Genomic DNA, 56,368 nt, shown 5'->3' with positions numbered 1-56,368 from the left:
GCGGTCGATGAACAGCAGCGCGTCGAACCAGACGTTCCAGTAGCTCACCGCGTAGAACAGGCCCACCACGGCGATGACCGCCCGGGACAGCGGCAGCACGATCTGGCCCAGGGTACGGAAGTGGCTCGCCCCGTCGACCCGGGCGCTGTCCAGTAGTTCCTGCGGGATGGCCTGGAAGAAGCCCCGCACCACGACCAGGTTGAACACGCTGATCGCCGGCGGCAGGATCAGCGCCCAGATGGTGTCCTTGAGGCCCAGCCCGGTCACCACCAGGTACTTCGGCACCAGCGGCGGGTAGACCAGGAACGGGACCAGGAAGTAGATCAGCAGCCAGCGGTAGCCGACCGAACGCGGCTGGGACAGCCCATACGCGGCCAGCACGGTCACCGTCAACGCCAGCGCGCTGCCGATGACGGTGACCAGCGTGCTGATCCACAGCGCCCGGGTGACCGCCCCACCGGCGAAGATCGTCTCGTAGGCCGCGGTGTCGATGCCCCGGGGGATGACGACGATGCCGCCGGCCTCGGCGAGGGTCTCCCGGGAGGACAGGCTGGTCACCAGGATCACCCAGAGCGGGAAGAGCACGCTGAGCACGAGCAGGCCCAGGAAGGCGGCCTTGAGCCCCTGGCCGATCCGGGTCGGTGGCTCCTCCCACACCGGCCGGCGGTTGCGTCCGGTGCGGGCCCGCAGTGCGACGGTCTCGGTCATTTCGAGTAGATCCCCCGTTCGCCGAGCAGGTGGGCGACCCGGTTGGCGGCCAGGATCAGGCCGAGCCCGATCGCGGCCTTGAACAGGCCGGCCGCCGCGCCGTAGCCGTAGTTCCCGGTGGCGATGGAGAAGTGGTAGACGAACGTGTCGAGCACCTCGGCGGCCTGCCGGCCCACCGCGTCGCGTTGCAGCAGGAACTGTTCGAAGCCGACCGAGAGCGCGTCGCCCAGCCGCAGGATGAGCAGCAGCACGATCACCGGGCGTAGACCGGGCAGGGTGATGTGCCACAGCCGCCGCCACCGGCCGGCGCCGTCGGCCGCCGCCGCCTCGTAGAGGCTGGTGTCGATGGTGGACAGCGCGGCGAGGAAGACGATGGTTCCCCAGCCGACGTCCTTCCAGACCGCCTCGGCGGTGACCAGGATGATGAAGGTGTCCGGGTTGGTCATCACGTTCCACGGCTGCATCCCGGCGTCGCGCATGGTCTGCGCCAGCAGTCCGGCGCCGCCGAGCATGGCGACGAAGAAGGTGACCACCAGCACCCAGCTGAAGAAGTGCGGCAGATAGACGACGGTCTGCACGAAGCCGCGCCACCGGCTGGACAGCAGGTTGTGCAGCATGATCGCCAGGAAGATCGGCAGCGGGAAGAAGAAGACCAGTTGGAACGCGGTGATCGCCAGGGTGTTGCGGAACGCCTCCCAGAAGGCCGAGTCCTCGAACAACAGCTGGAACTGCCCGAACCCGATCCAGTTGCTGCGCGCGAACGCCTGCAACGGGTTGTCCCCCAGGTAGGGGTTGTAGTCCTGGAAGGCGATGACGTTGCCCAGGATCGGCAGGTAGCTGAAGACCAGCAGGACGAGGAAGCCGGGTGTCACCATGGCCAGCAGTTGCCAGTCCCGGGCGAGCCGGGTGCGCAGCGGCACCCGCCGCCGACGGGCGGGACGGCGTTCTCGCCCCGCCAGGGTGGGCCCGTCGGGCCGGGTCCGGTCGGACCCGGCCGCGACGGTGGTGTCGCGAGTGGTCATCGCCCGGCCTTGGGTAGCGACTTGGCGAGCAGTTCCCGCGCTTCCTCGCCCCCGTTGGCCTTCCACTCCTGCACGATGGCGTCGATGTCGGACAGTGGCCGGCGACCCCGCAGCATGTCGGTGAACTTGTCCTCGGTGGGCACCTGGTTGGCCTTGTACGCGGCCGGCATCTCCAGCTTCACCCCGTCCCAGGGGTCCTTCTCCAGGAACTTCACCATGTTGTTGGAGTAGTTCAGCAGGTCCGGCACGTAGTTCGGGGTCTCCGGGTACGGGCCGATGGTGGGGTTGCGCCCACTGATGAAGAAGTACTGGTTGGCGATCTCCTTGAACGCCAGGTCGGTCTTGACCGGCCCGTTCGGGGTGCTGGTGTGGTGCTTGCCCGCCACCCCGTAGTCCCGCAGCTGCGCCTCCTGCGAACCCAGCGGCGCGGAGCACCAGTTCATGATCCGCAGCAGCTCCTCGACCCGGTCCTTGCCGACGCCCTTCCTGACGAAGGTGAAGGAGATCGGCTCGTCGTCGCCCCAGACCAGGGGGTCACCGCCGGTGGCCGAGAAGATCGGCACCGGCTGGATGTTCAGCTTGGGGTTGACCTTCTGGTGCTCGGCCTGGGCGCCCTGCCAGAAGCCCACCCCGTTGCGGGAGAAGACGATCGCGCCGTTCTTGGCGAACAGCTGGACGTTGTCCGCGCCCTTGCTGGCGACGATCTCGGGGTGGACCAGACCGTCCTTGTAGATCTTGGCCATCACCTCCAGGGCCTGCCGGTACTCCGGGGTCTCGTACTTGAACTCCGGGGTCCCGTCGGCCTTCAGCCGCCAGCCCTGCTTGGAGGCCGGCACCTTGTGGTACATCTGGATCATCTCGAAGACGTTGTCGAACGCCCACACCTTCTTGGCCGGGTCGGTGACCTGCTTGGCCACGGTGAGCAGGTCGTCGAGCGACGCCGGCACCGCCAGCCCGCGGGCGTCGAGCAGGTCCTTGCGGGTGAACAACGCCCACGGGAACGGCCCGTCGGTCGGGTTGGGCACGGCCATCAGCCGCTCGTTCCACAGCGAGTTGCGCCAGGCGCCGGTGGGGAACGAGGCCAGCATCGGGTACGCGTTGGCCGCGTCGCCCTTGAGGTAGTCGGTGAGGTCCTCGAAGAGCACCTTGATCGCCTCGGAGAAGCGCGGGATCTTGTCCACCTCCCAGGCCGGCACGCAGAGCAGCTCCGGGACGTCCCGGGCGCCGAGCATCGCGTTGAGCTTGTCGGCGTAGGTGTTGCCGTCCTGGATGGTGAAGTTCACCGGCGTGCCCAGCTCGGCGTTCACCGCCTGGAGGTAGGCGTTCTGGGCGACTCCGGGTGGGGCCGGACCCCAGGCCGGGGTCATCGCGGTGATCTCCTTGCCGCTGGTGCCGGGCCGCTCGGTGATCGCGTCGACCAGGGAGGTCGGGTACTTCGTGTAGCCGTCGGGCACCGGTCGGGTGCCGATGATGTCGGGCTTGATGCTCTGGGCGAGGTCCTTCTGCGTCGGCAGCAGGTTGGCGTACGCGTCCAGGTTCTGCGCGGCGCCGGAGCCGGCCGGCTTCTCGGAGCACCCGGCGAGCAGGGGGCCGCCGGCGATGGCGGCCGTGCCGAGGCCGACCAGGCCGAGGAAGTGGCGGCGCGAGGCCTTCGAGCCGGGTTGCTGGGGTGTCATCGGTTCCCCCTCGAAAAGGGCTGGTGGTGGATTCGCAGGTGGAAGTGGAGCTAGTTGGTCTGGATGTTAAACAAACTAATGGACGGCGGGAGATTCCGACAAGAGGCATCGACACCCGCCGTGCCGACCGGCGACCGGCCGTCCGCGCCCGGCGACCGTCGCGCCGGACCGCCCCGGGCGCACCGTGCGGACCGCGTACCTGCTGCGTAGGCTGCCCGGATGAGCGCTCCGTCCCGCATCCTGGTCTACGGGGTGTACGGCGCGGGCAAGTCCACACTCGCCGCGGAACTGGCCGACCGGCTGGGCCTGCCCTGGCACCCCGTCGACGACCTGCTGTGGCTGCCCGGCTGGGTCGAGGTGCCGGTCGCCGAGCAACGCGACCGGATCACGCGGATCTGCCAGGGCGAACAGTGGATCATCGACGGGGCCTACCACGGGTGGCGGGACGTGCCGCTGGGCCGCGCCGACCTGGTCGTCGCCCTGGACTACCCGCGCTGGCTGTCCTTCGGGCGGTTGCTGCGCCGCACCCTCCGCCGGTTAGTGACCGGCGAGGTGATCTGCAACGGCAACCGGGAGACACTGCGCAGCGTGCTGTCCCGGGACTCGATCCTGCTCTGGCACGTCGGCGCGTACGGCCGGGCCCGCCGCCGGATGCGGGCCTGGCAGACCGACCCCACCGGGCCGCCTGTGCTGCGCTTCGACTCCCCGGCGGAACTGGACCGCTGGCTGGCCGGCCTGCCCCGACGGTGAGCGCGGCCCACCTGCGCCCGGGCCGGGCTCAGCCCTGCGGTGCGGGGCCGTTGTCGACGAACCGGAACACCGTCGTCAGCGGGGCGTCGCCCAGTTCCTCGAGGATCAGCCCGCGACGGCTGGAGTACTGCAGGTACGCCGAGTTGTTGCTGACGGCGTAGGTCCGCTGGCCATCGGCCGTGCCGTCGACGGTGATCGAGAACAGTTGCCGTGGCTCCGTCGGCTCACACGGGGCCCCGGCCACGGTGAGCGGCTGGGAACCCGACGACCGGACCTGCCAACAGGCCAGGTCGCCGTCGGCGTCCGGTTCGGCGGTCCGGACCAGGTAGGTGCCGGAACCCTGGGGTACGAAGACGAACAGCGACCGGCCCTCGTCGCCGTCGACCTCACCGAGGCGACCGTCGTCGAGCAGGGACACCGCGCCCTCCGCCGCCGCGGACCGCACCAGGGCGTACCGGCGCTGCCCGAGCCGCAACGGATCGGCGGTCGCCGAACCCTGCGGTGTGGCATCCGTCGCGCCGGGCGTCGGGCCACCGGTGGCCGGGGTACGCGGCGTCGGCCCGGCGGACGGGGTCGCCGTAGGCGGCGTCGACGTCGTGGCGGGCGGACCGACGGGCACGGTGGCCTGCGGCGGCCCCGCCAGGCGGGCCAGGGCGAAACCGGCCCCCAGCGTCCCCAGCACCACGACCCCCACCGCGGCCGTCGCGACGTGCCGCTGCCGACGCCTGCGGTCGCCCCGCCGGCGGACCTCGGCGACCGTGGCGAGCCGACCGGTCTGCCCGGCGTGCCGGGCCAGCCCCCGCAGGGCGTCGTCGAGCATGTCGTCAGACCCCATGGCCCCTCCCCGCCGTCGTCTGCTGTTCGTCGCCGCTCAGGTACCCGGCCAGGCCCCGGCGGCCCCGGGCCAGCCGGGTCTTGACGGTGTTCGGATTCGCCCGGGTCTCCACGGCGATCTCGGCCACGCTGAGGCCGACCAGATGGTGCAGCACGATCGCCCGGCGCTGCTCGCCGGGGATGCGCCGCAACGCCTCGACCAGCACGACATGATCGACCGAGATCGCATCGACCTGCTGGGCGACCGCCTCCCGACGGTGGGCCCGCACCCGGTTCACCGTCTTGCGCCAGGCGCTCACCGCGATCCGGTACGCCACCTTGCGCACCCACGCCTCGGGGCTGTCGCACTCCCGCACCGTCGACCAGCGGCTCCAGGCACGGGCGTACGCCTCGGCCACCGCGTCCTCGGCCTCGGTACGGCTGCCGACCATCGCGTACACCTGCCCCAGCACCCGCTGGGCCGACGAGGCGTAGAACGCGTCGAACTCCTCGGCGTCACGCATCGATCACGATCTCCACCCACCCGCTCGCCTCTGGTCCCGTCCCACCCCGGCGCGGGGCCCACCCGGCCCTGCCCCGCGTGCCCCTGCCACGCCCCGTTCCGGTCGGGTCGGCCGGGGTCGTGCCCCCGGCCGACCCGACCGGCCGAGCGTCACCGTCCGGCCGGTGCCGGCCCGTTGTCGGTGAACCGGAAACTGCTGGTCGGCGGGGCGTCACCCAACTCCTCGAGGATGAGGCCGGAGCGCGCGGAGGTCCGCAGGAACGCCCCGGCGCTGCTGATCAGGTACGACGGCGTGCTGCCGGCCGCCGCGACGATCTCGAACTGCTGGCGCGCGTCGTCGCTGCGGCAGGTGGCCGCCTGCACCACCAACGGCTGGCTGTTGCCCGGATTATGCACCCGCCAGCACAGCGGGCCGGCACTGGTCCGGGCGTACGCCTTGATCAGGTACTTCCCACCGCCCAGCGGGGTCGGTACGAACAGCTGCCGCCCCTGGTCGTCGTCGACCTCGGCCAACCGCCCGGAGTCGGTCAGCGACAGGCCGCCCTCGAACGACCCGACCCGGACGATCGTGTACTGCCGGGTGCCGGTGAACCCGCGCGGGGCGGAACTCGTCTTCGGCGGGGTGGCGGACAGCCCCACCGCCACGGCCGCCGGCTTGCGCTGCGGCTCGGCCCCGGGCGCCTCGGCCTCGGGCCGGGTCTGCGCACAGGCCGCCATTGCGCCGGTCAGGGCCAGCAACCCGACGCCCGCGAGCCATCGTTTCGTCGACATCGTCCGCTCCTTCTGGTGGGGGATCGCGGTCGGCGTACCGGCCCGATGGTCGCCGCCGGTACCCGACTCACCCCTCAGGATGTCCGGAACCGCCCCCGGGTTTCACCAGCCGCCACGATCTTTTCCGCCACCGGCGACGGGATCGCAGCATCCCCCGTCCGGCGGGAGTACCTTCGGCGGGTGCCCGACCTGGTCGCCCCCACCGCCCGCCTGCGTGACGCCTGGCAGGAAGCGCACGCGGAGTGGGGGCCGGGGCAGCACGAGGACGGGTTCGGACTGTGCCCGTCCGACGACGTGGACTCGCCGGCCGGGTTCGCCGCGTGGCTGGTACGACTGACACCACCGCCGGACCGGACCGTGGCCCCCGGCGACACCTGCACCTACCGCTGGATCATCGAGCGGGGGCAGGTGCTCGGCGGGATCGCCCTGCGCTCCGACTGTGACGAGCAGGCACCCTGGGCCGGCCACCTCGGGTACGGCATTCGTCCGTCCGCCCGTCGCCGGGGGCTGGCCAGCTGGGCGGTGCGACGGATGATGGAGGAGGCGCGGCTACTCGGTCGGGAACGGCTGCTGGTTGTGTGCGCGACCGACAACGTCGCCTCCGCGCGGACGATCGAGCGGTGCGGCGGCCTCTTCGAAGGCGTCGGGGACACCCGGTTCGGCCCCACCCGACGCTACTGGATCATGCTGCGCGGATAGGGCCTGCTCACGACAGGCCGGACCGGCGACCGGGGATGGGCGGTGCCCGATCGGGGAGTTTGGGATGCTGAGCCGGTCCGGTTACCGACCCGAAGGGACCCTTCCGATGGCAAAGGTCATCTCCACGCTGTTCATCTCGGCCGACGGCGTGGCCGAGATCGACCCCGACTGGCACTTCCCGTACTTCGACGACAACATGGGGCGGGCCGTCAGCGCGGACTACGATGCCGCCGACGTGCTGCTGTTCGGCCGGGAGACCTACGACAGCTTCGCCGGGGCGTGGCCCGACCGGGAGGCCGCCGGTGGCGACGACGCGCCCTTCGCCAAGCAGCTCGGTGACCTGCGCAAGGTGGTCGTCACGCGGCAGGCGAGGGAGCTGCCCTGGCGCAACTCCGAGGTGCTGGACGGCGACCTCGTCGATGTCGTCACGGCGCTGCGCGACGACCCCGGTGTCGGCGGCGTCCTCATCCCCGGTTCGATCTCCGTGGTGCAGCAGCTGCTCGCCGCCGGTCTCGTCGACGAACTACGGCTGCTGGTGCACCCGGTGGCGGCGCGCAAGGGCCGCCGGCTGTTCGACGACGGGGGTACCCCGTACCACCTGCGGGTGACCACGACCGAGGTGTACCCGACCGGGGTGATCCGGGTGATCTACGCGCCGACCGACGCCCCGGCGGCGGCCGGCTACGACGAGGCCAAGGAGCAGCTGGCCGCCGGGGAGTAGCCCGCAGCCGTCGCGTCGGGCCGGGCGGTGGGCGTACCCGGGTCAGCCGGTGGCATCGGGCGGGTGCGGGCCCAACTCGGCGGCGGTGACGGCACCTCGCGCCCGCAGCCAGCCGACCAGTTCGGTGGCACCGCGCCGGACGGCCGCGTCCAGGGCGGTGCGGTGCTCCCACGGCGGCACCCGGTTGAGCCGCGCGCCGCGTGTCCACAGGTACCCGGCGCAGGACTGCCGCCCGCCGTGGCAGGCACCCCAGAACGCCCAGTCGATCTCGTCGGTCGACGGCGGGGTGTCACCGGTGCAGGCCCGCTCCACCCGGTCGTGCAGGCCGAGCGTCGCCGCGTCGACGAGGGTGGTGCGGGCGCCCCGGACGACCAGCCGGAACGCCGCCCGCCACTGGGCGAAGGCCCGCGCGTTGGCCAGCGGCGTGCCGTCGGCGATCACGCTCCCGGGAGCTTCGATGTCGGCGCCGGCGTCCAGCAGGGCGTCGACGACGTCCACGTCGTCGCAGCTGGCCGCCCAGTGCAGCGGTGTCTCCCGGTGCGGACCGGCGAACCGGGCGTCGACGTCGGCACCGGCGGCGACCAGCGCGGCGACGGTGTCGGCACCACGCGGGAACCGGCCCGGCCAGTCGGTGACCACGTGCAGCAGGGTGCGGACCCCGCCGACCCGGTCGACGATGTGCCCGGCGGCCAACCCCGGGTGCGTGCTGAGCAGCGACCGCAGCCGGGCGAGGTCACCGTCGCGGATCGCCCCGGTCACCGCGACCGCCAACGGATCGTCGGCGGCGAGCAGCGACGGATCACCGGTCATCTGCGCGACCCTACCCGCAGCCGGTTGCCGTGCCCCGCCGCCCGGGTAGGTCGGGGCCAGGACCGAGTCTCACCGCCACCGGCCCGCACCGCCACCTTGTTCGCCGGAGGCGGACCGGCCGGTCATGGTGCATGTCGGTCTCCGGGCCCGGCCGGCGCGGTGAACCGGAGCTGCCACCGCTGGCCGTACCGGCTGAGGCGCACCACCGCCAGGGGGGCGACGTCCAGCCGGGGCAGGGCGGCCATCGGCAGGCCGAGCGCGTGCACGATCGCCACGCGGATCACCATCGGATGGGTCACCGCGACGATCCGCCGGCCCGGCCCGAGCCGGTCGTCGAGCCAGCCGGCGACCCGCTCGCGCAGCGCGACGAGGGACTCCCCGCCGTGCGGCGTCGCCCCGGGCGTCTCCCACCACTGGCGCAGCGCCCCGGGCTCGCGCGCCCCGACGTCGGCCAGGCTGCGCCCGGCCCAGCCGGCGTAGTCGCAGTCGGCCAGCGCGGCCTCGACGGTGGGCCGTAACCCCAGGGCGTACGCGGTCTGCACCGCTGCGGTCGCCGGGCTGGTCAGACAGGTGTCCACGGTGCCCAGTGGCCCGGTCCGGCCGTGACCGGCCAGGGCGAGGGCGGCCTGTCGACCGCCCTCGTCCAGGTCGTCGTCGCCCGCGCCGAACACCGCCCGCCGCAGCGCGCCGGTGTGGGCGTGGGCGACCAGCCGCAGGCTGGTCGAGGTCACGGGCGGGCCGGCGTGCCCTGACCGGTCAGCGGCGCACGGGCCCGGTCGCCGGGGCGCGGCCCTGCGGTGCGTCGGCTCATCAGGGCGCTGAACAACAGACCGAGGGCGGTCCACAGCACCACCTGGGTGCCGAGCGAGGCCAGCCGGAAATTCCACAGCAGGGCTGCCGGGAAGTCCTCCGGGACCTCCTGGAACGACGGCAGGACGACGTACCCGACGCCGGCGACCAGGACGAACCCGCCGAGGGCCGCGCCGCACCGTTGCCAGGGCGGCGCGTCGGCGCGGACCGACCGGTAGCCCAGGGTGCCCGCCCAGACGGCCACCAGGCCGAGCACCACCAACGCCAGGTAGGCGGCGGTGCGCTGGTCGATGGTGTCGGGGTTGCCCACCGCCGGGGGATTGGCCGGGTACTTCCCGAACGGCACGAGCACTACGCCGAGCAGGGCACCGCCCGCCAGCAGCAACGCCGACCGGCCGTCGTCGGCGGCCGGGAACCGTCGGCGCAGCAGCACGTACGCGGTCGCGAGCAGGCCACCCATCGCCGTCCCGAACAGGCCGGTGGCCAGGAACAGGCCGAACCGCTGCCCGTCCCGGCCGACCAGGTCCTCGGCGTGGTGGTCGTCGGCCACCGGCCCGGTGTGGGTGGCGGCCTCCTCGATCGCGATGGCCGCGTCGATGCGCGGCTCACCGGCGAGGTAGCCGAAACCGCCCGCGAGTAGACCGGCGACGAGGCCGGCGAGGAGCCCGCGGAGCAGGACGGTGACGAAGGTGGGTGGGTTGTGGGCAGCGGTCAGTGGCACGGGACACCGAGCAGGTGCCGGCCGTCGTGCATCAGTTCGTGCAGGAACATGCCGCTGCGCGAGACCGCACCCTGGTCGAACGCGACCAGGTAGGTGAGCAGCAGGAGTACGCCGACGACGGCCAGGGCCGTCCACCACAGACGGGTGGACCCGACGGGGTGCACCAGCGGCTGGGCAGGAGTGGGACTCGACATGGGATTCGAACCTTCCCGGGGATGACGCGTCCCCATCGCAAGGCTGCGGACGACCGAGCGTCCTGGCTCACGGACCCGTCGACGACGGAACCGCTCACAGTGGCGCGACCGCGCCGGATTCCCACCGGCTTACCTCGCGACGCCGCAGATAGTGGGTCGACCGTAACGGCGCGACCCCCGACCGGTCAATCGTCGCCCGGGGAATGTGACGTGCCGGCCGGGGGCGGCACGTCATCCGCCGGCCGGTGCGGGGGCGGCGTCGCGGCGACGTCGGGCCGCCACGCCCAGGGCGACGTCGACGACGAGGAAGGCGAGCAGGCTCAGCCCGAGCAGGGGCAAGGCCCAGCCGATCGCCGCCACCACCGGTACGCCGACGGGCACCGCCCACCACGGCAGGCCCCGCACACCACCCCGGGGTGGCGGAGTGCCGGTGCGGGCCCGGCGGTCCGCCCGGGTGGGCCGGCGCTGCCACCACATCCGGTAGCCCCAGACGACGACGCAGAGCAGCCCGAGGGCCAGCGCGGCGAGCAGGATCTGGTTGACCGGGCCGAGGAGCACCCCCATGTGGGCCTGGATGCCGAGTCCACTGAGCTGGGCCAGCAGCGGCCAGTCGGCGAAGTCGCTGCGGGCGGTGACCGTCCCCGTCGTGGGGTCGACGGCGACCCGGTCCTTGGCCACCGGCCAGGTGTTGTCGACCTGGGTGACCGTCCAGGCCGAGCCCGGCTCGCCGGGGGCGATCTCGACCGGGCCGGCCAGCCCGGCCGTCCGGGCGGCGGTCAGCACCCGGTCGAAGGCGGCCGACTCGACCACCCCGCCGGCCCCGGCGGCACCGTGGTGGCCGCCACCGGGGTCGGCCGGAGCCGGTCCGGCGGCGAGGGCGGTGGAGAGTTGCGGGGCGCGGGCGTCGAGGGCGTCGAGACCGGCGCCGAAGTTCGCCCCGGCGTACCGGGACCAGGTCAACCCGGTGGCCGCGAGGAACAGCAGGCCGACGGTGAGCCAGATCCCGGTGGTGGCGTGCCAGCTGCGGGTCCGGCGCACCCCGCGGGCGGCGGTCAGGTCCGGTACGAGCAGGTGCCGCGCGGTGGACCGGGAGGCGCGGCGGCGACGCCACCACAGCACCACCCCGCCGAGCGCGAGCACCCACAGCCAGCTCGCGGCGAGCTCCGAGTAGTGCCGGCCGACCGCGCCCAGGTGCAGGTTGCGGTGCAGGTCGTCCAGCCAGGTGGTGGCCGGTGTGGACCCGAACCAGGTGGTGAGCTGCCCCTGCACCCGGCCGGTGTACGGGTCGACGTACACGGTGTGCTGCTTGTCCGCCAGCTCCGGCACCGTGAACACCACCCTCGTGGTCCGGTCGCCGGTGCCGGGCTGCACCGCGCTGACGCTGCCCTCCGGATGGGCGTTGCGGGCCGCCCCGACCTGGTCGGCCACCGGCACCGGGCGCTCACCCACCTGCGTCACGGTCAACACCTCGCCGTAGAGCGCCGCGTCCACCTGCGGGGCCACCGTGTAGGCGAGCCCGGTCAACGCGGCGACCACCAGGAACGGCGCGACCAGGATGCCGGCGTAGAAGTGCAGCCGCAGCAGCAGCGCGCCGAACGGGGAGCCACCCCGGGCCGGCCGGGCGGGTGGGGCGGGTTCCGGCCTCGGCGGGTCGGACAACTCAGTGACAGACATATCCATCCGATCGAATGTGTTGGATGTATTCGATGGTCGCCCCGTGCCTGCGGGTCAGCCGATTCCCTGCGATCGGCCCCGCCTGGTGAGGTAGTCGCAGCGGACGTCCCCGCGGTTCCCGGCACATGTCCGGACGGGCCGGCGGCGTCACGGGTCCACAAGGGACGACCGTCTGCCGGCACGGGTCTGCCGACCGCGACCGCCTGCGGCCCAGCGGCGGCGGGTGGCTTCAGGGGCGCCGCGACCGGCGTCGCCGACGCAGCAGGGCTGCTGCGGCCAGCAGGACGACTACCGCGCTGCCGGCGGCACCGACGACGGTGGACCGCCCGCCGCCGCGCCCCACCGCGACGGCCGCAGCGGTCGGCGGGTCGGGGGACGCGGTGGGCGGACCGGGGGACGGCGCGGCCGGACCGGCCGGGTCGGCCACGGTGAACGGGTACGACCCCTGCACCGGGTGCCCGTCGGCGGAGACCACCCGGTACGCCACGGTGTACGTCCCGTTGGGCAGGGGACCGGTCACCCGGACGGCTCCCGTCGTGCCGGAGACCACCGGATCGCCGGTAGGGACACGTCGCTTCGTCCCGTCGGTCAGCACGATGGTGGTGAATGTCGGGTCGAGCCGGGCCAGGAACTCCAGCGTGATCGCGGTGGGCGCGTGGGTCAGCGTCGCGTCCCGGGCCGGCGAGGCGGACCGCAGGCCGTTGTGCGCCCGGGCCGGCGGGGCGGCGACGAACAGGCTCAGCACGCCGGCCAGCAGCGCGGCGACGAACCGGCCGGTGACTCGGCGGGGCGGCCCGGCGGCCCGGCGGGACGGTGACCTGGTCGTCATGGGCCGGTTCACCCGAGGACCTGCTGGCCGATCCACCCGTCGGGCGGGCAACCGGGTGGGACGGCGAATACGGCGGAGCCGATCGGGGTGGTCCACTCGTTGAGCAGGTCCCGGTCGGCGAGTCGACGTTGGATGGGCAGGAACTGGGCGGTGACGTCGGCCTGGTACGAGGCGAAGATCAGGCCACTGTCGGCGTGCCCCTGAGGGGAGGGCACACCGTCGTAGTTGTACGGGCGGCGCAGGATCTTCAACCGGTCGTCGGTGACCCGGGCCCGGGTGAGATGGGAGAAGTCGGGGATGACGGTGAGCCCGTCGTCGCCGACCGCGGCGAAGTCGGGCTCGTCGTGCTCGCCGGTGCCGGTGAGCGGGGCGCCGGTGTCGAGCCGACGGCCGACGGCGAGTTCCCGGTCGGTACGGCCGAGCAGGTCCCAGGTCTCCAGGTTCATGCTGATCCGGCGGATTACCAGGGTGGTGCTGTCGCGCAGCCAGTCCGGACCGTCGGGCACCCAGACGGCGGTGTCCAACGCGACGCCGGGGCGGGGGTTGGCGGTGCCGTCGAGCTGGCCGAACAGGTTACGTTGGGTGTGCCCGGCGGGCTCGACGCCGGGGCTGCGCCGGAAGCCCTGCTGCACCCATGCGACGGTGGCGAAGGGCCGGCTGTCCTTGACCAGCACCCGCTGGGCGTGCGCGACGGTGACCGCGTCGTCGGCGCAGATCTGCACCAGCAGGTCCCCACCGGACCAGGCCGGTCGGAGCCGGTCGATCCGCAACGCCGGCAGGTCGGCCACCGACGCCGGCCGCCTGTCGTCGACGCCCGCTGCCCGATAGAGGCCGGGACCGAAACCGAAGGTCACGGTCAGCCGCGCCGGCAGCAGCCCGAGTTCGGCCTCGGTGTCGGCCAACGCCGGCCGGCCCTGGGTGAGCCGGGCGGCGTCATCGCTGAGCAGCCGCAGCAGCCGGCCCAGCGCCGCCCGGTCGGTTCCCGGTCGCAGGGTGAACGCGACGAACGCGGCGTGGGCCTGCGGCTCGGTGGCCACGCCCGCCTGCCGGGGCCCGTGAAACGGCTCGACCAGGCTGCCGACGGCCGCCACCGGACTCGGTTGCGGCACGCCCGGCCCGTCGCTCGGGCCGTCCCGCCCGGCGACGACCACCGCGCCGCCGGCCAGCGCGCCCCCCGCCGCCAGTGCCCCGCCGGCGAGCAGGCCACGCCGGCCCACCGCACGGACCCCCGGGTGTCCGGTCACGACGTCGGTCCGGTCGTCGGCTGTCCGCTCATGGCCGGCTGTCCGCTCGGCTGCGGCACGGGAGCGCCGTGGCCGGGGGCGTAGCTCTCCTGCGCCCCGGTGAACGGCTTTGCCACGGCGGTGAACTGCTGGGTCCGGCCGTCGGCGAAGGTGAGGGTCACGGTGACCTCGTCGCCGGCCCGCACCGGCTGGCGGAGGTCCATCAGCATCAGGTGGTCGCCGCCGGGCTCCAACACGTGGGTGCCCTTCGCCCTGATCACGATGCCGCCCTGCTTCTGCCGCATGATCATCTTGCCGTCCTGCATGGTCATCTCGTGCAGTTCCAGCGCCGACACCGTGGAGCTGGCCCCGGTGAGCGTGACGTCGGCGTCGCTGTCGTTGACAAGCGTCCCGAAGGCCGCCGTCATGCCCTTGTCGGCCGCCTTCACCCACGGGTCCCGGATGCCGATCACCCCGGCGGGGGTGCTCGCCGGGGCCGAGGCGCCCGGCCGGGGGCCCGACGCCGGGTCGGCCGGGCCGCAGCCGGCGGTGCCCACGGCCAGCAGGGCGGCGGTGGTGGTGGCGGCGAAGACGACTGACGCGCGTCGATTCGTGCCGAGTGGACCGGTGGGACGCATGGGGTTCTTCCTCCGTTGTGCCGATGCTCTGTCCCGTTGGTCGGTCACCTGTCGCCGATAGTTCCGGCCGGTCGGGATTGTCTTCTCCCGGGTGACCCGACCGCCGTGCCGGCCGTCCCGCTGGCGGACCGGTTGACGTCGCCGGGTCGCGGAGGCGGTGCCGTGCCGGCCGGGCGGCGTCCGGGTCAGGCGGCCGACCGGTCGCGGGTCCGCGCCGTGCCCGGGTGCGGCGGCAACAGGCGCAACGTCGGGGTGGCGGTGGGTACGTCGTCCGCGCGCAGCCGCCAGGCGGGCCGGTCACCCCGGCCGCGTCCCGCCGGGCCGTCCGGCCGCAGCCGGGGCCGGGACAGCGCGACCACGATCAGATAACCGGTGAGCAGGAACCCGTGACTGACCAGCCGGGTCGGCTCCACCCGGCCGGTGACCAGGTCGTTGGCCGAGAGCAGCACGAGCGCGCCGACGAAGGCGCTCAACATCGGCAGTAACCCCCCGGTCGGGGTGCGCCGGGCGGCCACGACGAGGAAACCCGCGCCGACGGCGATGTTCCACGCGGCCGACTCGTGCCACAAATGCCCGGACGCCAACGTGTCGAGCGCGCCGTGGGCGTGCCCGGCGGCCGGGCCCCGGCCGACCTGGGTCAGCCCCAGCACCAGTTGCAGGGCGCCGATGAGGGCCAGCCCGGCGCGCAGGCCCGGCACGAGCCGGTCCCGCAGCCGGCGGCGGGCGGGGAGCGCGGCCAGCACGACGTCGGCGAGATCCGGACGGGCCGCAGTGCCCACCGGTGCCGGCCCTGCCGGGGTGGCGGTCGTCGACCGTAGCCGACGGGGTGTGCCGACGGCCGGGTCGCAGCGGTCGGCGGTGGAGAGCGTCAGGCGGGACCGTCGGGCCACCGTCGCGGCCCGGTCACACCAGATCCGGCAGTCCGCGCACCCGTCCAGGTGCGCATCCGCCGCCATCCGCTCGGCCGGGGTCTCCTCGCCGTCCAACTGTGCCGACAGGATCTCCCGCCACTGCTCACACCCCATGTACAGGTAGTCGGCCGGCAGGGCGTGATGGTTCCCGTAACCTCTCCCGGGCCAGGTCGCGGCCCGGGTCGTCGGTCAGCCGGCGGCGCTTCCCGGCCGGCGGCGGATCGCCTGGGGATTCCCCTCGACCGCCGCGACGAGATCCTCGCGGGCCCGGGCGACCCGGGACCGGATGGTGCCGACCGGGCAGCCGCACACCTCGGCCGCCTCGGCGTAGGACAGGCCGAGGACCTGGGTGGCGACGAACGCCTCCCGGCGGTCGGCGGGCAGGGCCAGCAGCAGGTCGTTGAGGACCACCTCGCCGTCGAAGCCGCTGCCCCGGGTGTCCGGCGTGTCGTGCCACTCGGACAGCGGCACCGTACGCGGCCGGGACGTGGCGGCCCGGACGTGGTCGACGGCGGTCCGGCGGGCGATGCCGAGCAGCCACGTGCGGGCCGACGAACGGGCGGCGAACGACGGTAGCGACCGCATCGCCCGCAGGTACGTCTCCTGGGTGAGGTCGTCGGCCTCGGCCGGGCTGATCAGGTGCGCGACGAACCGTCGTACGTGCTGCTGGGTCGCCCGGATGAAGCGGGCCGCGGCCTCCCGGTCACCCCGACCGGCGGCCAGCGCCCACGCGGTGACCTCCGCGTCGTCGTCGCCCACCTGCCACCTCCGTGTCCGGTTCTGCCGCCTGCCTGCCCCCGTCGTCGTCCGGGCAACGGTAACGACGGGGTGTAGTAGGTCCCGGGTGAGCGTACGGCATACCCGGCGTCACCCCCGCCCACTGGTACGGACGGGAGGCGTCGGCGGATCATCCGTACCGGGATCGGGACGGCAGGCCCACCGTGACCGGCCGGGCACGTGGTGCACAGCCGTGACCGAGTTTTGATCATCTTGACCTCAGCTTGGGACGCCATAGCCAAAACTTTTGCTATCTGCGTAAAAAGTTAGTGAACTATTGATTGAAGTCCGCTCTTCGTGAGGATGATCCGATGCGCTGTCCCCCTCCAGCCACCGGACCCGCCGGGCGTACCCTCGCCGGCCTGCTCGCCCTCGTGTTCGCGGTGGCGGCGGTCCTGCTACCCACCACTGCGGCACAGGCGCACGGCACGCTGGCGATGTCCACCCCGGCGGCCAACGCCACGGTGGCCGAGCCGCTGACGACGGTGGAGCTGTACTTCACCGAGCAGGTCGCGGCGAACGCGTACTTCACCGTCACCGGGCCCGGCGGCGGCCGGGTCGACGACGGTTGGCGGCAGGGCGCCCCCCGTCCCCTGGACAAGCCGGTCCGGGAGTACCTGCTGGTCAACGGCACGTTCGAGCCGAAGGAGTACAGCACCGGCTACCCGGCGGTGGTGACCCTGGCCCACCTGCCGGCGGCCGGCCAGTACGCGGTCAGCTACCTGTCGGTGGCCTCCGACGGCGAGCCGGTCCGGGGCACCATGACCTTCCGCTACACCGGACGCCCGACCGCCGCGCCGGCCGGCTGGCAGCCCCCGGTCGACCAGCCGGACCCGGCGCTGGTGGCCGCCGCCGAACAGCACGCCACCTCAGGACACGCCCCCGGCCAGGCAACGTCCGCGGTGCCGACCGCACCGGTGACCGCCGCCGCCCCGGCCACCCCGGCGGCCGCCGCCCCCGACGACGGGGGTGGCCTCGGCTGGCTGGCCTGGACCGGCGGGGCGGTGCTGGTCGCGGCGGCCGTCGGCTTCGCGGCGTGGCGGCGTCGTGCGGTGCCCGCCACCCGGCCCGCCGGTCGGCCCCGCCCCGGGCGGACGGCCGCCCGGTCGGGGGGCGGCAGCCGGGTCAACCGGTCGAAGACGACGGGTGGTGGGACGACGGGCGGTGGCAGGAAGACGGCCCGTCCCGCCGCCCGACGTGCAGTGGTCACCGCCCCGGTGACGACCCCCGCCAGGACCGGCGCGGCCTCGGCCCAGGCGGTCCCGGCTGCGGCCCAGGCTGCCCCGGCCTCGGGTAAGGCTGCCCCGGCCTCCGGCAAGGCGAGACGACTCCCCGCCGGGGCGGCTCCGGCCACGGCGGCGGGGACGGTCACGGCCAGGGCGGGGTCCGCCGAAGCGACCTCCGGGGCCGCCGAGACGGCATCCGCCGTCGCCGAGACGGCATCCGACGAGACGTCCGCCGCCGACGAGACGGCATCCGCCGCTGCCGCGCCGAATGCCGGGGGTCGACTGGGCAACACGGGTCTCGCGTTGCTGGTCGGAGGGCTGGTGGTGGCCCTGCTGGCGGGCTTCGGGCTCGGCCGGATCGGCTCGGGCGCGCGACCCGCCGACGGCACCACCGCCGCCCCGCCGGCCACCGGTGCGGCGCTTTCGGCCGGGGACGGGCACCAGCACGGGCCCGGCACCGGGGCGCACACCCATCCCGGCGACGCCGGTGGTGCTCAGGCGCAGGTGACCGGGCTGTCGGTCAACGCCGGTGGCTACACCGTGCAGCCGACGACCCGGACCCAACCGGCCGGCGTCCGCGCCGACTACCGGTTCCGCATCGTCGGCGCGGACGGCAAACCGGCGACCCGGTTCGCGGTCGTCCACGACAAGCCGCTGCACCTGGTCGTGGTGGGGCGGGACCTGAGCGGATACCAGCACCTGCACCCGACCATGACCTCGGACGGCACCTGGAGCGTCCCGCTGACGCTGACCCGGCCCGGTGGCTACCGGATCTATGCCGACTTCTCCGTGACCGGCGTCGACGGCACCACGGTCCCGCTGGTGCTGGGGGTCGACCACCAGGTGCCCGGCGCGCACGCCCCGGTCCCGCTGCCGCCGGCCGCCTCGCAGTCGACGGCCGGGCCGTTCACGGTGACGATGGGCGGCAGCCCCACGGTGGGGGTGACCGTGCCGCTGTCCTTCCGGCTCGACGGCGTCGACCCGGCCCGCCTGGAGCGCTACCTGGGGGCGTACGGGCACCTGGTGGTGGTACGCGAGGGCGACCTGGGCTATGTGCACGTCCACCCCGACCAGGAACTGGTGGACGGGACGGTGCGGTTCTGGCTGACCGCGCCGAGCGCGGGCCGCTACCGGGCGTTCTTCGACTTCCAGGTCGACGGGAAGGTGCACACCGCGCAGTACACCCTCGACCTGACCTGAGCGCGGTTGCGGCCGACCCCCGCGTGCGCCGCGCGGACCGGCCGCAACCGCGCCTTCCGGCCCGGCAGTGGGGTGAATCCCGACCCGGCAGTGGGGGGCGAATCGGTGGGCCCGTACCCGGGCTGTCAGGGGGAACAGCCATGATGATCCGGTGAAGATCCTGTCCATCCAGTCCTCCGTCGCCTACGGCCACGTCGGCAACTCGGCGGCCGTGTTCCCCCTCCAGCGCCTCGGGCACGAGGTCTGGCCGGTGCTCACCGTGCACTTCTCCAACCACACCGGCTACGGCGCGTGGCGCGGGCCGCTGCTGGCCCCGGCCGACGTGGCCGAGGTGATCGAGGGCATCGCCGACCGGGGGGTGCTCGGCACCGCCGACGCGGTGCTGTCGGGCTACCAGGGCGACCCGGCGATGGGCGCGGTCATCCTCGCCGCGGTCGACCGGGTCCGGGCGGCCAACCCGGACGCGGTCTACTGCTGCGACCCGGTGATGGGCGACACCGGCCGGGGGATGTTCGTCCGGCCCGGCATCCCGGAGTACCTGCGCGACGTCGTGGTCCCGCGCGCCGACATCATCACCCCGAACCACTTCGAGCTGGACTTCCTCGCCGGCCGGACGACCACCTCACTGACCGCCGTGCTGGACGCCGTCGACGTGGTCCGCGCCACCGGGCCCCGGGACGTCCTGGTGACCAGCGTGCTGCACGACGACGTGCCGGCCGGCTCGCTGGAGGTGGTGGCCGTCTCGGACGAGGGTGCCTGGGCGGTGACCACACCGCTGCTGCCGATCAACCCGAACGGCGGTGGCGACGTCACCGCCGCGCTCTACCTGGCCCACCTGCGGACGACGGGCTCACCGGCGCTCGCGCTGGAACGCACCATCGCCTCGGTCTTCACCGTGCTGGAGCGGACCCTCGTGGCCGGCACCCGGGAGATCCAGCTGGTCGCCGCCCAGGACGCCATCGCCGACCCGCCGGCCCGGTTCACCGCCCGCCGGCTGCGGTGACGTCGGCGTCCCGGCGTCCGGGGCGGGCGGCCGGCAGGACCCGGGCGAGCCGCCGGACGGCCTCGTCCATCACCTCGGGCGGGGCGCAGGCGTAGCTCAGGCGCAGGTGTGGGGCCGGGGGCTCGGCGGCGTACCAGGGACGGCCGGGGAAGACGACGACCCCGGCGGCGGCTGCGGCGGCGGCGACCGCGACGTCGTCGGTGCCCTCCGGCAGCCGGACCCACAGGTGCAGCCCGCCGCGCGGGACCGGCTGCCCGGCGAGGGCGGGCAGGTGCCGGCGGAGCGCGCCCAGCAACGCCTCGCGGCGGGCGTGCAGCGCGGAACGCAGGGCCCGCCGGTGCCGCTTCCAGGCCGGCGCGGTGACGAACTCCATCGTGGCCTGTTGCAGCGGCCCGGCGACGAAGAGGTCGTCGAGCAGCCGCGCCGCCCGCAGCCGGTGGCCGGCCGGACCCCGTGCGCCGATCGCCGCGACCCGCAATCCGGGGGCGGCGGACTTGGTCAGCGACCGCAGGTAGACGACGTGCCCGTCGGGGTCGTCGGCGGCCAGCGGCGGTGGGGCCGACCCGTCGATGGTGAGGTCACGGGCGTAGTCGTCCTCGATCAGGAACGCTCCGGCGTCGCGTACCGCGTCGGCCACGAGGGCCCGGCGGTGCGGGGCGAGCGTCGCACCGTGCGGGTTGGCGTACAACGGTTGGCAGTAGAACAACCGGGCGCCGGTCCGGGCGAACGCGCCGGCGAGCTGGTCGGGGCGTACCCCGTCGGGGTCGGCGGGCACCGGCACCACCCGCAGCCCGGCGGCCCGCGCGGCGGCCAGCGCGCCCAGGTAGGTCGGGGACTCCACCAGCAGCGTGTCGCCGGGCGCGGCGAGGGCCCGCAGCGTCGACGACAGCGCCGCCTGCCCGCCCGAGCAGATCACCATGTCCTCGGCGCGCAGCCCGCCCCCGGCATCCCGGGCGAACCAGGCGCGCAGATCCGCCCGGCCCGACGTCGGGCCGCGCTGCCAGGACGCGGGCTGCCGCGCGGCGCGGGTCAGCGCGGCACCGAGCGCGGCGTCGGGTTGGAGATCGGCGTCGAGGTAGCCGCCGGAGAGCGGGATCGCCCCGGCCGGCGGCAGCGCCAGCAGCGCCTGCATCTCGTCCTCGCCGGGTCGGCGGGGGCCGAGCGCCACGGTCTGCCAGGAAACGTCGGCGGCGGGCCGCTGCGGGGGCGCGACGGCGGCCACGAAGGTGCCCCGGCCGGCGCGCGCCTCGATCAGCCCTTCGGCCACCAGGTGCCGGACGGCTGCGGCGACGGTCACCGGCGAGGCGTGGTGCCGGGCGGTCAGCTCCCGCACCGACGGTAGCCGGTCACCCGGCGCGGCGGCAGCCGCCGCCCGACGCAGATCGTGGATAACGCGATCGGCTGCGTTATCGTTATTCATGAGAGAGCATGGTAGTGCTACTGCGTCCCGCACGGTAACAGTGGACCGGTTGACCGGTCTCGCGCTGGGGGCGCTGGGCGTGTTCGCCTTCAGCATGTCGCTGCCGGCCACCCGGGTCGCAGTGCAGCAGCTCGACCCGTGGTTCGTGGCCTTCGGCCGGGCCGTCGGCGCGGCCCTGCTGGCCGGGGCCTATCTGGGCGGCGCCGGCGGGCCACGACCCACCCCCGTGCAGCGGCGGCGGTTGGCGGTCGTCGCCCTCGGCGTGGTGGTCGGGTTCCCGCTGTTCACCTCGCTGGCGTTGACCGAACGGACCGCCGCGCACGGCGCGGTGGTGATCACCGTGCTACCGGCCGTGACCGCTGTTTTCGCGGTGCTGCGCAGCGGCGAACGGCCCCCGCCGGCGTTCTGGCTGGCCAGCGGCGTCGGCCTGGTGGCGGTGCTGGCCTTTCTGGCCGTCGGCGGCGCGGTGCACGGTGCACCGGCCCCGTCGGACCTGTTCCTGCTCGTCGCGGTCCTGCTCTGCGGCCTGGGGTACGCCGAGGGCGGCGCGCTCGCCCGCCAACTGGGCGGCGCCCGGACGATCTGTTGGGCGCTGCTCTACGCACTGCCGGTCACCGGTGCCGCGACCCTCGTCGCCGCCGTGGCCCACCCACCCCGGGCGGACACCGGCACCTGGACGGCGTTCGGCTACCTGACCGTGGTCTCCATGTTCCTGGGCTTCTTCGCCTGGTACGCGGGCCTGGCCCGGGGCGGCGTCGCCCGGGTCGGCCAGCTCCAACTCGGACAGCCGGTGCTCACCCTGCTCTGGTCGGCCCTGCTGCTCGGCGAGCACGTCGCGCCAGCCACCCTCGGCACGGCCCTGCTGGTGCTGGTCAGCGTGGTGCTGATCCAACGCACCCGGGACCGGGCCGCGACCCCGCCTGCGGCCGGTGACCACCCCGCCCCGGGGGGCCGACCGGCCCCGGACCGGCTCAGGGGGAGGTCGAGAGCGTGCTGAGCAGGCCGAAGCCCCCGCAGCAGAGCACCCCCAGCACGGCCAGCGTGACGAGCAGGATGCTGTAGTTCGACCACATGCCGAACTTCGTCACGTCGGTGCCCTGCCCGTCGTGGACCCGGTTGCGCCAACCGCCGAAGCGGAACGACAGCGGGTACACCATCGCGGGCTGCACGGTGAGCGCGGTGGTGACGATCGGGATGCCCATGAAGTCCGTGTAGCGGATGTCGTGCGCGCCGGCCGGCACGGCCACGTACCAGGTCCCCTCGCCGGGGATCGACACCACCCGTCCGTCGACCTTGAACCGGCTGGTGGACGGGACGGGCACCAGGTACGGGCCCCGGTTGACCGAGACGGCCAGCACCGCGTGCCCCGGCGGCGGGGGGATCGGCTGCGGGTAGGCGGTCAGCGGCGCGGGGCCGGGCGCGGACGGGTACGACGGCTGAGGGGGGTACGACATCGCCACATCCTGGCATGACCGTCGGACGCGGTGCGCGCGGGCGGCATGCCGCCAGCCGGACCCGACGCACCCGTACGCACCGCCGCCCGCCGGGCAGGACGATCCGGCTCGCGTTGAACCGTCGGCACCCCGGTTCGTATAAGGGGGCCGGGACGGGAGGATGTCGGTGGGACCAAGGGTGTGGAAAGCGATGGTGGGGATGCGGCGGGCCTTTGTCACGGTGCTGCTGGCCGGGATCGCGCTGCTCGTGGCGGCACAGCCGACGCAGGCGGCGGGCGTGGCGCAGCCGGTGGGTGCGGTGCGGCCGGTCCACGCGGTGCCGGCCGAAACCGGTCGGTACTACGTGGTCGGGCCACCCGTGGACGGGCAACGGGAGTACCTCTACGCCATCGCGCTGCGCACCCTCGGTAACGGCAACCGGTTCCGGGAGATCGTCGAACTCAACGTCGGCCGGGTCCAGCCCGACGGCGAGACGTTCACCGACGGGGTGGTCCTGCATCCCGGCTGGCGGCTCGTGCTGCCCAGGGACGCGCAGGGCCAGGGGGTACGGATCGGCCGGCTGCCGCAACTGGGCCCACGGTCACCGGCCCCGGCCCCGGCCAGCCCCAGCCCACGCGCCTCGACCCCGCGTACGGTGGCCCCGTCGTCCGCAGCGCCCTCCCGTCCGGCCGGGACCGTCGTCGCGAGCACCAGGGCGGTCGCCCGGCCCCCCGACCCCCCGCAGGCCGGCGGCGGGTTGGACCCGCTACTGATCCGGGTCGGCGCCGGGCTGCTGGCGGTCTTCTTCGCCGCCGTGGCAGTGCTGCTGCTGCGTCGAAGCGGGCCCCGCCGACTGGTGCTGGAGGACGACGGGCCGTGGCCGCCGCAGCGGCATCACACCCCGACCCCCGCCGAACTCGCCGCCGGGCCGGTGGCCGACGAGGTGGGCACCGGCCCGCCTCCGGTCACCCGACCGACGCCCGCACCGTCCGCGCCGCCGGCACCGCCGTCGCCCCCGCCGCTCACCAGGCCGGTCACGGCACCGGCCCGACGACCGGCCCCGCTGGCGGTCACCCCGCCGATGCTGCCTCCGCCGCCGTCGGTGGTCCTGCCGGCACCGCCCACCGCCGCCCGGCCCACCGCCGCCCGGCCCACCGCCGCCCGGCCCACCGCCGCCCGGCCCACCGCCGCCCGGCCCACTGTCACCGGGCCCACCGCCCTGCCGGCGTCGTCCCCGGCAGCCGCACCGGAACCACTGCCGGGCACCGCGAGCCCACAGGCGTCGGTCCGGCCGGAACCGACAGTCCCGCCGGAGCCGGCCTCCCTGCCGGAACCGGCCGCGGTGCCGGGACCGGCCGCGGTGCCGGAGCCGACCGTAGTGCCGGAACCGACCGTAGCGCCGGCTCCGGCGGCACTGCCGGGACCGGGAACCGCCGTGGCGGTACCGGAGGCGGCGGGCCCCCCGGCGACGGTGGGCGGGCTGCCCGCGAAGCCGGTCTGGCCGCCCCGGGCACCACAGTCGGCACCACCCCGACCGACGACGGTCGACCGCCCGGCCGTCCCGCCGCCGCCGGTCGGCGTGACGGTGGGCGTCCCACCGCCGCCGGCCCCGACGCCACCGCCGACCGGTGCCGCCGTCGCACCGGCCGCGGTGGCCTCCGTCGGACCCGCCGACGTGCCGGCCGGGGCGGAGCTGCCACGCCCGGCGGTGCCGACCGGCAACGAGGTCCCGTACCTGAGCACCGAGCTGGAGACCGAACTCGGGCCGATCCGGGTCCGGCTGGTCGGGGTCGCGGCGGGCCGGGGTGCGCCCGCGTACGCCTGGCTCGGCCCGGACGAGGCCGCGCCCCCGGCGACCCTGCCCCTGGTGCTGGGCCACCGGGGACCGTGGCGGTTACACGTGGACCTGGGGCGGGCACCCGACGTGCTCACCCTGGTCGGCGACACCGACGACTGCCGGCGCACGGCCGCCCTGTTCGCCGGGCGGCTGCGGGCCGGTGGGATCGGCGTGGCCACGGTGGGCGACGTGTTCGGCGGGCAGGCCCCGGAGGGGTGCCGCACCCTGTCGGGGCTGCCGACGGCGACCGCCCCCGACGCCGAGCCGCCCGCGCCGTACGTGGTGTTCACCCCCGGCCTGGCCGGTGCGGAACTGGCCGGGGCACGGCGACTCGCCACGGACACCGGCGGGCGGTGCGTGCCGGTGGTGATCGGACCGGTGCCGGCCGGCCGGTGGTCGGTTCAGGTGTCCCCGGTCGACGGCGGGTCCACCACCCGGGCCGGTACGGCGGACTGAAGGCCGGCGGCGGCGGACGGCAGCGGCCCCGGGGTGACCTCCCCGATCCGCTGCCAGCCGCCCGCCTGCGCCCGGTAGGCGCGCTGCACCACGATCCGGTCGTACGAGCGGCTGCCGAGGACCAGGTCGACCCCCGCCCGGTGCAGCCGGTCCACCCTGCTCCCGACCAGGGTCAACCCGGCCAGCATGGTGTGCGTGGCGCCGACGTCGACGGTGCGTCCCGCCGGCACCCGGACCTCCACCAGCAACCGGCCCGGCCGGGCCACCGGCCGCTGCTGGTAGAGCGGCAGCCAGCCCCGGGGCAGCCCCCGGGACCGGGCCGGCAGCAGCGCGTACGCCTGCCGGGTGCCGAAGCCGGGCCAGCGGCGGACGTCGTTCGGCAACCCGGCGACCGACCGGTTGGTGGGTGCCGGCCGGATCCGCAGGGGTTCGCCGTCGGCGTCCACGGTGGGCAGCAGGCGGCTGAACCCGTCCGAGCGGAATCCGCCCACCAGCCGGACCCGGTCCAGCCGGGCGGCCGGCAGCAGGTAGGTGTCGGGGCTGCCCAGGACGTACTTGAACCGTGCCGGCACGTGGGCCCGCAGGACCGCCATCGGGATCGCGCCGCCGGGGGAGATCCGCACCCGCAGCAGGTCGCTGCCGGCGGGGGCGGACCGGGGGTCGAGGAACGCGGCCACGAACAACTCGACGCCGGGCACCCCGTCGCTGACCGCCCGCGCCGGGTCACCCTCGACGAGGACGTACGCCTCGAACGTCGCGGCGTTGACCTGCTGGCCGCGCCGCAACCAGGGTGGACCGTAGTCGGCCGCGCGGCGGCTCTCGGTGACCAGGGCGGGCCGGGGGAGGGGCGTGGCCGGCTGTTCAGCCGCCCCGGCGTCGTCGACCGGCGTACGGGACGCCGGGTCGGCCGGGTCGGTCGGAAGGGACGCGTCGGTGCCGTCCGGTCCGGGGGCCGGGTCGTCGGCGCGCGCCGGTGCCCGGTGGCCGTCGGCCGCTTCGGCGTCGACGCCCCCGGTGGCGGGTGAGGCGACCACGATCCGTTCCCGGACCAGCCGGGACACCAGCAGCCCCTCGGGGGTCGCGTCCAGGGTCGACGGGCCGTCGGCGTACCTCGGTCGGTGTGCCTGCCACCTGGCGACCGCGCCCGTCGGGTCGAACGCCCGCAGGTCACGCCGGTCGTCGATCAGCTCGGCCCGGCCGCCCGCAGGTGGGGTCCAGACGGTGGCCCCGGTCGTCTCGGCCAGCTCGACCACCTCCGCGACGAGCCGGGCCTGCTCGTCGGCGTCGGACGGCCAGGTCAACCAGAGCCGCAGGTCGGCGCCGTAGAGCGGCAGGTCGCCGAGGAGCGCGGCGAGCTGCCCGCCGCTGTGCACGTCCTGGGTGCCGCTGTAGGTGCCGACCAGGAAACCGCCGGAGCGGGCGGTGACGGCGACGGTGACCACCCCGGTCGACGCGCCGAGTCGGTGCGCGGTGGCCCGCCTGGTCACGAAGTCGGCCCGGGTGGCCAGGGCGAGGCCGTCCGGCAGCGGCAGGCCCACCACCCCGGTACGGGGACGGACCAGCCCGTCGCCCACCGCGAACCAGCCGGGCAGCGAGGTGGCGAGGTCCGGCGGCTGGAGCACGAGCCAGTCCATCGGCTGGCGGGTCACCCGGTCCAGTGGCACCGCGTCCAGTGGCCCGCTGTCGGCGGCCGGCCGGGCGGGCCCGGTGGCCGACCGGTCGACGGTGTGCCTGATGTCCGAGCCGTCCGGGCTGACCAGCACGTCGTGCCCGAGCAGCCCGGCCACCTCGGTGAACAGGTCGAGGTGCCGGGCCCCGTCGTCGGCGAGGATCCGGACGTCCTGTGCCGCGTCCGCGCCGTGCCGGACCAGGGTGGCGACGGCCCGCGCGTCGAGCGGCCGGCCGGGGGCGCTGGGAACCACCAGCCGCCCGCCGGGACCGGGGGCCAGCCAGAGGTCGTACAGGCCGGCGATGCGGCGGTGCCGGCGCACGTCGAACCGGCGGGTGGCCGGCACCCGGTCCAAGCCGTTGCCGCCCACCGGCTCCGCCGTGCGCCCGAGCCCGTTCACCGCCGCCCCACCTTCGTCTCCACCGGCACCTGATCGTCCGGCCGTCGTTCGTCGCCACCGTCGCCGGTGGACGTCCGCCTGCCGGTCACCCGTCCCCACCGGGGGACGGCCCGAGGAGATGTTCCCGTCATCGGCGGCCGGTACCCTCGGCTGACCTCATGACGAGGATCATGGAAATCTGGTTCAGATTGATTTGAACGGACCGGCCGCTCATCCGCAATAGACGGTGAAGGCCGGTGACGCTCGGCCATGGTGACTGAAGGGGGACACCCAGTGCTGGCGAAGCGCTCGATCCTTGCCCGCCTGCTCGCGGTGGTGATGGCCGGCTGCGTGCTGATGACGCCGACCGGGCCGGCTGCGGCGAGGGCCGCCAACGATCCACAGCCGTACGTGAAGTACTACGTGGTCGTGGCGCAGTACCAGGGCCAGCCGGAGAGCCTCACGGCGATCGCCCGGCGGTTCCTCGGCAGCGGCGAACGGTCCGCGGAGATCTACCACCTCAACACCGGCCGGGTGCAGCCCGACGGGTCCCGGCTGACCGACCCGGGCAGCCTGAAGGCCGGCTGGCAGTTGGTGTTGCCCTGGGACGCGGCCGGCGAGGGGGTGAAGTACGGCCAGCTCCCGACCGGCAAGCGACCCACCCCGAGTGCCCGGCCCTCCGGCGGGGCCGACCCCACGCCCAGGGCCGTCAGCCCGAGCCCGACTCCGAGCCCGACCCGGACGGGCGGCAGCCCCCGACCGGGCGCGACCGGTCCGAAGTGCACCGCCACCACCGGGTCGAGCAGCCGGTCGGACTGGGCGCAGCTGCGGATGGCCGCCGACAGCGCCTGGACCCTGACCCGTGGCAACGGGGTCAAGGTGGCGGTGGTCGACACCGGGGTCGACGCGAGCGTGCAGCAGCTCAGCGGCCGGGTGGCGGTCGGCGCGGACGTGACCGTCGGCAACGGGCGGGGGGACACCGACTGCCTGGGCAGCGGCACCGCGATGGCGGGCATCATCGCCGGTGACAGCAGCGTCGACGGCAGCCCGGTGGGCATCGCGCCGGACGCCACCATCCTGCCGGTACGGGTGGTGCGCGGTTCGGGTGCCGCGCGGGCGGCCGACGCGGCGAACGCCATCGAGGTGGCGGTCAGCGCCGGCGCGTCGGTCGTCGCGGTCGGCTCGCACGTCGACCTCGGTGACCCGGCGGTGGCGTCGTCCGTGGCCACCGCCCTCGACCACGACGTCCTGCTGGTGGCCGGTGCGCCGACCAAGGCGGTGACGCCGCCGTCCCCGGCCGGCCGGTCCGGGGGCGGGGCGCTGCTGTTCACCGGTGGCGTCGGTGCCGGCGACCAGCTCGCCGAGCAGTACGTGGAGGGCGGGGTGGAGGTGGTCGCGCCCGGGGTGGACGTGGCGAGCCTCGGCGTGGGCGGCGGCAAGGCGGTCAGCAACACCGGCACCGAGTTCGCCGTCGCGTTCGTCGCCGGGCAGGCGGCGTTGATCCGGGCGGCCCAGCCCGACCTGACCGCCGCCCAGGTCAAGGAGCGCATCCGCAGCACCGCCGACGCGATCGGCACGGCCCCCGACGCCAGGTACGGCTCCGGCATGATCAACCCGGCCGCCTCGGTGTCGGTGGCGGTGGACGACCGTAACCAGGTGGCCAGCCAGCAGCAGGGCAACAACGGCGCGGCGCTCGCCGTCATCCTCGGCGTCGCGCTGCTCTGCGGCGTCGGTGTGGTCTTCGGCCTGCGCCTGCGCCGCCGCCGGTTCGCCGGCTGAGGCCCAACAGCGGCCCGGCCGCTGACGCCGGGCCGGGCCGCCAGCGCCCGGCTACGGCGGCCCCACAGGCGACGGGCTCCGGCGGACCATGATGGCCCACCGGAGCCCGCCGGCCGGGTCGGCTACCGCCGGGTGAAGGTCTGCTTCGGGTTGAACACGCAGATCCAGGACATCATCGGCGCGCCGACGCCGTGCCCGTCGACGTCCAGGCAGCGGTCGGTCTCCCGGTTGAACAGGGAGGTGCGGCCGTTGTACTCGATCCACTCCCACTTCTGGGCGGGGTTGCCGCTGCACACGGCGACCTGCACGGGGGTGCCGTCCTTCTTCTCACCCCAGGCCACGTCGAGGCAGAGCCCGTTGGCCCGGACACTGCCGTCGGAGCGGAAGTCCCACCACTGCGACCGCTCCTCCCGGCACTTGTTCAGCACCGCCCGTACCCCGTCGCTGGTCCCGGCGGTGACGCACAGCCCGGTCTCCTTGCCCACGAGCTGCTTGGTGCCGGCCGGTCGGGTCGGTGCCGCCGCCGGCTTGGCCGACGGGCTCGCGGGCGGCGGCGGGGCGTCCGAGCTGCCCTTCGGGCTGGGCGACGGCGACGCCGGGGGCGTCCCGGTCGGGCTGGGCGACGGCGACGCCGACGGCGGTGCCGGCCGCAGCCGGTTGTCGAGGGTGTAGTAGTCGGTGTGCTCCCGCACGGTCCGCAGGTACGCCTGCGTCCCGGCGTCCAGGTCACCGCCGGACTGGCGGACGGCGGCCGGGCCGTTGCGGTACGCGGCCAGCGCCAGCAGCGACGGGTCGCCCTCCAGCCCGGACAGCTCCTTGTGCAGGGCGCACAGGGCGGTGCCGACCGCCGGGATCGCCGCCTGCGGGTCCCAGGCCGAGGCGTCGGCGGGGCCGTACGCCTGCCACACCTCGGATCGGAACTGCGCGACGCCCCGCTGTCCTTCCGGGCCGAGCAGGTTGGCGTCGAACCCGGACAGCGCCATCATCTGCGCGGCGACCAGCGGCGGCGTCACCTCGGGGCAGACCGAACCGGCCCGCACGACGAGTGCCGTGTAGTTGCCGGGCACCGCCTTGGGTTGCTGGACGCCGGAACTGGGGCGGGGCTGGCCGGAACCGCCGAACGCGGTCAGCTTGGCGTAGTAGGCGGCGTACCCGCTGGCCTGGTCGACGTACTTCACCGCGTCGGTGGGCACCCCCTTGGCGTCGCGTACCTCGTCGAGGCCGGTGTGGAACGCGGCCAGCGAGAGCCGCCAGGTGTCACCCGGGACGTCCGCCAGCCGGACCTGGCCGCTGAGGTCGCACATCAGGTGGGCCAGGGCGAGGATGTTGGCGGCGGGGTCGGAGCGTTCCGCCCCGGGCCACGGTGCCCACGCCTTCCACGCGGCGGCGTCGAGACCGGCGATGCCCTGCCCGCCGGAGGCGGTCCGGTCGGCCCGACCGTCCAGACCCGACTCGGCCATCAGCTGACCGGCCAGCCGGGCCGGGGTGAGCGTCGGACACGAGCGGGCGGCGGCCTGGATGGTCGTCAGGTGCTCCTGGGAGACGGGCCGACCGGTCAGGTCGTCGTCGCGGGCCTCGGCCGCGCCCCAGCCGACAGCGGCCACCACCATGGACAGCACGGCGAGTCCGGCGACGGCGAAGGCTGCGGTACGACGGGGGATCGACCCCAGTCGGGCGAGTACGGAGGGGTGATCGGATTTCACGGGAGGTGTCCCTTCCGGCGTGGCGACATCGCTGTCGTGACGGATGCGCGATGTCCTTGGTTCACCGGGCTCGAATCGGATCGGATGATTTTGGTCCGGTCGACATTGAACCGAGGGGCGTAGTGGGCCGTCAACGTGGCTACCGCCGGGCCGGGCCGGAGTCACACCGGGCAACGGCGGCGATGGCCGTGTCGTTGATCGGAGCTTGGGATGCTTTCTCGCCGCAGGGTACTCGGGATGGGTTTCGCCGGCGCCGCCGTGGTCGGTGTGCCGTTGGTGGCGGCCCCGTTGATCTCGCGGGCACGGGCCTCGGGCGGTCTGCCACTGAACGTGGTGAACAGCACGGGCCGGTTCGCCAACCCGGCGATCCGGATGTACGTCGTCGGCACCGACCCGGAGACCGGGGCGATGGGCTACGTCCGGGAGAGCGGACGGTTCACCCCGGCCGACCCGGCGCACAACGGCCCGGACGGCGTCGCCGACATCGGCGTCCGGCTGGCCGACTCCGGGGTGACCCGGTTCGTCCTGCCGATGATGTCGGGCCGGATCTACTTCGCCATCGACGGCGAGCTGCGGTTCACCGTGGTCACCGACGGCAACGGCCGCCCGGCGTTGCAGTACCCGGTCGGCTGGGTGGCCGACGACCCGAGCTTCGGTGTGCTGCACGACTGTTGTGAGTTCACCTACAACGCCTCCGGCATGTTCTGCAACACCACCACGGTGGACATGTTCAGCATTCCGCTGTCGATCCGGTTGCTCGGCGACGTGGAGCAGGCCACCGGCAAGCTCGTCGACGGCGGGCGGGACGCGATCTTCGCCGAGCTGTCCCGTCAGCCCGGCTTCGAACGGCTGGTGCTCGGCGACGGGCTGCGCGTCATCGCGCCGGGCAAGGGCATCGAGACGGGCCGCTTCGACCCGGCGTACTACGACGGTTACATCGCCGAGACCTGGGACCGGTACAGCCGTACCGAGCTGCGGGTCCACGGACCGACCGGCACCGTCCGGGGCCGGGTGGTCGACGGGCGGTTCACCTTCGACGGCGGGGTACGCGCCTTCGACCGGCCCTCCACGCTCAACGTGTTCCACTGCGACGGGGCGCTCGCCGCACCCAACGACGGGCGCTCCGGGCCGGTGGCGGCGGTCCTCGGGGCCGGGTTCAACCGGTCGGTGCTCGACCAGCCGGACCAGCCCACCACCAGCCGGGACGCCTACTACCAGCATCCGGTGACCAACCACTACTCCCGGGTGCTGCACCGGCACAGCGCCGACGGCCGCGCGTACGGCTTCCCGTTCGACGACGTCGCCGACGACGCCTCCTACATCCAGGACACCACGCCCCGGGAGATGACCATCACCCTGACCCCGTTCGGCGGGGGCGCGGCCGGACAGCCGGCACCCGAGGCCGAGCGCCCGATGGTCGTCGAGGGACCGGTCGTCGTGGAGGGGCCGGCGGCCGTCGTCGCCGCCCGGGGCGTGGGCCAGGAGATCCCGGCCGCCGGCTTCGACCGGCAGCAGGGCGTACGGACCGAACCCTCCAGCGAGGGCGGCGAGCACCTGGGCTTCCTCGCCCACGGCGACTGGGCCGGGTACCGGGGAGTCGACTTCGGCCGCGAGCCGGCGACCCAGTTCCAGGTGCGGGTGGCCTCCGGCGCGCCGCAGGGCGTCTCCGGCCTGATCGAGGTACGCCTCGACGCCCCCGGCCTGCCGCCGGTGGGCAGCATCGCGGTGGCCGGCACCGGAGGCTGGCAGAACTGGGTGACCGTGCCGGGGAACCTCGCCCCGGTGACCGGGGTGCACGACGTCTACCTCACGTTCGCCAGTGGCCAACCCGAGGAGTTCGTCAACGTCCGCTGGCTGCGTTTCACCCGATGAGCACGGCCACCCTCGTCGCCCCGGGCCACGACACCGACCGGTGGGCCGCCACCGCACCGTCCACCGCCGCACCCCGGCGGCACCGACCGACCGGTCGACGGCCCGGTCGACCGTCCGATGAGCATGGTTATGCTTCCTTCCTAGGCGGGCCCGACGCCGAGACGACGGCGCGGCCGTACGGGGGTGACCCGTACGTCAGGGGGAGGCGTTCTGTGTCGGCGGTGCCCAACGAAGCGCCCGGGGTGACCGGCGACGCGGCGACCGAACGGGCCTCCCCCGAGGCCCTGATGGGCTGGATCCACGAGCAGTACCGGGGACCGCTGCTGCGGTTCCTCACCCGACTGCTCCTGGGCCGGCAGGAACTCGCCGAGGACCTGGTCCAGGAGACGTTCCTGCGCACCTGGCGGAATCTGGAGACGCTGGCGGAGGACCCGCGCCGGATCGCCCCGTGGCTCTACACGGTCGCCCGGCACGTGGCCATCGACGCGATGCGCGCCCGCCAGTCCCGTCCGCCCGAGGTGGCCATCCCCGACCTCAACCGGCTCGCCTCGGCCGACGACGAGATGGACCGGGTGGTCAGCACCCACACCGTCCGGCTGGCGTTGCAGCAGATCAAACCGGAACACCGTGAGGTGCTCGTCGAGATGTACTACAAGGGCTCCTCGGTCGCTGAGGCCGCACAGCGACTGGGAATCCCGGAGGGTACGGTAAAGTCCAGGACGTACTATGCGGTGCGCGCGCTGCACGCAGCGATCGGCCCGACCGAGTCGTCGTGATGACGCGACGTGTCGGTTTCCCGCTCGATCCGCCGGACGGTTGCCGTCCCGGGGGTCGTCACACCGTCACCGGTGTCTCCGGGTCGAGAAGGAGGGCGTGATGCGGATCGGGGGTGACCAGCCCACCGCCGAGCACGCCGCCCTGGCTCTCTACCTGCTCGGCGCGCTCGACGACGCCGACCGGGTCACGTTCGAGGCCCACCTGGCCGGTTGTGACGAGTGCCTGTCCACGGCGGGTGAGATGGGCGGCGTGACCAGTGCCCTCGGCGGGCTGGACGCCGCCGACTGGGAGGATCTCGCCGGCCTGACGCCCGAGTTCCCGCTGCCGCCCGAGTTCGGCCCACCGCCGGACCGCGTCCCGACCCCGCCGGCCGCCCCGACGCCGGCCGCCCTGGCACCGGTGCCTGTCGCGCGTCCGCCGGCCGACTCCCCGCCACCACCCACCGTCGACGACGCTGGGGCGACGGCCGACGCACCGGCCGCCGAGCCGCTCACCGACGTGGCCCCGGTCGCGACGCCCCGGCGGGGCGTTCGCCGGGGCACCGGTCCGCGAACCACCGGCGGTGGGGCGGGCAGCCGCCCCGGCGGGGACCGGCCCGCGACGGCCTCCGGCACGGCAGGCACCCGCCCCGGCGACCCGGCCCGGCGTCGCCGGATGCTCCTCTGGGGCGGGGTGGCCGCCGCGCTGGTGGCCGTCGTCCTGGCCGGCGGGATCGCCGCGGTCACCGGCTTCGGCGACCACAGCGGCGTGGTGCTCACCGCGACCGGGGAGGCGCCGGCCGAGGGGGTGAGCCTCTCCGTGGCGATCACCACCGACGAGGGGCGCGGCTCCACCATCCGGATCACCGCCACCGGCCTGCGCCAGGGCCTGCGGTACCGGCTGTTCGCGGTGACCCGTGACGGCGTCACCCACGTGGTGCGGGACTGGACCGCCTCGACCGGCCCGCAGGAGGTCACCGGCGAACTGTCGTTGCCGGTTGCGGACCTGGCCTTCGTCACCGTGGGCCTGGTCGACGGCACCGCGATCGTCACCGCCCCGATCTCCCGCTGAGCCCACCCGGGCCACCGACCCGCCCGCCCCTGACCTGCCGGTCCGGGCGGGCGGGTTCGCGGTGGTCAGTACGGGTCGGTGTGCGGGACCTCCTTCGCCCGGTGCGCGCCCGCCTTGCAGCCGGCGAACGGTCCGGCCGGGTTGCGCAGGCTGTTCAGCACCGGCTCCAGGTAGTCGCGGTGCCAGTTGGCCGGGCCGCACAGCCCCGCCTCCGGGCCGGTGAGTTCCTGCCACGCCAACCACAGGCCGTGCAACTGCGCCACCGCCTCGGGGTGTCGCCACCACTGCCCGCACCAGGGCGCGGTCGAGGACGCCTCCCGGGCGTAGATCGGCACGAGCAGCAGCCGGACCCAGTTGCTGAGCAGCTCCAACTCCTCGACGTACTCGTCGTCACGCAGGTAGAGGATGAACGGTGAGGTGGGCGGCCGGTCCTCAGGCGGCGCGTCGTCGGCACGGGTCTGCTCCTGCGGGGTCGTCACCGTCATGGACACTCCTCGTCGGTCTGCCGGTCGGATCGGTTCCGCCGGTCGGTACGGGTCAGTCACCCGACGCTCCGGGGCTGGGCGAGGCGGGGCTGGGCGAGGCGGTCGGCGGGAACGACGGCGGCGGACCGCCGAGCCCCTGGTACTTGGCGAACAGGGACCGGACCTGCGCGAGGTAGAGCTGGGCGGCGTTGGTGGAGGGGACGCCACCGGCCCGGCGTACCTCGTCGATGCCGACGGCGTACGCGGCGAGCGTCAGGTCGAGCACCTCGCCGATCGCCTCGCCGTCGTCGAGCAGTGCCTGGGCCTGCCGGGCCAGGGCGCAGACGTGTTTGGCCTGGGCGGCGATCGAGTCCTCCTCGTCGACCGCGTCGGTGTCGCCGTCGTCGTCGGTGTCCTCGCCGTACTGCGTGAAGACCGCGGGTGGCAGCTGGGAGATGCCCTTCTCCCCGTTCGGGCCGACCTTCGCCGGGTCCCACCCGGAGGCCACCTCGATCTGCGCGGCGATCACCACCGGGCCGATCTGGGTGCAGGTCTTCCCGGCGTCCTCGATGCTGTCCGCCAGCCCCTCGGGCACCTGGTCGGGGTCGAGCGTGCCCTTGCCGTCGCCCTGCGCGGCGGCCAGCGAGTCGTCGGCGGCGCTGACCGGGTCGGCCGACCCACCGCCGCCACCGAAGAACAGGATCAGCGCGACGAGCGGGGCCAGCAGCACGCCCAGCGCGCCGATCACGAAGACGGCGGCGGCCCCGACCACCCCGGCCACCGGGGTCGCCAGGCAGCTCAGCCCGGCCGCGACGGCCGCGCCGATCAGCGCCGCGCTGCTCCGGTTCGACCCTTGCGTCGGCTCCGCGCCGTCGTTGTCGGACGCTGCCATGTCGCCTCCCAGGCTGGTCATCACCGCGGTGGAAAAAAGTTCGTCCCCGGCGTGAACCGGGTGGCGGGGCCCGTCGTAGTGGCGTCCGTCGACCGCCCGGCCCGCCGTACTGACGGGTCCGGACCCGGGGTGGTTCAACCGGGACGTCGACGAAGTGGAGCGACATTCGACAGGAGGTGGGTGCCATGGGGTCCGCGACGATGACCGACCCGGCACCGCGGATGCCACCGGGGCCGCCGTCCGTCCGGACCGGTCCCGGGGCGGCGGTGTCCCGGCGGTCCCTGTCCGAGACGGGGCTGGGCTGGATCGCGGCGCACGGCGGCGCCGGCACGACCACGCTGACCCGGCTCTTCGGCGGCGTCGACCTCGGCTGCCGGTGGCCGGACCCCGCGCGGGCGGAACCGGCCACGGTGATGCTGGTCGGCCGGACCAACGCCGAGGGGATGCGGGCGGTCTCCCGGGCGCTCAACGCGCTGCGGGAGGGGCGTCACCCGCCCGGCATGCGGCTGGTCGGCCTGGCGCTGCTGGCCGACGCCCCGGGCCGGCTGCCGCCGGCACTGACCCGCCGCATCCGGGTGCTGCGGTCGGTCGCGCCGGTGCACCGGGTGCCGTGGATTCCGGCCTGGCGGCTGGGACAGCAGCCCGCCCGGATGCCCAAGGCCCTGGACCGGCTGCGGGCGGCGACCGGGCTGGCCGGCGAGGGGATGACCCGGTGACCTCCGGGTACGGGATCGTCGCCGCGTTCCTGGCGCGTGGTCCGGCGGCGGCGCCCTCCCCGCTGCCGGCCTTCCAGCCCCCGCCGCCGTACGACCCGGCCGGTGGCGCGGCCGACGACCTGCTGAACCTGCTCGCCTGGGGGGTCAGCGCGGCGGGCGTCGCCGGGCTGCTCATCCTCGGCATCTCGATGGCCATCCAACTCAACCGGGGTGTGCCCGGGGAAATGAGCGACCACTTCCGCGGGGCGGTGTTCGTCGCGATGGGCTGCGCGCTCGGCGCGACCGCCGGACCGCTCGTCACGTTCTTCGGCGACCTCGGACTCTGAGCCGGACCGTCGCCGGCCGGACAGCGCACCCCGCACTGCCCGGCCCTGTTCCACCCCCGTCACCGCCGGAGCGTCGTCGACGCCTCCGGTGATGCCACCTGCCCTGAAGGAGCTGTTCCGATGACGTTCACGAGCCTGTCCCAGTACGCGGCGGCCTACCTGTTCGCCCGCCTCCCGATGGCCCCCGACCCGGGACCCGGTGGCGGGATCAACCCGACCCCCAACGCCCCGGGACAGCTGAACACCCTGGTGAACAAGCTGTTGGGCCTGATCGCCTGGGCGGGCACCGCAGCCGGGGTGGCCGGGGTGCTGATCACCGGCACGATGATGGCGATCTCGGTGAAGCGGGGTGAGAGTTCCGAACACATGTCCCGCCTGGGCCTGGTGCTCGGTGGCTGCATCCTGGTCGCCGTCGCGGGTCCGTTGGCCAACTTCTTCCTCGGCGGCGCCGGCACCACCGCCGGCCAGCCGCAGTGACCGGCGGGCGAGGCCGGTCTCCGGCGGACCCGCCGTTCTGGGCCGAGCGCGGCTGGCTGCTGTCCGTCGCGTTCCTCGCCGGCATGGCGTTGCTGGCGGCGGGGGTCTGGGTGTCCGGGGTGACCCGGCAGACGTCCGTCGACCCGGTGGCCCGCGCCGCCGCCGAGGCGCAGGTGGCGCAGTGTCCACCCCGACCGGTGGTGACGGCGGGCCCGGCGGTGCCGCCGGAGGACGTGGCGTGGCGGACCCTCGACGGCGGCGACCGGGTGCCGGTCTCCGCGACGCAGGGGCCGTCGCGCACCGCCGACGGGGTGCTGGGCTGCTTCGCGCACACCCCGATCGGTGCGGTGCTGGCGGCACACGCCGTGCCCACCCAGCTGGCCGGGCCCGCCTGGCGGACGGTGGCCGACCGGCAGGTGCTGCCGGGGCCGGGCCGTGACGTGCTGGTGGCCCGGCTGGAGGCCGCCGCCGGGGTGGTCACCAGCCGTGGCGGCGGCAGCTATGCGGGCTTCGCCCTGTCCCGGTACGCGGCCGACGCCGCCCGGGTGCAGTTGCTGGTCAAGACCGGTGCCGGGGGCTACGTGGCGACCCTGGTCGAGCTGCGCTGGGACGCCGGCGACTGGAAGGTGACGCCGTCGCGGGCCGGCGTGGTGCACGCCTCGCTCGGCACGGTCACCGGCAGCGCCGGCTACACCCTCTGGAGGAAGTAGATGGGCGGGTGTTCACCTCCCAGTCCGCTGGACATCATCACCGGCTTCTTTTCGTTCCTGGGTGACCCGATCGGCACCCTGGTCCGGATGATCGCCAACCTGATGCTGGCCGCCGCGATCTCGATCTTCGCCGAGTTGAGCGCCTCGGTGCCGACGCTGGGCACCACGACCGAGGGCGGCCCGGACGACGTACCGAGCCTGATCAGCGACCAGATCGAGTGGGTCGTGACCTATCTGGCGATCGGGTCGGTGCTGTTCGCCGCCGCCCGGATGGCGATGGAACGCAAGGGCACCGCCGGACGGACCGCGTTGCAGGGCTTCCTGCGGGTCATCCTGGTCGCCGGGGCCGGCTCGTGGGTGGTGGGCCGGGCGGCCAGCCTCTCCGACGGCTTCTCCGACCACCTGCTCAAGTCGGCGGCCATGCAGGTGATCATGGGTGTGCCGTGTGTGGACAACGGCTCGTCCATCGAGTCGTTCCTGCTGCTGGTGCTGGCCTTCCTGCTGCTGATCGCCGCCATCGTGCACGTGCTGATGCTCTACCTGCGGCTGGGCGTGATGACCATCATGCTCGGCACGCTGCCGCTGGCGGCCGCCGCGTCGATGACGAACTGGGGTGCCGGCTGGTGGCGCAAGCACATCGGCTGGACGGTGGCCTGGCTGCTCTACAAGCCCGCCGTCGGTCTGATCATGTTCTCCGGCGCGGAGATGCTCGCCGTCGGCAGCCGGACCCAGAACTCCTCGCACATCCGCATCGCCGGCATCGGCGTCCTGCTGCTGTCGGCGATCGCCCTGCCGGCGCTGCTCAAGATCGTGGTGCCGGCCACGGCGGCGCTGGGCACCGGTGATCCGACCGGCACCGCCGTCTCGGCCGCGGGCGGCATGGTCGCCTCCGGCGCGAAACGGGTCGCCGGGTCCGCCCTGTCCTCCGGCGGCGGGGGCGGTGGCGCGCCGTCCGGCGCACGCGGGCCGCAGGGCAGCCGGGGCGACACCGGCCGGCAGGGACCGTCCGGCAGCGAGGGCCGGTCCGGTCGTAACGCGGGCAGCTCCGCCGGTGGCACGGCGGCGGCGGGTTCCGCCGCCCGGTTGGCCGGGCCGGTCGGGGCGGCGATCGACGGGGCGCACCGGGCGGCCCGGACCGGCCGGAACATGGTGGCCGGCACCGTGTCGGGCGCGGACGGCGACGCCGGCCACAACTGACAGCGCGGACCGCCGCCGACCGGACGATCCGGCCGGTGGTGGTCTGGTGAGACGAGGGAGAGGCAATGTCGACGGAAGCCGTCATCGAACCGACGTACGGCAACTGGCGTCGGCCGCGCCGGGCCGGGCTGGGCCCGCTCGGCCTGGTCGGCACGGTCGGGGTGTTCGGCGGGCTGGTGCTGGTGCTGCTGGCCTCGCTGGCGTCGCTACAGGCGGCGTTCGTGGTCGGCGTGCCGCTGGTGGTGGCGCTGCTGCCGATGGCCGTACGCACCCAGGACGGCCGCAACATGTACCAGCTCCTGACGTTGCGGATCGGCTGGTCGCGTCGGGTGTCCCGGCGGGAGCACCTGTACGTCTCCGGGCCGCTGTCGGCGCGGCCGGGTGGCCGGTTCCCGCCGCCCGGCCTGCTCAGCGGGGTGCTCGCCCGGGAGGGCCGGGACGCCTACGACAGGCCGTTCGGGGTGCTGCACCACAAGAGCCGCAACCTCTACACGATCGTGCTGCGGTGCGAGCCCGACGGCGGGTCGCTGGTCGACCCGGAGCAGGTCGACACGTGGGTGTCGCTGTGGGGGGAGTGGCTGTCCCGGCTCGCCCACGAGCCGGGGCTGCGCGGGGCGGCGGTGGTGGTGGAGACCGCACCGGACCCGGGCACCCGGCTCGCGGCGGAGGTGCTGCCCCGGCTGGACGCCGCCGCTCCCGCCGCCGCCCGTGCGGTGCTGGAGGAGGTGGTCGACGACTACCCGTCGGCGTCGTCGGAGATGAACTCGTACATCACCCTCACCTACGCCCCGGTGGGTGGGGCGCGGCGGGATCCGGAGGACGTGGTCGCCGACCTGGCCATCCGGGTGCCGAGCCTGCTGACCGGGCTGATCGGAGCCGGTGGGGGCGTCGCCGAGCCGCTGTCGGCCGAGCAGATCGCCGAGGTGGTCCGGGTGGCGTACGACCCGGCCTGCGCCGCCGAGGTGCTCAGTGTCCGTGCCGAGCACGGGCAGACCGGGCTGGAGTGGGCCGACTGCGGGCCGGTCGCCGCGGTCGAGTCGGTGGACGCCTACCAGCACGACTCGGGGGTCTCCCGGACCTGGCTGCTCACCCTGGCGCCCCGGGGCACGGTGCGCTCCAGTGTGCTGCGCACCATGCTCGACGCCTCCGCCGGCACCCGCCGCAAACGGGTGGCGTTGCTGTACCGGCCGATCGACCCGGCGACCTCGGCCCGGATCGTCGAGGCCGACCGGCGGACGGCGCAGTTCATGGCCACCTCCGGGCGGGGAATGGTGCAGGCGCGGGCCGCCGCCGAGGTCCGCGCCGCCGAGCAGGCCGCCGCCGAGGAGGCCACCGGGGCGGGGCTGGTGGAGTTCTCGCTGATGCTGACCGTCACCGTCGACGACCGGTCCCAGCTCGACGACGCGTCGGTGCTGGTCCGCAACATGACCGGGGCGACCCGGATCGCGATGCGGCCGGCCCACCGGATGCAGGCGGCGGCGTTCACCTGCACCCTGCCGGCCGGAATCCTTCCGTGGGAGCAGACCGTGCTGCCACACGAACTCCAGGAGGCGATGTGAGCGGCGCACCTGCCGTCCGCGCGGACGGGCTCGGGGCGGGCTGGCCGGCCGGGACCTCGGGGGCGCGGACCGCGCTGACCGGGCTGGTCGGCGACCCGGACGACGGGGCCCCCGTACCGCCGAAGAACACCAGGCCGCCCCGGCCCCGCCGGGAGCTGCCCGCCTCGGCGCGGGGCTGGGAGGGGCCCGGCGGGGGCCGGGTCGGCTACCTGGACGCGCCCACCATGTGGCGGGCCACCACCGTGCAGGCGTGCGGGCTGTGGCCGTTCTCGGCCGGCTCGGGGGCGCCGATGTCCGGGGTGCCGCTGGGCCAGCACCTCTACACCGGCGCCACGGTCTGCGGTGATCCGATCTCCTGGTTCACCCGGGCCCGCTACATCTCCAACCCGTCGCTGTTCATGCTGGGCATGCCCGGTCTGGGCAAGTCGACCCTGATCAACCGGATGGCGGTGGGCCTGGCCGCGACCGGCGTGGTGCCACTGGTGCTCGGCGACCTCAAGCCGGACTACGCGGACACGGTGCGCGCCCTCGGCGGTCAGGTGATCCCGATCGGGCGCGGCGTCGGCGGGATCAACGTGCTGGACCCGGGGGCGATGGGGCTGGCCGCCGAGCGGATCGGCGGCCGGGCCGGCCGGGCGCTGGCCGCCGAGACGCACGGCCGGGTGCTGAACATGGTGGCGGCGCTGCTGACCATCGTGCGCGGCCGGGCCCTGGACGACCACGAACAGTCGGTGCTCTCGGCCTGCCTGCGGCACCTGCGCGAACGCACGCCGCAGGGCCGGGCGCCGCTGCTGCCGGACCTGCTGCGGGTGCTGGAGGAGGGACCCGACCGGGTCCGCGCGGTGACCCTGGACCGGGGTCAGGAGAGCCGCTACCGCGATGCGGTGGACCCGCTGCACCGGTCGCTGCTGGGCATCCTCGACGGTGCGTTGGGCGACACCTTCGGTTCGACCACCTCCACCCGGATCGACCCGGACGCCCCGGCGGTCTGCATCGACATCTCCCGGATCGGGGAGTCGGACACCCAGCTCACCGCGGCGGCGATGCTGGCCGCCTGGTCCGAGGGCCTGGGCACGGTCGCCGCCTCGCACGCCCTCGCCGACGCCGGCCTGGCTCCGCGCCGCTGGTTCTTCACCATCCTGGACGAGCTGTGGCGACCGCTGCGGGCCGCCTCCGGCATCGTCGACCGGATCGACGCGCTGACCCGGCTCAACCGGTCGCTCGGCCTCGGCGACGCCAAGATCACCCACACCCTCAAGGACGCCGAGGCGTTGGGCTCGGACGCCGACCGGGCCAAGGCGCGCGGTTTCGTGGAGCGGGCCGGGATCGTGGCCTGCGCCGGGCTGCCGGCGGCCGAGATGACCGACCTGGGCCGGGTGATCGGCCTGTCCAAGCGGGAGATCGAGCTGGTCTCGTCCTGGTCGTCGCCGCCGGGTTGGGCGAGCACCGGCAGCAACGAGGAACCACCCGGCCGGGGCCGGTTCCTGATCAAGGTGGGTGGCCGGCCCGGCATCCCGATCCGGGTGTCCATCACCGACACCGAGCGCCGGCTGCACGACACCAACCAACGCTGGGTGCAGAACGGGTACGCCGCCCAGCAGGCCGCCGAGCGGGCGGCGGCCCGGCAGGCGGTCTTCGAGGCCGAGGCGGAACTGGGCAACCTGGCCACCCGGCCGGAGCTGGCCCACCTCGCCGACGAGGCCCTCGCGGGCGATCCGGGGTGGCGGGCATGAGCCGGATGTCGTCGGGCGCACCCCGGGGGGCCGACCTGTTCTTCTGGGCGTTCTGCCTGGTGGTCCTCGCCAACGCGGCGTTGTTCACGGTCGCCTGGCTGGGCGGCACCCTGGGCGCCGCGGTGACCGGGCACGGCTGGCACCCACCGCCGTTCACCCTCGGCGCGTACCTGGCGTTGATCTCCGGCGACATCGGCACGCTCTGGCCCGGCGCGTCGCCGTACCCGGTCTACGCCGGGATGCTGGTGGTGGCGCTGCTGTTGGTGGTGCCGGCGGTGCTCGCCGGACGCCGGCTGCTGGACCTGCGCGGGCGCGGGGTCGGACTGGCCCGGGTACGTGACCTGGCCCCGCTGGCCCCCGCCGGGATCGCCGCCCGCGCCCGGGAACTGCGTCCCTCGCTGGCCGGGGTACGGCAGCTCAGCCCGGACGACACCGGCAACCTGCTCGGCGACCTCGCGCCGAACGGCCCGGAGCTGCGCTCCTCCTTCGAGGACGTGGAGCTGGACCTGATGGCCCCCCGGGCCGGCAAGTCCACCGGCATCGCGGTGCCCCGGGTGCTGCGGGCCCGGGGGGCGGTGCTGCTCACCTCCAACAAGTCCGACGTGTACGCGGTGACCCGCGCCGAACGGGAACGCGTCGGTACGGTGTGGACGTTCGACCCGCAGGGCATCGCCCACGTGCCCCGGCGGATGTGGTGGGACATCCTCGCCGACTGCACGAGCATCGAGGGGGCCCGCCGACTGGCCGGGCACTTCGTCGCGTCGGTCAACGACGACACCGCCAAGAAGGACTTCTGGATCTCGGCGGCGCAGAACACCCTGACCGCGCTCTTCCTGGCCGCCGCCCGGGGGCGGGTACCCGTCGCCGAGCTGCTCGGCTGGCTGGCCGACCCGGCCGACCGCACCCCGATCGACCTGCTGCGCGACGCCGGGCTGCCGGCGATGGCCGAGCAGCTCCAGGGCACCGTACGCGGGGCGGTGGAGACCCGCGACGGCATCTACGAGACGGCCCGGCAGTGCGTGGCGTGCCTGCTCGACCCGGAGATCCTGGCCTGGGTGTCCCCGGACCCGTACCTGCCGCAGTTCCGCCCGGAACAGCACGTGCTCGGCCGGGACACCCTCTTCCTGCTGTCCAAGGACGGTGGCGGTTCGGCGGCCGGGGTGATCGCCGGCCTCGCCGACGCGACGCTGCGGGCGGGGGTGGTGGCCGCCGAACGGATGGGCGGCCGGCTCGACCCGCCGATGACGGCGGTGCTGGACGAGGCGGCGAACGTGTGCCGGATCTCCGACCTGCCCGACCTCTACTCGCACCTGGGATCGCGGGGGATCAACGTGGTCACCCTGTTGCAGAGCTACCGGCAGGGGTCCCGGGTCTGGGGGGAGGCCGGGATGGACGCGCTGTGGGGCGCGGCCACCATCAAGCTGCTCGGTGCGGGCCTCGACGACGCCGACTTCGTGGAGAAGGTGTCCAAGCTGGTCGGGCAGCACGACGTGAGCACGGTCAGCGTCTCGCGTAGCCGGGACGGCTCGTCGCGGTCCACCTCGTACCGGCAGGAGCACGTGCTGCCGCCGGACCGGATCCGGGCCCTGCCGAAGGGGACCGCACTGTTGCTCGCCACCGGTATCCGGCCCGCCGTGATCACGCTGCGGCCCTGGTACAAGGAGCCGGACGCGGCGCGGATCTCGGCGCAGGCCCGGCAGGAGGTTGCGGCGATCACCGAACGGGCCGCCGGCAAGGCCACCGCGACGCCGTGGCAGGCGAACCGGTGAGAAACCCCCGCCGCCGGCTGAACCGGCCCGCCGGGCCGGTCGTAAAGAGCGTGTCAACCGCTGGTCGAGCATCAAGGAGCCCAGGTGTCCTCACCCCATCAGCCGCCACCGGGCGGGACCGGAAGTCCCACCGGCAGCGAGAACTACAGCGTCCACTACCCGCCCACCGAGAGCGAGTACGGGCAGATCAGTTACTCGCCGAGCGTCTACAGCCAGGCCAGTAACCCGCAGGTCAGCTACACCCCCAGCAACTACAGCCAGGACGCGCCGAGCAGCTCGTCCGTGGCGTCGGGCTACGGCCAGTACGGCGCGGCCGACTACCAGGACCTGGTGGTCCAGCCGTACGGCTCGTCGAACTCCTCCGGCCGCAGCAGCCCCGGCCCGGGCGACTCGATCAGCGTCGAGTGGAACGAGGGGGAGACCAGTGAGCACTCCCTGGACAGCCGCAACCGGGTGATGACCTGGGCGCAGCAGGCGGGGAAGTGGGTCTACGAGAACGACGAGAAGATCGTCAACTTCGTGTCGATGGTCGCGTCGCCCGGGGTGCAGGGTGCCGCCGGGCTGCGGGGCAACGCGGTGGCCAACAGTGTGGGCCTGGCCCTGGCCGCCGGCCCCGGCATGTACGTGGTGGGCAAGGAGGTGATCAACTCGCTGCGCAACGGCCAACAGGGTGACCTGGTCCGGGCCGCCTACGGCGCGGTGGCCGCAGCCGGCGCGATCACCTGGGGGGTCGGCTACGCGCCGGGACAGGACACCACGGCCGGCAACACCGGGGCCATCGTGCACGGTGTGGGCTCCGGGTTCATGGTCACCCGAGGCCCCCGGGAACAGCCGAGGCGCTCCCACCAGGACACGGAGTCCCGCGGGGAGATCGCCGACACCGCCAGCTCGCACCACAGGAGCGGGGCCACCTCCCGTAACCACACCTCGCGTAACCACACGTCCCGTAGCCATACCTCCCGTGACCACACGTCCCGCACCACGGGCCGCGACGAGGTCTCGGCCCGGGAGCCGGTGAGCCGGCGCAACGGGGCCGACCGTAACCGTGACCGGGACAACCGCGGGCACCGGCGGGGCGGAACCAGCGGTGGGAGCTGAGCCGTCGTCATGACCGTCGACGTCGGGGTGTCCCGGGTCCCGCACGGGGCCCGGCGGCACCCCGACGTCAGGGCGGCGGGCCAGCTGCGTACCCCGGTCCGCCCGTGCCGGTCGGACCGCCGCCCGTGCCGGCGTGGCCCGGTCTCCCGGGCCACGCCGGCCGCCGCGATCAGCAGGCGGGCAGGGTGAACCGCCAGCGTCGTGCGCGCAGCACGGGTGCGACCCGGTCGACCGCCGCAACGCTCTGGCTGCGGTCGCCGCCGCCGTCGTGCAGCAGCACCACCGCGCCGGGGGTGACCCCGTCGAGCAGCCGGCGGACGAGTTCGTCGGTGCCCGGCGGCTCCCAGTCCCCGACGGCCAGCCGCCACCCGAGTGGTCGCATGCCCAGCGCGGCGGCCACCGTCGGGGTCGCCCCCCAGGCCCCGTAGGGGGCCCGGAAGTACCGGACCTTGGCCGCCGGCACGGCCCGCCGGATGGCCTCGTTGGTTTCCCGCAGGTCCGCCTCGATCCGCTCGGGTGACCAGGCGGACATGTCGTCGTGGTGCATGCTGTGGTTGCCCAGGTGGTGGCCGTCGGCCACGATCCTGCGCACCACCTCGGGGTGGGCCTCGACCTGCCCGCCGCAGAGGAAGAACACGGCCGCGATCCGGTGCCGCCGCAGGACGGTGAGCAGGCGCGGGGTGTCGGTGGGGTTCGGGCCGTCGTCGAAGGTGAGGCTGACCGTCCGTCCGCCGCCCCGGGCCGCGTCGAGGATGTCGGCGACCACCGGCCGGCCTACCGGCGCGGCTTCGGCGTGGCCCGCATCCGCACGTACGGCGGTCCGGCGTAGATCAGGTCGGCCTTCATCAGCTGGTACGACCGCTTGGGCTGGTAGTTCTCGTCGTAGATGGTGGCCAGGCCCTGCGGCGGGTCGTCGAAGGTGCCGGGCACCCAGGAGTGCCGGTCGGTGAAGCCCCAGACGGTGAACGACAGGCAGCGCGGCTCGGCCAGGCAGGCCTGCAACAGCACGTGGAAGTTCGCCGCAGACGCCTGGAGCCGGGGGTTTATCTCCTCCGAGTCGCCGGCCTGCACCCCGTCGGTCAGCCGGCTGCGCACGTCGACCTCGGTGAACGCGGTGGACAGTCCCAGCCCGGCGAACCGGTGCAGCGCGTCGGATACCTGGAGGGTGTCGTAGTTGCCGTACTGGGTGCCCAGGTGGCCCTGGCTGCCGACGCCGTCGATCGGCACGCCCCGGGCCAGCAGGCCCTTGACCATGTCGTAGACGAACTGCGTCTTGTCGTTGGCCGGGTCGCCGGAGCCGAACGCCTCGATGTTGTAGTCGTTGTAGAACAGCAGGGCGGTCGGGTCGGCGGCGCGGGCCCAGCGGAACGCGTCGGCGACGTAGCCGGGGCCGAGGTGTTCGGCCCAGAACCCCTTGTAGTGCAGGGTGGACGGGGTGTCCCAGGGGTCGCTGACGGCCTCGTTGACCACGTCCCACTGCCAGATCTTGCCCCGGTAGCGGCTGGCGACGGTGGTGATGTGCCGGCGCAGGATCGACCGCAGCTCGGTGTTGTCGATGGAGCCGTCGGCCACCCCGTCGGTGAGCCACTTGGGTAGTTGGCTGTGCCAGACCAGCACGTGGCCCCGGACCTTCTGGCCGTTGCGCCGGGCGGTGGCGACGAGTTCGTCGGCCGCCGACCAGTCGTAGCTGCCCCGGGTGGGCTCCAGCGACTCCCACTTCATCACGTTCTCGGCGGTGACCGTGGAGAACTCGTCGCGGACGATCTCCCGGTAGCGGGGCTCGGCGGGGTCGGCGAGGGCGGCCATGTCGACCGCGGTGCCGACGTACAGGCCGTGGCGCTGGCCCAGGGCGCGCAGGCTCTGCGCGGTCGGGTCGTACGGCCGTTCGGCGGCGGCCGGTACGGCGTTCAACACACCGGCGGTCGCGACGGCGACCAGTCCGGCAGCCATCCACCGTCTGAGCATCATCTGCGTTCCTTTCCCGAGGCGCGTCGTCGGGTCGACGGCGGCGAGGTGGGGCAGGGGTGCGGTGCGGCCACCGATGCGCGCGGGGGACGGCCGCGCCGGAACCTACCGATAGTTCACTATCGATTTCCGGAAGTCGACTGGAACGTTACGAGTGCTGACCCGCCGGGTCAACCATCGATACTTCCGGAACTCCTGGTCAGGCCGCCGACGCCGAGTCGCAACGTTTCGACGGCGACGGGCTCCGGGCACGACCACGACCGGCTCCACCGGAGCCGGTCGTGGTGCGGTCGGTCGTGGTACGCCCGGCGGTCAGTGCTCCCGGTAGGTGGCCCGGTCGAAGTCGGCGTACCCGCCGTCGCCGCCGAGATCCTGGACCCAGAGCCCGAGGAACGCGCCGGTGAACCCCCACGCGGCCGGCTCGCCGTCGATGATCAGGGCGGCGTGCTCGTCGGAGAGGATGGTCGCGTCCAGCTCGACCGGTAGCTGCTGCCAGCCGGCGCCCAGGTCGTAGCCGAAGCGCACCACCGGCCCGTCGAACTCGGCGCGCAGGCCGACCCGGGTGACGCCGCCGGTGTCCACCGTCAGCTCCGGGTGGGCGGTGCGCCGGCCGTTGTCGGAGCTGAGCAGCTCCAGCACGGTACGGCCGTCGTCCGCGCGGGTCAGGTAGAGGTGATGCCAGTTCAGGGTGTTGTAGTAGGCGGTGATCCCGGCGAGCTGACGGTGGTCGACCGGGTCGAACTCGACGACGGTCTCCAGGGCGCACCGGGTCGCGCCGACCCGACGGGCGACCAGGCTGGGGGCCTGCCGTCCCACGGGGGACTGCCCACCGTGGACCCGCAGGTGCGACGGGCGGGACCGCAGGTCGATCCAGTCCGGGGCGGCCGGCCGGCGCAGCGTCGACCACGCCGGGCCCAGCTCGTCGGTGTCGAAGTCGTCGGTGGCGGGCTCCGCCGGCCACGGGTGCGCCGGCAGGTCGGGGGCGTCGACCTCGTCGGCGGGCACCCCGCCGGGAATCCGGGGCCAGCCGCCGGTGGGCCACTCGACCCGCTGGATCGCCGTCTCCCGGCCCAGGACGCAACTGCCCAGCGGGGAGTAGGGGCGACCGACCAGGTGGGCGAGGTACCACCCGCCGTCGGGGGTGCGGACCAGGCTGCCGTGGCCGGCCTTCTGCAACCGCAGGTCGGGCCGGCCTACCGAGGTCAGCAGCGGGCCGTCCGGGTCCACCTCGTACGGTCCGAACAGCTCGCGGGAGCGGGCCACGGTGACCTGGTGTTCCCAGCTGGTGCCGCCCTCCGCGGTGATCAGCCAGTACCAGCCGTCGTGGCGGTAGAGGTGCGGGCCCTCGGTGACCCCGACCGGGGTGCCGGTGAACAGGATGCGGGGCCGGCCGACGAGCCGGCGCGTGGCCCGGTCGTACTGCTGGATCTCGATGCCGCCGAAGCGGTCCCGGCCGGGCCGCCAGTCGGCGCTCATGGCCAGCAGCCAGGTGGTGCCGTCGTCGTCGTGGAACAGCGCGGCGTCGAAGCCGCGCCCGTGCAGCTTCACCGGGTCCGACCAGGGGCCGGTGATGTCGGGCGCGGTGATCAGGAAGTTCTGCGGATCCCAGTAGCCGCTGGCGAAGCTGGCCACGTCGCTGTAGACGAGGTGGAACTGCCCGTCGTGGTAGGTCAGGTCGGGTGCCCACACGCCGTTGGAGTCGCCGCAACCGCGCAGGTCGAGCAGGCGGCGGTCGGTGATGATCCCGCCGAGCGGTCGCCAGTGCACCAGGTCGCGCGAGTGGTGCAGGCGGACCCCGGGGTACCACTCGAACGTCGAGGTGGCCAGGTAGTAGTCGTCGCCGACCCGCAGGATCGACGGGTCCGGGTGGAACCCGGCGAGGACGGGATTGCGGATCGACCGGGCAGCGGTCGCCACTTCAGCGGTGTCGGTCGACACGTGCACTCCTCGGGGCAGCTCTCGAAACTTTCGAAATCAGGTCCGTGCTCGGTGAAGCCCTGCACACGCTAGCCGTTTTCGCCGCGATAGGACAGAGGTCTTGACCCGCGTGGAAACAACTCGTAGCGTGCCCGCCATCGATCGGTAATACCGGCGACGCTCTGAAAGTTCCGGAGATACACGTTTCGAATCCCGCCGGCCCGGCCGGCGCCCGAGCACCTCGTGAGTCCCTGAAGGGATGGATCATGACAGCGCACCTCTCCCGCAGATCGCTGCTCGGCCTCGTCGGCGCCGGTGCCGGCGCGTACCTGCTCAGCGGCTGCAGCGACGACGCGTCCGACGACCCGGACGCGCCCCAGACGATCAACTGGTGGCATATCCAGAACACCGAGCCGATGCTGCCGGTCTGGGCGGCCGTGGCCCAGGAGTACCAGGGCGCGCACAGCAACGTGAAGATCGAGATCCAGCCGCTGGAGAACGAGGCGTTCAAGGCCAAGCTGACCACCGCCACCCAGGCCGGCTCCCCGCCGGACCTGTTCCAGTCCTGGGGTGGCGGGGTGCTCAAGCAGCAGGTCGACGCGGGCCTGGTCAAGGACCTCACCGAGACCGTCGCCCCGTGGAAGGACACCCTGCTGCCGCTGTCCCTGGAGCCGTACACGGTGGACGGCAAGATCTACGGGGTGCCGTTCGACATCGGCATGGTCGGCTTCTGGTACAACAAGGACCTCTTCGCCCGGGCGCAGATCACCGCGCCGCCGGCCACCTGGGCCGAGCTGCTCGACGTGGTCCGCAAGCTCAAGGCCGCCGGGATCACCCCCGTGGCGCTGGCCGGCAAGGACAAGTGGCCGGCCCACTACTACTGGGCCTACCTGTCCATGCGCATCGGCGGGCTCGGTGCCCTCCAGCAGGCCGCCAAGGACAAGAACTTCGAGACCCCCGACTTCGCGGCCGCCGGTGAGCGGCTCAAGGAACTGGTCGACCTCCAGCCGTTCCAGAAGGGCTTCCTCGGTGCCGAGTACGGCTCCCCGGACGGTCAGGCCGCCACCATGGGCAACGGGGGCGCCGCGCTGGAGCTGATGGGGCAGTGGGCACCGTCGGTGCAGGCGTCCAGCTCGACCAGCAAGAAGGGGCTCGGCGACAAGCTCGGCTTCTTCCCCTTCCCGGCCGTCGACGGCGGCAAGGGCTCGGCCACCGAGGTCTTCGGCGGTGGCAACGGCTTCGCCGTCGGCAAGGACGCCCCGCCGGCCACCATGGACTTCCTCAAGACGCTGCTCAGCGTCGACGTCCAGCGCCGGAGCGCGAAGACCGGCGCGGTGCTGCCGACGGTCAAGGAAGCCACCGACGCCATCGCCGACCCGAACAACAAGATCGTCGCCGAGAGCCTGGCCGCCGCCACCGGCTTCCAGCTCTACCTCGACCAGGCGTACCCGCCGGCCGTCGGCCAGCAGGTCAACGACAGCGTCGCCGCCCTGGTCGCCGGCAGCAAGTCACCGGCGCAGATCCTCAAGGACATCACCCAGGTGGCGAAGACCCAGTAGTGACGTCCCACCCCCACCGATCACCAGCCGCCGGCGAGAACTGAGTGGAGCAGGCATGACCACGCCATCGATCCTGTCGAACGCGGGACCCGGCGGCCGAGTGACCGAACCGTCGGGGCCGGGGCCGGGCGGCGGACGCCGTACCGGCCGCCGGCCCCGGCCGGGCCGCCGCCGTGCCCTGGCCATCTTCCTCACCCCGTCCCTGCTGCTGTTCCTGCTGCTGGTGCTGGCGCCGATCGTGGTGGCCAGCTACGCCAGCCTCTACAAGTGGAACGGCTTCGGTCTGCCCGAGAACTTCATCGGGCTGGACAACTACACCCGGGCCTTCGCCGATCCGGTGTTCCGGGGCGACCTGTGGCACGGGCTCGTGCTGATCGTGCTCTCCCTGGTCGTCCAGTTGCCGGTCGCGATGGGCCTGGCGATGCTGCTCAACCAGCCGCTGCGGGGACGCGCCATCTACCGGGTGATCTTCTTCGCCCCGTACGTGCTCTCCGAGGTCACCACCGCGGTCCTGTTCAACCTGGTGTTCTCGCCCAACCGGGGGTTCGGTGACGCGATCTCCCGGTTCCTGGGAGCCGACGCGGGGGCCGTCTTCGCCGACCCGGACACCGTCCTGTACGCCGTCTTCCTGGTGGTCTCCTGGAAGTACTTCGGCCTCTACATGATCCTCTTCCTGGCCGCCCGGCAGAACATCCCCAAGGAACTCAACGAGGCGGCGGTCACCGACGGGGCCAGCGCGTGGCAGGCGTTCCGGCTCGTCACCCTGCCGCTGCTCGGCCCGACCATCCGGATCAGCGTGTTCCTGTCGGTCATCGGCACCATCCAGCTCTTCGACATGGTCTGGGTGCTCACCGGCGGCGGTCCGATCCACGCCTCGGAGACCATGGCCGTGACGATGTTCCAGTTCGGCTTCCGCCGCTTCGAGGTCGGCTACGCCAGCGCGATCAGCATCATCATGTTCCTGCTGAGCCTCGTCTTCGCCCTCATCTACCAGCGCGTCGTGCTGCGCCGGGACACCGAGGGCGCCCTCACCGTCCAAGGAGACCAGCGATGACCAGCCCGGCGAACCCGGCCCAGCGGGCCCGCCGCCTCCTGTTGCACCTCGTCTGCATCGCCGTCGGCGCACTCATCGTCGTGCCGGTCTGGTTCGGGGTGATCGGCGGGTTCAAGGACAACGGGCAGCTCTCCACCAACCCGCTCGGCCTGCCCGACCCGTGGGTGCCGAGCAACTACGTCGAGATCTTCACCGCCGGGGTGTTCTGGCGCAACGTGGGCAACAGCGTCTTCATCGCCGTGGCCAGCACGTTCGTCGTGGTCGCCGCGGCGGCGATGGCCGCGTACGTCTTCGCTCGGTTCGCCTTCCGGGGGCGGGAGTTCCTGGTCACCATCTTCGCCATCGGGCTGATGTTCCCGTTCGCGGTGGCGATCCTGCCGCTGTTCATCCTGTTGCGCGGGATGGGGCTGCTGGACAACCCGCTCGGGGTGATCCTGCCCCAGGCGGCGTTCGGCCTGCCGATCACCATCATCATCCTGCGGCAGTTCTTCCGGACCATTCCCGGCGAGGTCGAGGAGGCGGCGACCCTCGACGGCTGCGGCCCGTTCGGCTTCTTCTGGCGGGTGCTGCTGCCGATGGCCCGTCCCGCCCTGGCCACCGTGTCGGTGCTGGCCCTGGTGAGCAGCTGGAACAACTTCATGCTGCCGCTGGTGGTGTTCACCGACCAGAGCTGGTGGACCCTGCCCCTCGGCGTCCAGGCGTTCCAGGGGCAGTACTCCGACGACACCGCGAAGGTGCTCGCCTACGTCGTGCTGTCGATGATCCCGGCGCTGGGCTTCTACGCCATCGCCGAACGTCAGCTCATCGGTGGGCTCTCCGGCAGCGTGAAGGGGTGACCCCGACCTGCTGCGATAGCCTTCTGCGACCGTAGTTCCCCCGACCGAAAGGGCGACCGTGGGCTCCGAGAACGGCAGGAACGTCACCATCGCGATGATCGCGCGGTTGGCGGGCGTCTCCGTGCCCACGGTCTCCCGGGTGATCAACGGCCGGTCCGACGTCGCCCCGCAGACCCGGGAACGGGTGGAGGAACTGCTCACCCGGCACGGCTACCGTCCCCGCTCGGCGGCGCGACGCACCCAGTCCGCCCTGATCGACCTGGTCTTCAACGACCTGGACAGCCCGTGGGCCGTGGAGATCATCCGTGGGGTGGAGGACGTCGCGCAGGCCAGCGGGGCCGGCACCGTCGTGTCGGCCATCCACCGGCGCACCTCGTCGGCCAAGCAGTGGCTGGACAACATGCGCACCCGCTCCACCGAGGGGGTCATCTTCGTGACCTCGATGGTGGAGCCGCCGTTGCAGGCGGAGTTGCGCCGGCTACGGCTGCCGGTGGTCATCGTCGACCCCGCCGGGGTGGCCCCCCAGGAGGCCCCCACCATCGGCGCCACCAACTGGGCGGGCAGCCTGCGCGCCAACCAGTACCTGCTCGGCCTCGGCCATCGGCGGATCGGCTTCATCGCCGGCCCGCCGCAGCTGATGTGCAGCCGGGCCCGGATGGACGGCTACCGGGCCGCGCTCGACGCCGCCGGCCTCGCCATCGACGACCGGCTGGTACGGCCCGGGAACTTCTACCACGAGTCTGGCTACACCGCCGGCATGCACCTGTTGGGTCTGCCCGAACCGCCCACCGCGATCTTCGCCTCCAGCGACCAGATGGCGCTCGGCGTCTACGAGGCGGTCCGCAAGCGTGGCCTGCGGGTGCCCGACGACGTCAGCGTGGTCGGCTTCGACGACCTGCCGGAGGTCCGCTGGTGTTCGCCGCCGCTGACCACGATCCGTCAACCGCTGGCCGAGATGGGCATGCTGGCCGCCCGTACCGTGCTGCGGCTGGCCCGGGGCGAGACGATCGAGAGTCCGCGGATCGAACTCGCCACCGACCTGGTCGTCCGCGACAGCGCCGCCCCGCCGCGTAACCGCTGATCCGACCCGTTCTGGGTGATCGGTCGGACGGCGGCGCGGCACGCCCGTCCGGCTGGCACGCCGGCCGGCCGGGCGGGCATTGCATCGACAGTCATCGAATGCCAGACTGTTCTGACGTCGTCACGCTCGGGAGCCAGCGTGACCACTCGTGCGCCGATCCGTCGGACACGCGGGGCGACCGCGCCACCCCGCGCCGGGCAGTCCGCGACGGTGACCACCGGCCGGTCGCCCCGCCCGTGTCGTCCGGCACCACCCGGTCCACGGCCGCCGTCGGTCGCGCAGAGATCACCCACCCCTCACCGCCCGGCACCCCAGGCCCGTCCCGGCCGCCGGTGCCCCCCGCAACCCTCTCGGAGGTACGGATGCTCCGCACGCTCGGCGTGGTGCTGGCGACCACGACCCTGACCCTGGCCGGTTGGGCCGGCACGCTCACCGGCGCCCAGGCCCAGCCGGCGCTCTCGGCCACCCCCCTTCCCACCCCCACCTACGCCTGCCCCCCGGCGCTGCCGGTCTCCGGGCAGTTCGTGTCGGCCAGCGCCACGAGCATCACCGTCCGGTACTCGATGATCATGACCCCGCCGTGCGGCTACAACCCGCCGATGACCCTGGTCCTCTTCGCCAGCCGGGAGGACGCGACGGCGTGGCTGAACCCGGTGGCCTCGGCGGTGTCCGGCCCGGAACGGCAGGGGGACATCACGGTCACCGGGCTGACCCCGGACAGCGACTACTGGTACCGGTTCAGCGCCGGGGAGAAGCACGACCCGTACGTGCTCAACGGGCCGGTCCGCACGCTGCCGGCCGGGTCGGCGTCGTGCCGGGCGACGATCACCATCGACAACGGTTGGACCGGCGGGTACGCGGCCACGGTCACCGTACGCAACACCGCCGAGGAGACGCTCAACGGCTGGCAGGTCACCTGGCGGTGGTTGGGCGACGAGCGCATCTCGGCCCTCTGGAACGGCGTGCTCACCATCTCCGGTGCCGACGTCACGGTGCGCAACGCCTCGTGGAACGGGACGCTGGCCCCGGGTGGCAGCACGACCTTCGGCATGCTCGTCTGGACCAACGCGCCGGGCCCGCTGACGCTGAACTGCGGCCGGTGACCGTCCGGCGGGTGACGGTCGTGCCGGCGCGCGGGCACACCACACGGCACTGAGGCGCACACCGGTGTGCCGCCACCCACCCGGTTGGCGGCACACCGTCGGTCCGGCCCGCCACCCATCGACCCGTCAGGCGGTCAGCGACTGCCTGATCCGCGCGTACTCGGCGGCCATCTCCGGCGTGGCCAGGAAGTCGTCGAGCGCGGCCGAGACCCGGTAGTCGACCTCCTCGACGGAACGCAGGGCGAGTTCGTGCAGCTCGCCGCGCCGGTGCTCCTCCAGGTAGCTGGTCCAGTGTTCGAGGGCCGACAGGGCGATCAACAGGCCAGGATCCATGTCGCCGTCGGCGAGGATGCCCTCGTCGATGCGGTCGAGGTGGGCGCGTAGCTCGCTCGCGTCGGCCGTGGTGATCCGCTCCCGCGCGGCGGTCAGCGCCGCCCAGGCGTCCTCGTCGAGGTCGTCGGTACCGGCCTCGTCGATCAGGTCGGCCTCCAGCAGGCGGGTGACGGTCGCCAGCCCGAAGGCGTGCAGGGCGTCCTCGTCGGCCGCGTCGACCAGCTCACGGATGGCCGCTTCGCACTCGTCGTATCGCACCGCGCCAGGGTAGTGCCCGGTCGGCGGGCCACCGACGGTGGCCCGCCGACCGTCCGGCCTACGGCCGCCAGCGGATGTTCGGGTTCACCTGGCCGGTCCAGTTGAAGATGGCCATGTTGTCCCACTGGTTGCCGGTGCCGTTGATGTTCGCCGGGTCCCAGCCGTTGCCGGGCACCGCGTACCAGGTCGGTTCCCAGTAGAAGACGCCGATCGCGCCGGCGTTGCGGGCGGTGTCCTGCACCCAGGAGAACTCGGTGGCCTGGCCGGTCCAGCTCGCCTGGTGCCCCGCGCAGGGTTCGGTGCCGTTGATCGCGTTGGCCTCGTAGTCGGCGTTCGCGGCGGTGAACGGGTACGCCGTCTCGGTGAGCACCACCGGTTTGCCGTACCGGGTGCGGACGTCGGTGATGACGTTGTAGAGGTTAGCCAGCGTGCCGTGCCACATGCAGTAGTACGACAGGGCGGTCAGGTCCCACTGCACGCCCTTGGCCCGGATGCCGTCGTAGAACCAGCGGGCGTGGTCCATGCTGTCCGCGTTGGCGGTGTGGATGATCACCTGGGTGCCGCCGTTGCACGCCTTGGTGGCCTGGTAACCGGCCTTGAGCAGCAGGCTGAGGTTGGTGAAGTCGTTGTTGACGACCTTGCCGTCGTTCCACAGCATGCCGACGTTGATCTCGTTGCCGATCTGCACGCTGTCCGGGGTGGTGCCCTGGTTGCGCAGGCTGGTGCACACGTCGTAGGTGTAGTCGTAGACGTCGGTCTGGAGCTGGCCGATGCCGTGGTTGGCCCAGGCGGCCGGCTTGTACTGCTTGCCCGGGTCGGCCCAGGTGTCGGAGTAGTGGAAGTCGATCATCAGCTTGAGGCCCTTGGCCTTGACCGTCCTCGCGTACGCCAGCACCTTGGCCTTGTTGTTCCAGCCGCTGGCCGGGTTGTTCCAGACCCGCAGCCGGACGTAGTTGACGCCGACGCCCTTGAGGATGTCGAGCGGGTCGCGGGCGGTGCCGGCCGCGTCGTAGTACCGCGCGCCGAGGTCCAGGCTGCGCTGCACGGAGGAGACGTCCGCGCCGAGCATGGTCAACGTGTTCGCGGCCGACGCCGGCGTCGGCGGGCCGAGCAGGGCGGCGGGCAGGGCGACCGCCGCGAGGAACGCGACGGCCCAGGCCCGCAGGCGGGAGCGGTACGGAGTCATCCGGACCTCCTCGGTGGTGGGGTGGTGGTGGGGGAGCTGCCGGCGTCGGGACGGCGACACC

Annotated in this window: 52 protein-coding genes and 1 riboswitch (1 of these 53 only partly in view); of the genes, 25 read left to right on the top strand and 27 right to left on the bottom strand. The window is 73.8% G+C overall.

Features of this window, described 5'->3' with window-relative positions; genetic code table 11:
- The 3 genes in view from ACWCHM_RS13595 to ACWCHM_RS13585 are tightly spaced (each overlapping or abutting the next) and all read right to left on the bottom strand, a layout consistent with a single transcriptional unit that may run on beyond the window.
- Positions 1–708 carry the 5' portion of a carbohydrate ABC transporter permease gene (locus ACWCHM_RS13595; protein ID WP_421488519.1) on the bottom strand. Its footprint begins 216 nt before the window's first position, so 708 of the gene's 924 nt are visible here — the first part of the coding sequence; the start codon lies at positions 706–708; the stop codon falls past the left edge of the window.
- The gene (locus tag ACWCHM_RS13590; protein WP_204960226.1) at positions 705–1,730 is read right to left on the bottom strand and encodes an ABC transporter permease; all 1,026 of its coding nucleotides are present in this window, start codon (positions 1,728–1,730) and stop codon (positions 705–707) included. The genes ACWCHM_RS13595 and ACWCHM_RS13590 overlap by 4 nt, the downstream gene beginning before the upstream one ends.
- Positions 1,727–3,406 carry an extracellular solute-binding protein gene (locus ACWCHM_RS13585; RefSeq protein WP_454222642.1) on the bottom strand — a complete coding sequence of 560 codons (1,680 nt, stop codon included), beginning with the start codon at positions 3,404–3,406 and terminating at the stop codon, positions 1,727–1,729. Before ACWCHM_RS13585 ends, ACWCHM_RS13590 begins: the two co-directional genes overlap by 4 nt.
- Positions 3,407–3,625: 219 nt before the next feature.
- On the opposite strand from ACWCHM_RS13585, the gene ACWCHM_RS13580 reads away from it, so the two are divergent.
- Entirely contained in the window at positions 3,626–4,156 is a 531-nt protein-coding gene (locus ACWCHM_RS13580; protein ID WP_281898033.1) for a P-loop NTPase family protein, read from the top strand.
- A 28-nt stretch (positions 4,157–4,184) separates the two neighbouring features.
- Here the strand turns inward: ACWCHM_RS13580 and ACWCHM_RS13575 are convergent, their stop codons facing one another.
- The 3 genes from ACWCHM_RS13575 to ACWCHM_RS13565 form a co-directional block, all read right to left on the bottom strand.
- The gene (locus tag ACWCHM_RS13575) at positions 4,185–4,991 is read right to left on the bottom strand and encodes an RICIN domain-containing protein (RefSeq protein WP_454222641.1); all 807 of its coding nucleotides are present in this window, start codon (positions 4,989–4,991) and stop codon (positions 4,185–4,187) included.
- Positions 4,981–5,493, bottom strand: coding sequence for a SigE family RNA polymerase sigma factor (locus ACWCHM_RS13570; RefSeq protein ID WP_204960222.1), 513 nt, complete (start codon positions 5,491–5,493; stop codon positions 4,981–4,983). The genes ACWCHM_RS13575 and ACWCHM_RS13570 overlap by 11 nt, the downstream gene beginning before the upstream one ends.
- Before the next feature lie 149 nt (positions 5,494–5,642).
- Positions 5,643–6,263 carry a hypothetical protein gene (locus ACWCHM_RS13565; RefSeq protein ID WP_421488517.1) on the bottom strand — a complete coding sequence of 207 codons (621 nt, stop codon included), beginning with the start codon at positions 6,261–6,263 and terminating at the stop codon, positions 5,643–5,645.
- Positions 6,264–6,443: 180 nt separating this feature from the next.
- On the opposite strand from ACWCHM_RS13565, the gene ACWCHM_RS13560 reads away from it, so the two are divergent.
- The gene (locus tag ACWCHM_RS13560) at positions 6,444–6,962 is read left to right on the top strand and encodes a GNAT family N-acetyltransferase (protein WP_454222639.1); all 519 of its coding nucleotides are present in this window, start codon (positions 6,444–6,446) and stop codon (positions 6,960–6,962) included.
- Between the two features lie 106 nt (positions 6,963–7,068).
- On the top strand, positions 7,069–7,683 hold the full coding sequence (locus tag ACWCHM_RS13555) for a dihydrofolate reductase family protein (RefSeq protein WP_281898026.1): 615 nt from the start codon (positions 7,069–7,071) through the stop codon (positions 7,681–7,683).
- Positions 7,684–7,725: 42 nt separating this feature from the next.
- On the opposite strand, the gene ACWCHM_RS13550 is transcribed toward ACWCHM_RS13555, so the two are convergent.
- The 10 genes from ACWCHM_RS13550 to ACWCHM_RS13505 form a co-directional block, all read right to left on the bottom strand.
- Positions 7,726–8,493 (bottom strand): ankyrin repeat domain-containing protein, encoded by a 768-nt coding sequence (locus ACWCHM_RS13550; protein ID WP_281898024.1) that lies wholly within the window; start codon positions 8,491–8,493, stop codon positions 7,726–7,728.
- Positions 8,494–8,615: 122 nt separating this feature from the next.
- Positions 8,616–9,224, bottom strand: coding sequence for a histidine phosphatase family protein (locus ACWCHM_RS13545; RefSeq protein ID WP_454222638.1), 609 nt, complete (start codon positions 9,222–9,224; stop codon positions 8,616–8,618).
- Positions 9,221–10,024 carry a CbtA family protein gene (locus tag ACWCHM_RS13540; RefSeq protein WP_281898021.1) on the bottom strand — a complete coding sequence of 268 codons (804 nt, stop codon included), beginning with the start codon at positions 10,022–10,024 and terminating at the stop codon, positions 9,221–9,223. Before ACWCHM_RS13540 ends, ACWCHM_RS13545 begins: the two co-directional genes overlap by 4 nt.
- Positions 10,015–10,218, bottom strand: coding sequence for a CbtB domain-containing protein (locus ACWCHM_RS13535; protein WP_281898019.1), 204 nt, complete (start codon positions 10,216–10,218; stop codon positions 10,015–10,017). Before ACWCHM_RS13535 ends, ACWCHM_RS13540 begins: the two co-directional genes overlap by 10 nt.
- 34 nt (positions 10,219–10,252) lie before the next feature.
- A riboswitch (cobalamin riboswitch) is annotated at positions 10,253–10,394 on the bottom strand.
- A gap of 55 nt (positions 10,395–10,449) precedes the next feature.
- Entirely contained in the window at positions 10,450–11,892 is a 1,443-nt protein-coding gene (locus tag ACWCHM_RS13530; RefSeq protein WP_454223077.1) for a PepSY-associated TM helix domain-containing protein, read from the bottom strand.
- Positions 11,893–12,121: 229 nt separating this feature from the next.
- Entirely contained in the window at positions 12,122–12,721 is a 600-nt protein-coding gene (locus ACWCHM_RS13525; RefSeq protein ID WP_421488510.1) for a copper resistance CopC family protein, read from the bottom strand.
- Positions 12,722–12,729: 8 nt separating this feature from the next.
- Complete coding sequence (locus ACWCHM_RS13520) at positions 12,730–13,938, bottom strand: Dyp-type peroxidase (protein WP_281903075.1); 1,209 nt, start codon at positions 13,936–13,938, stop codon at positions 12,730–12,732.
- 23 nt (positions 13,939–13,961) lie between these two features.
- Entirely contained in the window at positions 13,962–14,582 is a 621-nt protein-coding gene (locus ACWCHM_RS13515; RefSeq protein ID WP_454222636.1) for a copper chaperone PCu(A)C, read from the bottom strand.
- A 185-nt stretch (positions 14,583–14,767) separates the two neighbouring features.
- The gene (locus ACWCHM_RS13510; protein ID WP_454222635.1) at positions 14,768–15,607 is read right to left on the bottom strand and encodes a zf-HC2 domain-containing protein; all 840 of its coding nucleotides are present in this window, start codon (positions 15,605–15,607) and stop codon (positions 14,768–14,770) included.
- Positions 15,608–15,682: 75 nt separating this feature from the next.
- Positions 15,683–16,252: a sigma-70 family RNA polymerase sigma factor gene (locus tag ACWCHM_RS13505; protein ID WP_281898015.1), complete on the bottom strand. Its 570-nt coding sequence runs from the start codon at positions 16,250–16,252 to the stop codon at positions 15,683–15,685.
- Between the two features lie 329 nt (positions 16,253–16,581).
- Between ACWCHM_RS13505 and ACWCHM_RS13500 the strand changes: the two genes are divergently transcribed.
- Complete coding sequence (locus ACWCHM_RS13500) at positions 16,582–18,696, top strand: copper resistance protein CopC (protein WP_454222634.1); 2,115 nt, start codon at positions 16,582–16,584, stop codon at positions 18,694–18,696.
- Between the two features lie 151 nt (positions 18,697–18,847).
- Positions 18,848–19,699 carry a pyridoxal kinase PdxY gene (gene pdxY, locus ACWCHM_RS13495; protein ID WP_204960213.1) on the top strand — a complete coding sequence of 284 codons (852 nt, stop codon included), beginning with the start codon at positions 18,848–18,850 and terminating at the stop codon, positions 19,697–19,699.
- Here the strand turns inward: pdxY and ACWCHM_RS13490 are convergent.
- Positions 19,677–21,119 carry an aminotransferase-like domain-containing protein gene (locus ACWCHM_RS13490; protein ID WP_204960212.1) on the bottom strand — a complete coding sequence of 481 codons (1,443 nt, stop codon included), beginning with the start codon at positions 21,117–21,119 and terminating at the stop codon, positions 19,677–19,679. The genes pdxY and ACWCHM_RS13490 overlap by 23 nt on opposite strands.
- Before the next feature lie 40 nt (positions 21,120–21,159).
- On the opposite strand from ACWCHM_RS13490, the gene ACWCHM_RS13485 reads away from it, so the two are divergent.
- The gene (locus ACWCHM_RS13485) at positions 21,160–22,116 is read left to right on the top strand and encodes a DMT family transporter (RefSeq protein WP_454222633.1); all 957 of its coding nucleotides are present in this window, start codon (positions 21,160–21,162) and stop codon (positions 22,114–22,116) included.
- Here the strand turns inward: ACWCHM_RS13485 and ACWCHM_RS13480 are convergent.
- Positions 22,091–22,573: a hypothetical protein gene (locus ACWCHM_RS13480; protein WP_454222632.1), complete on the bottom strand. Its 483-nt coding sequence runs from the start codon at positions 22,571–22,573 to the stop codon at positions 22,091–22,093. The genes ACWCHM_RS13485 and ACWCHM_RS13480 overlap by 26 nt on opposite strands.
- 190 nt (positions 22,574–22,763) lie before the next feature.
- Between ACWCHM_RS13480 and ACWCHM_RS13475 the strand changes: the two genes are divergently transcribed.
- Positions 22,764–24,845: a hypothetical protein gene (locus ACWCHM_RS13475; RefSeq protein ID WP_454222631.1), complete on the top strand. Its 2,082-nt coding sequence runs from the start codon at positions 22,764–22,766 to the stop codon at positions 24,843–24,845.
- Here the strand turns inward: ACWCHM_RS13475 and ACWCHM_RS13470 are convergent.
- On the bottom strand, positions 24,791–26,914 hold the full coding sequence (locus ACWCHM_RS13470) for a hypothetical protein (protein ID WP_454222630.1): 2,124 nt from the start codon (positions 26,912–26,914) through the stop codon (positions 24,791–24,793). The two genes, ACWCHM_RS13475 and ACWCHM_RS13470, sit on opposite strands and share 55 nt — an antisense overlap.
- Positions 26,915–27,187: 273 nt before the next feature.
- Between ACWCHM_RS13470 and ACWCHM_RS13465 the strand changes: the two genes are divergently transcribed.
- A complete protein-coding gene (locus tag ACWCHM_RS13465; RefSeq protein WP_454222629.1) occupies positions 27,188–28,672 on the top strand; it encodes a S8 family serine peptidase in 1,485 nt (494 codons plus the stop codon).
- A gap of 122 nt (positions 28,673–28,794) precedes the next feature.
- On the opposite strand, the gene ACWCHM_RS13460 is transcribed toward ACWCHM_RS13465, so the two are convergent.
- Positions 28,795–30,375, bottom strand: coding sequence for a ricin-type beta-trefoil lectin domain protein (locus ACWCHM_RS13460; RefSeq protein WP_281898002.1), 1,581 nt, complete (start codon positions 30,373–30,375; stop codon positions 28,795–28,797).
- Between the two features lie 237 nt (positions 30,376–30,612).
- On the opposite strand from ACWCHM_RS13460, the gene ACWCHM_RS13455 reads away from it, so the two are divergent.
- From ACWCHM_RS13455 to ACWCHM_RS13445, 3 genes are all read left to right on the top strand, one after another.
- On the top strand, positions 30,613–32,247 hold the full coding sequence (locus ACWCHM_RS13455) for a beta-1,3-glucanase family protein (protein ID WP_454222628.1): 1,635 nt from the start codon (positions 30,613–30,615) through the stop codon (positions 32,245–32,247).
- Positions 32,248–32,468: 221 nt separating this feature from the next.
- Positions 32,469–33,023 carry a sigma-70 family RNA polymerase sigma factor gene (locus ACWCHM_RS13450; protein ID WP_204960205.1) on the top strand — a complete coding sequence of 185 codons (555 nt, stop codon included), beginning with the start codon at positions 32,469–32,471 and terminating at the stop codon, positions 33,021–33,023.
- A gap of 100 nt (positions 33,024–33,123) precedes the next feature.
- Positions 33,124–34,074 carry a zf-HC2 domain-containing protein gene (locus ACWCHM_RS13445; protein ID WP_454222627.1) on the top strand — a complete coding sequence of 317 codons (951 nt, stop codon included), beginning with the start codon at positions 33,124–33,126 and terminating at the stop codon, positions 34,072–34,074.
- Positions 34,075–34,139: 65 nt separating this feature from the next.
- Here the strand turns inward: ACWCHM_RS13445 and ACWCHM_RS13440 are convergent, their stop codons facing one another.
- Both ACWCHM_RS13440 and ACWCHM_RS13435 read right to left on the bottom strand, forming a co-directional pair.
- Positions 34,140–34,559 (bottom strand): DUF4913 domain-containing protein, encoded by a 420-nt coding sequence (locus ACWCHM_RS13440; RefSeq protein WP_204960203.1) that lies wholly within the window; start codon positions 34,557–34,559, stop codon positions 34,140–34,142.
- A 52-nt stretch (positions 34,560–34,611) separates the two neighbouring features.
- Positions 34,612–35,430: a lytic transglycosylase domain-containing protein gene (locus ACWCHM_RS13435; RefSeq protein ID WP_204960202.1), complete on the bottom strand. Its 819-nt coding sequence runs from the start codon at positions 35,428–35,430 to the stop codon at positions 34,612–34,614.
- Between the two features lie 185 nt (positions 35,431–35,615).
- Here ACWCHM_RS13435 and ACWCHM_RS13430 point away from each other — a divergent pair, with 185 nt between their 5' ends.
- From ACWCHM_RS13430 to ACWCHM_RS13390, 9 genes are all read left to right on the top strand, one after another.
- Complete coding sequence (locus ACWCHM_RS13430) at positions 35,616–36,146, top strand: hypothetical protein (protein WP_239485769.1); 531 nt, start codon at positions 35,616–35,618, stop codon at positions 36,144–36,146.
- The gene (locus ACWCHM_RS13425; protein ID WP_204960201.1) at positions 36,143–36,472 is read left to right on the top strand and encodes a hypothetical protein; all 330 of its coding nucleotides are present in this window, start codon (positions 36,143–36,145) and stop codon (positions 36,470–36,472) included. The genes ACWCHM_RS13430 and ACWCHM_RS13425 overlap by 4 nt, the downstream gene beginning before the upstream one ends.
- A gap of 120 nt (positions 36,473–36,592) precedes the next feature.
- Entirely contained in the window at positions 36,593–36,949 is a 357-nt protein-coding gene (locus ACWCHM_RS13420; protein WP_204960200.1) for a hypothetical protein, read from the top strand.
- Positions 36,946–37,659: a hypothetical protein gene (locus tag ACWCHM_RS13415; RefSeq protein ID WP_421488504.1), complete on the top strand. Its 714-nt coding sequence runs from the start codon at positions 36,946–36,948 to the stop codon at positions 37,657–37,659. Before ACWCHM_RS13420 ends, ACWCHM_RS13415 begins: the two co-directional genes overlap by 4 nt.
- Positions 37,660–38,856 (top strand): hypothetical protein, encoded by a 1,197-nt coding sequence (locus ACWCHM_RS13410; protein ID WP_204960198.1) that lies wholly within the window; start codon positions 37,660–37,662, stop codon positions 38,854–38,856.
- A gap of 65 nt (positions 38,857–38,921) precedes the next feature.
- Positions 38,922–40,415, top strand: coding sequence for an SCO6880 family protein (locus tag ACWCHM_RS13405; RefSeq protein ID WP_204960197.1), 1,494 nt, complete (start codon positions 38,922–38,924; stop codon positions 40,413–40,415).
- Entirely contained in the window at positions 40,412–42,148 is a 1,737-nt protein-coding gene (locus ACWCHM_RS13400) for an ATP/GTP-binding protein (RefSeq protein ID WP_454222625.1), read from the top strand. The genes ACWCHM_RS13405 and ACWCHM_RS13400 overlap by 4 nt, the downstream gene beginning before the upstream one ends.
- Positions 42,145–43,917: a type IV secretory system conjugative DNA transfer family protein gene (locus ACWCHM_RS13395; RefSeq protein WP_239485768.1), complete on the top strand. Its 1,773-nt coding sequence runs from the start codon at positions 42,145–42,147 to the stop codon at positions 43,915–43,917. Before ACWCHM_RS13400 ends, ACWCHM_RS13395 begins: the two co-directional genes overlap by 4 nt.
- Before the next feature lie 84 nt (positions 43,918–44,001).
- Positions 44,002–45,015, top strand: a complete 1,014-nt coding sequence (locus ACWCHM_RS13390) for a hypothetical protein (protein ID WP_454222624.1) — start codon at positions 44,002–44,004, stop codon at positions 45,013–45,015.
- 169 nt (positions 45,016–45,184) lie between these two features.
- Here the strand turns inward: ACWCHM_RS13390 and ACWCHM_RS13385 are convergent, their stop codons facing one another.
- From ACWCHM_RS13385 to ACWCHM_RS13375, 3 genes are all read right to left on the bottom strand, one after another.
- The gene (locus ACWCHM_RS13385; RefSeq protein ID WP_454222623.1) at positions 45,185–45,781 is read right to left on the bottom strand and encodes a polysaccharide deacetylase family protein; all 597 of its coding nucleotides are present in this window, start codon (positions 45,779–45,781) and stop codon (positions 45,185–45,187) included.
- Between the two features lie 8 nt (positions 45,782–45,789).
- Positions 45,790–46,983: an endo-1,4-beta-xylanase gene (locus ACWCHM_RS13380; RefSeq protein ID WP_454222622.1), complete on the bottom strand. Its 1,194-nt coding sequence runs from the start codon at positions 46,981–46,983 to the stop codon at positions 45,790–45,792.
- Positions 46,984–47,292: 309 nt separating this feature from the next.
- A complete protein-coding gene (locus ACWCHM_RS13375) occupies positions 47,293–48,918 on the bottom strand; it encodes a glycoside hydrolase family 43 protein (protein ID WP_454222621.1) in 1,626 nt (541 codons plus the stop codon).
- Between the two features lie 245 nt (positions 48,919–49,163).
- Between ACWCHM_RS13375 and ACWCHM_RS13370 the strand changes: the two genes are divergently transcribed.
- The 5 genes from ACWCHM_RS13370 to ACWCHM_RS13350 all read left to right on the top strand — a co-directional run bounded on the left by ACWCHM_RS13370 (position 49,164) and on the right by ACWCHM_RS13350 (position 54,530).
- Positions 49,164–50,456, top strand: a complete 1,293-nt coding sequence (locus ACWCHM_RS13370) for an extracellular solute-binding protein (protein WP_204960192.1) — start codon at positions 49,164–49,166, stop codon at positions 50,454–50,456.
- Between the two features lie 55 nt (positions 50,457–50,511).
- Positions 50,512–51,510: a carbohydrate ABC transporter permease gene (locus ACWCHM_RS13365; RefSeq protein WP_454222620.1), complete on the top strand. Its 999-nt coding sequence runs from the start codon at positions 50,512–50,514 to the stop codon at positions 51,508–51,510.
- Positions 51,507–52,346 (top strand): carbohydrate ABC transporter permease, encoded by an 840-nt coding sequence (locus ACWCHM_RS13360; RefSeq protein ID WP_454222619.1) that lies wholly within the window; start codon positions 51,507–51,509, stop codon positions 52,344–52,346. The genes ACWCHM_RS13365 and ACWCHM_RS13360 overlap by 4 nt, the downstream gene beginning before the upstream one ends.
- 94 nt (positions 52,347–52,440) lie before the next feature.
- Positions 52,441–53,427 carry a LacI family DNA-binding transcriptional regulator gene (locus ACWCHM_RS13355; RefSeq protein WP_239485909.1) on the top strand — a complete coding sequence of 329 codons (987 nt, stop codon included), beginning with the start codon at positions 52,441–52,443 and terminating at the stop codon, positions 53,425–53,427.
- A 362-nt stretch (positions 53,428–53,789) separates the two neighbouring features.
- Positions 53,790–54,530, top strand: coding sequence for a cellulose binding domain-containing protein (locus tag ACWCHM_RS13350; protein WP_454222618.1), 741 nt, complete (start codon positions 53,790–53,792; stop codon positions 54,528–54,530).
- 126 nt (positions 54,531–54,656) lie between these two features.
- Here ACWCHM_RS13350 and ACWCHM_RS13345 read toward each other — a convergent pair whose 3' ends face one another.
- Positions 54,657–55,121: a hypothetical protein gene (locus ACWCHM_RS13345; RefSeq protein ID WP_204960187.1), complete on the bottom strand. Its 465-nt coding sequence runs from the start codon at positions 55,119–55,121 to the stop codon at positions 54,657–54,659.
- Positions 55,122–55,179: 58 nt separating this feature from the next.
- Complete coding sequence (locus ACWCHM_RS13340; RefSeq protein WP_204960186.1) at positions 55,180–56,307, bottom strand: glycoside hydrolase family 53 protein; 1,128 nt, start codon at positions 56,305–56,307, stop codon at positions 55,180–55,182.
- Positions 56,308–56,368 lie beyond the last annotated feature (61 nt).

Source organism: Micromonospora sp. SCSIO 07396 (assembly GCF_053667945.1).
This window is presented reverse-complemented; position numbering and strand designations above follow the sequence as displayed.

Bases quoted from the DNA above. Each gene is read 5' to 3' on its own strand.
- ACWCHM_RS13480 (WP_454222632.1), bottom strand. From the start codon at position 22,573: ATGTCGTACCCCCCTCAGCCGTCGTACCCGTCCGCGCCCGGCCCCGCG.
- ACWCHM_RS13420 (WP_204960200.1), top strand. From the start codon at position 36,593: ATGACGTTCACGAGCCTGTCCCAGTACGCGGCGGCCTACCTGTTCGCC.
- ACWCHM_RS13405 (WP_204960197.1), top strand. From the start codon at position 38,922: ATGTCGACGGAAGCCGTCATCGAACCGACGTACGGCAACTGGCGTCGG.
- ACWCHM_RS13555 (WP_281898026.1), top strand. From the start codon at position 7,069: ATGGCAAAGGTCATCTCCACGCTGTTCATCTCGGCCGACGGCGTGGCC.
- ACWCHM_RS13510 (WP_454222635.1), bottom strand. From the start codon at position 15,607: ATGGGGTGTGAGCAGTGGCGGGAGATCCTGTCGGCACAGTTGGACGGC.
- ACWCHM_RS13350 (WP_454222618.1), top strand. From the start codon at position 53,790: ATGCTCCGCACGCTCGGCGTGGTGCTGGCGACCACGACCCTGACCCTG.
- ACWCHM_RS13515 (WP_454222636.1), bottom strand. From the start codon at position 14,582: ATGCGTCCCACCGGTCCACTCGGCACGAATCGACGCGCGTCAGTCGTC.
- ACWCHM_RS13490 (WP_204960212.1), bottom strand. From the start codon at position 21,119: ATGAATAACGATAACGCAGCCGATCGCGTTATCCACGATCTGCGTCGG.
- ACWCHM_RS13410 (WP_204960198.1), top strand. From the start codon at position 37,660: ATGGGCGGGTGTTCACCTCCCAGTCCGCTGGACATCATCACCGGCTTC.
- ACWCHM_RS13500 (WP_454222634.1), top strand. From the start codon at position 16,582: ATGCGCTGTCCCCCTCCAGCCACCGGACCCGCCGGGCGTACCCTCGCC.
- ACWCHM_RS13570 (WP_204960222.1), bottom strand. From the start codon at position 5,493: ATGCGTGACGCCGAGGAGTTCGACGCGTTCTACGCCTCGTCGGCCCAG.
- ACWCHM_RS13535 (WP_281898019.1), bottom strand. From the start codon at position 10,218: ATGTCGAGTCCCACTCCTGCCCAGCCGCTGGTGCACCCCGTCGGGTCC.
- ACWCHM_RS13370 (WP_204960192.1), top strand. From the start codon at position 49,164: ATGACAGCGCACCTCTCCCGCAGATCGCTGCTCGGCCTCGTCGGCGCC.
- ACWCHM_RS13530 (WP_454223077.1), bottom strand. From the start codon at position 11,892: ATGTCTGTCACTGAGTTGTCCGACCCGCCGAGGCCGGAACCCGCCCCA.
- ACWCHM_RS13395 (WP_239485768.1), top strand. From the start codon at position 42,145: ATGAGCCGGATGTCGTCGGGCGCACCCCGGGGGGCCGACCTGTTCTTC.
- ACWCHM_RS13525 (WP_421488510.1), bottom strand. From the start codon at position 12,721: ATGACGACCAGGTCACCGTCCCGCCGGGCCGCCGGGCCGCCCCGCCGA.
- ACWCHM_RS13355 (WP_239485909.1), top strand. From the start codon at position 52,441: ATGATCGCGCGGTTGGCGGGCGTCTCCGTGCCCACGGTCTCCCGGGTG.
- ACWCHM_RS13455 (WP_454222628.1), top strand. From the start codon at position 30,613: ATGGGTTTCGCCGGCGCCGCCGTGGTCGGTGTGCCGTTGGTGGCGGCC.
- ACWCHM_RS13380 (WP_454222622.1), bottom strand. From the start codon at position 46,983: ATGATGCTCAGACGGTGGATGGCTGCCGGACTGGTCGCCGTCGCGACC.
- ACWCHM_RS13435 (WP_204960202.1), bottom strand. From the start codon at position 35,430: ATGGCAGCGTCCGACAACGACGGCGCGGAGCCGACGCAAGGGTCGAAC.
- ACWCHM_RS13575 (WP_454222641.1), bottom strand. From the start codon at position 4,991: ATGGGGTCTGACGACATGCTCGACGACGCCCTGCGGGGGCTGGCCCGG.
- ACWCHM_RS13430 (WP_239485769.1), top strand. From the start codon at position 35,616: ATGGGGTCCGCGACGATGACCGACCCGGCACCGCGGATGCCACCGGGG.
- ACWCHM_RS13550 (WP_281898024.1), bottom strand. From the start codon at position 8,493: ATGACCGGTGATCCGTCGCTGCTCGCCGCCGACGATCCGTTGGCGGTC.
- ACWCHM_RS13360 (WP_454222619.1), top strand. From the start codon at position 51,507: ATGACCAGCCCGGCGAACCCGGCCCAGCGGGCCCGCCGCCTCCTGTTG.
- ACWCHM_RS13585 (WP_454222642.1), bottom strand. From the start codon at position 3,406: ATGACACCCCAGCAACCCGGCTCGAAGGCCTCGCGCCGCCACTTCCTC.
- ACWCHM_RS13475 (WP_454222631.1), top strand. From the start codon at position 22,764: ATGGTGGGGATGCGGCGGGCCTTTGTCACGGTGCTGCTGGCCGGGATC.
- ACWCHM_RS13445 (WP_454222627.1), top strand. From the start codon at position 33,124: ATGCGGATCGGGGGTGACCAGCCCACCGCCGAGCACGCCGCCCTGGCT.
- ACWCHM_RS13365 (WP_454222620.1), top strand. From the start codon at position 50,512: ATGACCACGCCATCGATCCTGTCGAACGCGGGACCCGGCGGCCGAGTG.
- ACWCHM_RS13580 (WP_281898033.1), top strand. From the start codon at position 3,626: ATGAGCGCTCCGTCCCGCATCCTGGTCTACGGGGTGTACGGCGCGGGC.
- ACWCHM_RS13440 (WP_204960203.1), bottom strand. From the start codon at position 34,559: ATGACGGTGACGACCCCGCAGGAGCAGACCCGTGCCGACGACGCGCCG.
- ACWCHM_RS13340 (WP_204960186.1), bottom strand. From the start codon at position 56,307: ATGACTCCGTACCGCTCCCGCCTGCGGGCCTGGGCCGTCGCGTTCCTC.
- ACWCHM_RS13565 (WP_421488517.1), bottom strand. From the start codon at position 6,263: ATGTCGACGAAACGATGGCTCGCGGGCGTCGGGTTGCTGGCCCTGACC.
- ACWCHM_RS13590 (WP_204960226.1), bottom strand. From the start codon at position 1,730: ATGACCACTCGCGACACCACCGTCGCGGCCGGGTCCGACCGGACCCGG.